Below are 50,821 nucleotides of genomic sequence, written 5' to 3'. Positions count from 1 at the left end.
GTGTTTTTTTGGGGGGGGGTTTTTTTTGGGTGGGGGGGGGGGGGGGGAGGGGGGGGGGGGGGGCCCCCCCCCCCCCCCCCCCCCCCCCCCGGCCCGGGCGTCACCGGATGACGTGCTCCACGAACCGCTCGACCGTCTCCGCGAGGACCTCCCGGCCGTCCCGCGCCCACAGTCCGTCGTTGAACAGTTCGACCTCGATGGGACCCGTGTAGCCGGCGGCCTCGACGTAGCCCTTCCACTCGCGCATGTCGACCGCGCCGTCGCCGATCTGCCCGCGGCCGTTGAGGACGCCCTCCGGCAGCGGGGTGGTCCAGTCGGCGAGCTGGAAGGTGTGGATCCGGCCGCCGGCGCCCGCGCGGGCGATCTGCTCGGGGGCCGTGTCGTCCCACCAGATGTGGTACGTGTCCACCGTCACGCCCACCTGCTCGGCAGGGAAGCGCTCGGCCAGGTCCAGGGCCTGGGCCAGGGTCGAGACCACGCACCGGTCCGAGGCGAACATCGGGTGCAGCGGCTCGATGGCCAGACGGACGCCCCGCTCGGCCGCGTACGGGCCGAGGACGGCGAGGGCGTCCGCGATGCGCTCGCGCGCACCCCTCAGGTCCTTGCTGCCGTCGGGGAGCCCGCCCGACACCAGGACCAGGGTGTCCGTGCCCAGCGTCGCGGCCTCGTCGATCGCCGCGTGGTTGTCGCCCAGGGCCTCGGCGCGCTGCACCGGGTCGATCGCCGTGAGGAAGCCGCCCCGGCACAGGGTGGTGACGGTGAGGCCCGCGTCCCGTACGAGCTTGGCGGCGGCCTCCACCCCGTACCGCTGCACCGGTTCGCGCCACAGGCCCACGCCCCGGACGCCCAACTCCACGCAGGCGTCGACGAGTTCCGGCAGCGACAGTTGCTTCACCGTCATCTGGTTGATGGAGAACCGCTCCGGTGCCGTGCTCACTGGGCCACTCCGTACAGGGTCAGCAGCGTCTTCATGCGTGCCTCGGCCAGCTCCGGGTCCGGGAACAGGCCGAGTCCGTCGGCGAGTTCGTAGGCCTTGGCGAAGTGCGGCAGCGAGCGCGCCGACTGCAGGCCGCCGACCATCGTGAAGTGCTCCTGGTGGCCCGCGAGCCAGGCCAGGAACACCACGCCCGTCTTGTAGAAGCGGGTGGGCGCCTGGAACAGGTGGCGGGACAGCTCCACGGTGGGGTCGAGCAGCTCCCGGAAGCCCTTCGCGTCACCGGTGTCCAGGACCCGTACCGCCTCGGCGGCCAGCGGGCCGAGCGGGTCGAAGATGCCGAGCAGGGCGTGGCTGAAGCCCTTCTCGTCACCGGCGATCAGCTCCGGGTAGTTGAAGTCGTCGCCCGTGTAGCAGCGCACGCCCTGCGGGAGGCGGCGGCGCAGGTCGATCTCGCGCTGGGCGTCGAGCAGGGAGATCTTGACGCCGTCCACCTTGTCCGGATGGGCGGCGATGACCTCCAGGAACACGTCCGTGGCCGCGTCCAGGTCGCCGGAGCCCCAGTAGCCCTCGAGGGCCGGGTCGAACATCGGGCCGAGCCAGTGCAGGACGACGGGTTCGGCGGCCTGGCGCAGCAGGTGGCCGTAGATCTCCAGGTAGTCCTCGGGACCCCGCGCCGTGGCGGCCAGCGCGCGGGAGGCCATGAGGATCGCCTGGGCGCCCGCCTCCTCCACCACGGCGAGCTGCTCCTCGTACGCCTTGCGGATCTCCTCCAGGGATCCGGCGGCGAGCTGGTCGGTGCCCACCCCGCAGGCGATCCTGCCGCCGACCGCCTTCGCCTCGGCGGCGGAGCGGCGGATCAGCTCGGCCGCGCCCGCCCAGTCCAGGCCCATGCCGCGCTGCGCGGTGTCCATGGCCTCCGCCACGCCGAGCCCGTGCGACCACAGGTGGCGGCGGAAGGCGAGGGTGGCGTCCCAGTCGACGGCGGCGGGCGAGTCGGGGGACACGTCGGCGTACGGGTCGGCGACGACGTGCGCCGCCGAGAAGACCGTACGGGAGGTGAAGGGCGTGCCGGAGGAGAGGGCGAGGGGTTCGCGGCGCGGCTCATAGGCCGTCAGCCGTCCGCTCGCGTCGGGCAGATGGATGGTCACAGCGCGATCTCCGGCACCTCGATGCGGCGGCCCTCGGCCGAGGACTTCAGGCCGAGTTCGGCGAGCTGCACGCCCCGGGCGCCGGCCAGCAGGTCCCAGTGGTAGGGGGCCTCGGCGTAGACGTGCTTGAGGAACAGCTCCCACTGGGCCTTGAAGCCGTTGTCGAACTCGCCGTTGTCCGGCACCTCCTGCCACTGGTCGCGGAAGACCTCGGTGGCGGGGATGTCCGGGTTCCACACCGGCTTCGGGGTCGCGGACCGGTGCTGCACGCGGCACTTGCGCAGCCCGGCGACCGCCGAGCCCTCGGTGCCGTCGACCTGGAACTCCACCAGCTCGTCGCGGTTGACGCGCACCGCCCAGGAGGAGTTGATCTGGGCGATCGCGCCGCCCTCGAGTTCGAAGACGCCGTACGCGGCGTCGTCCGCCGTCGCGTCGTAGGGCTTGCCGTCCTCGTCCCAGCGCTGCGGGATGTGGGTGGTCGCCAGGGCCTGTACGGACTTCACCCGGCCGAACAGCTCGTGCAGCACGTACTCCCAGTGCGGGAACATGTCGACGACGATGCCACCGCCGTCCTCGGCACGGTAGTTCCAGGAGGGGCGCTGGGCGGGCTGCCAGTCGCCCTCGAACACCCAGTAGCCGAACTCGCCGCGCACCGAGAGGATCCGGCCGAAGAAGCCGCCGTCGATGAGCCGCTTCAGCTTCAGCAGGCCGGGCAGGAAGATCTTGTCCTGGACGACACCGTGCTTGACGCCCTTCTCGTGGGCGAGGCGGGCCAGCTCCAGGGCGCCCTCCAGGCCCGTCGCGGTCGGCTTCTCGGTGTAGATGTGCTTGCCGGCCGCGATCGCCTTCTTGATCGACTCCTCGCGGGCGGAGGTCACCTGCGCGTCGAAGTAGATGTCGACGGTCGGGTCGGCGAGGACCGCGTCCACGTCCGTCGACCAGTGCTCCAGGCCGTGCTGCTCGGCGAGCGCCTTCAGGGCGTGCTCGCGGCGGCCGACGAGGACCGGCTCGGGCCACAGCACGGCGCCGTCGCCCAGGTCGAGGCCGCCCTGCTCGCGGAGGGCCAGGATGGAGCGGACGAGGTGCTGGCGGTAGCCCATGCGTCCCGTCACGCCGTTCATGGCGATGCGCACCGTCTTGCGTGTCACGTCGATCCCTTCGTACGCGTCCGGCGCCGCGTACGCTCTCCGGCGAGCGTGACAGCAAGCGCTTTCTATACAGAAAGACGCTAGCCTCTGTGCGGCGGCTCGGACAAGACCGCGGAGGCGACGAGATGTACGTCTCCGTATACAACGTCACACGACGTGACACGACGGACACGGGACCGTGAAGTCGGGCGGTTCGGGAGCGTGAAGTTGGTCGGTCCGTCGAACACGGTGAACCGCAAGCCTGTACACGGGTGTCTGTAGGGCTGTAGATGGATCTCGGCGGATGTCGGCGATGTCGCTGGACGGACGGCGCGGACGCCGCCGAGCACGGGTACGACGAGACACGCGACCGGAGGACGACGACGATGACGGTGACCCTGGCGGACGTGGCGGCGCGCGCGCAGGTGTCGCCCGCCACCGTGTCGCGCGTACTGAACGGGAACTATCCCGTGGCGGCGTCCACCCGGGAGCGGGTACTGCGCGCGGTGGACGAGCTGGACTACGTGCTCAACGGCCCGGCGAGCGCGCTGGCCGCGGCCACCTCCGACCTGGTCGGCATCCTGGTCAACGACATCGCCGACCCCTTCTTCGGGATCATGGCGAGCGCGATCCAGTCGGAGATCGGGGGCCCCGGCGGACGGGCCGGCGGCGAACGGCTCGCCGTGGTGTGCAACACGGGCGGCTCGCCGGAGCGGGAGCTGACGTATCTGACGCTGCTGCAGCGGCAGCGGGCGGCGGCCGTGGTGCTCACCGGTGGCGCGGTGGAGGTCAGCGCGCACGTGGAGGCCGTCGGCGCGAAGCTGCGCAAGCTCGCGGCCGCGGGGACCCGGGTGGTGCTGTGCGGCCGGCCCCCGGCACCCGAGGCGATCGCCCTCACCTTCGACAACCGCGGCGGTGGCCGGCAGCTCACCGAGCACCTGATCGGACTCGGGCACCGGCGGCTCGGCTACATCGCGGGCCCGGAGGAGCGCACGACGACGCGGCACCGCCTGGAGGGCCACCGGGCGGCACTGGCCGCCGCCGGGATCGAGGACGACCCGAAGCTGACGGTGCACGGCGGCTACGACCGCCGGGGCGGTTACGAGGCGACGCTGGAACTGCTGCGCAGGGACCCGTCGCTCACGGCGATCGTGGCCGCGAACGACACGGTGGCGCTGGGCGCGTGCGCGGCGCTGCGGGACTCGGGGCTGCGCATCCCGGACGACGTGTCGGTGGCGGGCTTCGACGACCTGCCGTTCGCGATCGACGCGGTACCGGCCCTGACGACGGTCCGCCTCCCGCTCTCGGAGGCGGGAGCCCGCGCGGGCCGCATCGCGATGGAGCGCGAGGAGCCGCCGCCGGGCGGGATCGCGACGGTGCGCGGGGAATTGATGGTGCGGGGGTCGACGGGGGCGCCGCGGGCGTAGGCGCGCACCGGGGGTCCACGGGCGTCGCAGGGCCGGGCGCGCGAACGGTGGGCGCGGGAGGCCGGGCGGGCGGACCGGGGTCCGCTGGGGGCCACAGGGCCAGACACGCTGACCTAGGTCCACGGGGGCGCCGCAGGGCCAGACACGCCGACCGGGATCCACGGGGACGCCGCAGGACCAGACACGCCCACCAGGATCCACGGGGACGCCGCAGGACCAGACGCGCCCACCGAGGTCCACGGGGGCGGCGCGGGGGCGTGGCGTTACCGGGTCCGCGGGCGCGATGCGCGGATGGGGCGCGCCGAGTGTCGCCGACGGGCACTCCCCACACCTGCCGAGTAGGGTCCATGAGCATGAAGCTCGCGTTCTCCACCCTCGGTGTCCCCGGCCTGCCCATACCCGATGTGGTCCACCTCGCGGCGACCCACGGCTACCACGGTGTCGAACTGCGCGCGCACCCGGACGAGCCCGTCCACCCGGGCATCGGCGCCACCGAACGGGCCGACACGGCCGCCGAGTTCAAGGCGTCCGGCGTCGAGATCCTGGGCCTGGCGGGGTACGCGCGCGTGGCCGCGCCCGGTGACGACGCGCCCGTCCTGGCCGAGATCCGCGCCCTGGTCGACCTGGCCCGCGACGTGGGCGCCCCCTTCGTCCGCGTCTTCCCCGGCGGCGGCACCGAGCAGAGCCCGGAGGAGGCCGACGCGACGGCCGCCCGGCGCCTGGGCACCGCCGCCGAGTACGCCGCCGACGCCGGGGTGCGGATCCTGCTGGAGACGCACGACTCGCACCGCACCGGCGCGGACGCCCTGCGCGTCCTCGGCGCGGTCGGCCACCGGCACGCGGGCGCCCTGTGGGACGTGATGCACACCTGGCTGGGCGGCGAGCAGCCGCAGGAGACGTACGCGGCACTGTCCCCCTACCTCGGCTACGTCCAGGTCAAGGACATCGCGTCCGCCGACGACACGACCCCGCTGCCGCTGGGTGCCGGCGTCCTCCCGCTCGCCGAGTGCGTGGAGGTCCTCTCCCGCCACCACTGGGACGGCTGGCTGTGCTGGGAGTACGAGAAGCGCTGGTACGAGTCGGCGACCCCGCTGCCGGAACTGCTGGGTGCGGGGCGGGAGCACCTGGGGCGGCTGCTGAACGAGTCGGCGTAAGGCGCCCGGCTCGAGGGCGGCGGGGAGAACCGCCATCGGCCCACTCGCCGTGCGGCGCGCCGACTGCGCGCGGATGCGGCCGGTCAGAGGCGGCGCGCCACGAAGTCGGCCACCTGCGTGCCGAGTTGTCGGCCCGCGCTGTTGTCGAGGGAGGTGTGCTGGCCCGACCAGATCCGGCTGAGCCACGCTTCGGTGGCGGCGTCCTGGAAGCCGGGGAAGGTGCGGGTGACGCCCTTCGACGTCACCGCGAGAGGGTGGTGCGCACCGTAGAGTCCGGCGAGCGTCGTCGCCGCTGCCTGGCTGAGCGCACCGTGAGCACCGGGGTAGGACGGATCCGGGGCGGTCGGCAGCAGGGGGGTCCAGGCGGGATCGCCGGTGATGCGCGGGTTGTAGTGCGTGCCGCCGAGCCGGATGGCGGTCACGGGCCGCCAGACACGGTAGGCGTACTTCGCGTCGTACATGGCGATCGCGGTGTCGGCGAGGGCCAGGTCGAGCCGGGCGAAGACCTTCACCGCCTTGTCCAGGCTCGCGTTCTGGGAGGTGACGAGGTTCTGCGCGATCTGGTTCCAGACGTTCCAGACCGGCGCCGCCGCCCAGAACTTCGCGGCCGCGGTCTGGTCCGGGGTGCGGGTGCGACTCGTCTTGCTCCCCACAGCCTTGACCTCGTTCAAGGCGGTGGCGTACGCGGCGCTGCTCACGGCCGGGGGTGCCGGCGGGCGGAACTGGCTTCCGGTGGCCAGCACGAACGGCTTGACCGAGCCCCAGTTGGTGAACACCGGTGCGGGGAAGTCGGGAGGTGTCGGCCGGTAGTCACCGGCTTTGCCGCCGAGCCTGAACGGTGGGGGTTTGACCGATGACCCGTCATGGGACCGCAGGCTGATCAACCGGCGGGCGACCTCGGCTCCCACGCGCGTGCCCGCCTGCTTGCCGGCGCCGTCGGGGATCGCGGACAGCCGGTTTTTCAGCCGCTGGTCCAGGCGTGCGCGCTTGGCCGGATAGAGGGCGACCAGCACATCGTGGGCCGCCTGGTCCGCTGCGGCATCCGCACGGGCGCCTCGCGGAGCCGACACCGAGGACACGTAGGCGCGGCCGGTCCGGGTGATCGAGACCACCGCGTCGTACTCGGCGGCCTGGAGCATCGCGAAGCTGCGCGTGGGGTGGACGGTGGACGGTTGAGCCTTCGGATCGCTCAGGATGGTGATCAGTTCGCGGTTCCACTCGACGACCGGCGTCCCGGAGGCTGATGCGGCGGTGCGCAGGGGCGGCGCGTGAGTGGCGGTGGATCCGAAGGCAGGGCTGGTGAGTCCGGCTGCCAGCGCAGTCCCGGTCAGCACGGCGAGCGTCTTCCGTATTCCACCCATGTGGTGTGGCTCCTTGTCGCTGGTGGCGGGCTGCGGCGGCGCTCGCAACCGGGGGTCATACGCGTCGGCCACGTGGTCCACCGCGGACCACAGGGGCAGCGGACACGACGGATCGGTCGGGCAGGCCGCAGCGCATGCTGCGAAGAAGGACGGACGGGGTCACTGGAGGACCACGACCGGACAACCGGCGTATCGGCCCATGACGGGCAGGGGCGTCACCCGGACGAACTTCTCCGGCGGGCGGACCGGGCGCGCCTGGTCCAACCTGATCTCCTCTTCGGGTCAGCAGGTCGCTGGCCAGCTCCAGCCTGCTGTCACCCGATCGGCGCCGCAATCCGTACGCGGCCACTCGGGTGGCCGATACACCCTTGGCGAGCCGTCCCCGGGAACCGGTCCCTGCCGGCTCCGGAGACACCGTGCTCCCCGTCCGGCCGGTTCTCGTGGCCCCGTCCGCCTGGCCCGGTGCGGAGCCCTCTTGTCCGTGGCCGGTTCTGCCTGCTCACGGTGGTGTGGGTGGCGCGGGCACCCCGGGGCTGCGCGACCGGACTACGCCGGACTACGCCGGACGCGCCGTGAACCGTACGGACCCGTCCAGGCACCACTCCAGTACGGCGGGCCAGGAGCCGTAGCCGGCGTCCAGGTCGAGGTGGGCGGCGCCGGGGACGATCTCGGCCGGAATGCCGAGGGGATCCCCGAAGACCGTCTTCGCGCCCTCCGGGCAGTACGGGTCGTCGTCGCCCGCGACGAGAAGGGTGGGCGCGGGCGGCGTCAGACCGTCGAGCTGCGGCGGTACGAAGGCGGCGACCTCCGGGTACCGGGCGAGGACGGAGGCGGACGGCGGGGCCACGAGCAGCACGCGGTCCACCTCCAGGCCCTTCACCCCGCGCGCGACCGCGTGCAGCCACAGCACACTGGACAGGCTGTGGGCGACGACGACGCGTTCGGCCCCGTCGGGCAGGTCGCCGAGGTGGCGGGCCAGCTCCGCGAGCCACACCTCCAGATCCGGGTCGTCGGGGTCGGGCAACTGCGGATAGGCGACGTGGTGGCCGAGTTCGGTGAGCCGGTCGGCCAGCCAGTGCTGCCAGTGGTCCTTCGGGCGGTGGTTCTGCCAGCCGTGGAGGATGAGGTAGGCGCTCATGGGCCGATGGTATGAACACGCTGCGGTCAGACGACGACGCGGGCCCACACCGTCTTCCCCACGCACCGTTCCCTGACCTCCCACGTCTCCGCCAGCGCGGCCACCAGCAGCAGGCCCCGGCCCGAGGTCGCCTCCGGGTCCGGGACCGACAGGACCGGCCTGCGCGGGGAGGCGTCGGACACCTCCACGTCCACGGTCTTGGCACCGTCGTACGTCATCGCCACCTCGAAGTGACGCCCCGGGACGCGGCCGTGACGGATCGCGTTCGTCGCCAGCTCGGAGACGACGAGTTCGACCACGTCCCGCGCGTCGGCCGACACCGCCCAGGAGCGCAGCACGCAGCGGGCGCCGCGGCGGGCCTCGACGACGTTGCGCGGGGTCGGTGCGAACCTCAGCCTCCAGGTGCGGAGTTGCGGAGATACGTCATCACTTTCTGTGCTCATGGAGATACTCTCGGCCATGAAGCCGTCCGCCACCAGTGGCGGAGGGTCGACGGTCGGGCACGGCAACCGATGCGGTGCGCGCGTCGAGTTGTGCAGAGCCGGTTCAAAGCGGCTACAGCGATTCCGGCGGCGGTGATTGCGTGGAGGTCGCCTCCACCGCCTCCATACACATCCGCGACTCCAAGGCCCCGGACCGCCCTTACCTCACCGTCTCCCCCGCCGCCTGGGCCGACTTCCTCGCCACCCTGGCCTCCAGCAGCGACCGGCACTCGGGCCACTCCTCCGCCGTGATCGAGTAGATCGCGGAGTCCCGGAGCCGGTCCTCCTCGCCCGGTGCCCAGGAGCGGGACCAGTTGCGCAGGACGCCCTCGAAGCGGGCGCCGACGCTCTGGATCGCCGCGCGGGAGCGGTCGTTGCGGGCGTCGGTCTTCAGGTCGACGCGGGCCACGCACCACACCTCGAACGCGTGGCGGAACAGCAGGAGTTTGGACTCCGCGTTGACGCCCGTGCCCTGGGCGGAGCGGGCGAGCCAGGTGAAGCCGACCTCGATGGCGTCGAGGCGGTCGTCCGTGCGCCAGGAGCGCGGGTCCCAGAACGCCGTGGTACCGACCGCCCGCCCCGTCGCGCGGGAGATCTGTGCGTACGGGGCGAGCCGTCCCGCCGCCGCACGGCCGAGCTGGGCGTCGATGTACGCCCCGACCTGGTCCGCCCTGGGCACCCAGGTGAATGCGTACGTGTCCCGGTCCTCCTCCGCCGCCACCGCCAGCTCGGCCGCATGCCGGTGCTCCAGCGGCTCCAGGCGCACCAGCGCGCCTTCCAGGAGCGGCCCCTCCAACGTGAACGCCAACGCTCTCCAGCCCCCTCGGTCCGGCAACTCCGCACGCGGTTCCGTGAACGCCCCGACAAAGCCTGAAGAGTCTGCCGTACGGACCCGAGGTCGTCGAACGAGATTCGGGACACCGACGCCCCGGTCCGCTCCGTGAGACCGTCGGAGCGCCCGGTGACCTCGGCGATCGGTTCGGCCTGTTGCCGATGCGACAGCATGCCGGGGCCGTTGAAGCGGCGTGAGTGGCCGTCGAACGTATTTCGAAAGCGTCAATCGGGGACGGCCCCCGGCCCCGGCCCCTGTCAGCTCCCCGACCGCAACAGATCCGCCGAATCTGTTGCACCCAGAACCCCCACCCACCCCGCCCACCGACCGGAGCCGGTCCACAACCGGCCGCTCCCGCCAGGCGCCTACAACCCCGCCCGCAGCTCCGCGAACGCCTCGTGGAAGTCCGCGAAGGTCTTCCGTACGCAGCCGGGGTCGTCGAACGAGATTCCCGGCACCCGAAGTCCCGTCACCGCCAAGGACATGGCGATCCGGTGGTCGCCGTACGTCTTGACGTCCGCGCCCGACGACGTCCCCGTGCCCGCCGTCGTCCCCGGCGCGATCTCGATCCAGTCCGGGCCACGTACGGCGCCGACACCAGGTCCGTCACCGTGATGCGCAGACCCTGGCGCGTGAGCGGGCCGAGGAGCAGCAGGGCCGTGAGGTACTGCTGGCCCGCGTTCAGCACCACCTCGCCGCCCTCCACGCCGACCGCCTCCACCGTCAGCGGATGGTGCCCTTCCGCCCCCTCGTGCCGCACCCGTACCCCCAGGTCCCGCAGCGCCCGGGTCAGCGGGCCCAGCGGGCGGCGCCGCATCTGCGGCGAGGCGTCGAAGCGGTACGTGCCGTGTCCGGTGGCGGCCAGGGTGGGCAGGAAGCGGGCCGTGGTCGCCCCGTCGCGGCAGTACACGTCCGCCTCCGTGACCGCCGGGCCCTGCGGGCGGCCGTCGACGTGCCAGGCCTCCGGGGTCCGGCCGACGCGGTACCCGAGGGTGTGCAGCCCCTGCGCGAAGCCCTCCGTATCGTCCGACCGCAGCGGCCGTACGAGCGTGGTGACGCCGTCGGCCGCGGCGGCCAGGAAGAGCGCGCGGGCGGTGATGGACTTGGAACCGGGGATCTCGACTTCGGGCATGGCCTCATGCTGGCTCGCTGATCGGTGCGCTCGCCGGCACGTCCGCCGACTGGACCCTCTTCGGCCGGGCGCTCCCCGCCGGCGCCAGGGACGTCAGCGCCACCCCGCCCACCAGCAGTGCCGCCGCGCCCCAGCGCAGGGGGCCGACCGGTTCGCCCAGGAACAGGGCCGCGGACGACATGCCGAAGACCGGGACCAGCAGGGAGAACGGGGCGACCGTGGACGCGGGGTGACGGCGCAGCAGCCAGCCCCAGGCGCCGAAGCCGAACACCGTGGTGACCCAGGCGACGTAGAGGACGATGCCGGCGCCCTGCCAGTCGAGGGCGCGCAGTGCGGCGAGGTCGCGGGACGGGCCCTCGGTGAGGAGGGACAGGCCGAGCAGGGGCAGGACCGGCACCGTGCTCACCCACACCATGAAGTTGAGGGGGTCCGGCGGGGACGCCTTGCGGGTGAGGACGTTGGACAGGCCCCAGCAGGCCGCCGCCACGATGACCAGGGCGAACGCGCCGAGCGGGCCGGCCGTTCCCTCGTCGACGGCCGCGAGGGCCACACCGCCCAGGGCCACCGCCATGCCCAGCGCCCTCAGGCGCGTGGGGCGTTCGCCGAGGAGCGCGAAGGCCATGAGCGCCGTGAACACCGCCTGGATCTGGAGGACCAGCGAGGACAGCCCGGCGGGCATCCCCGCGGCCATGCCGAGGAACAGCAGCCCGAACTTGGCCACACCCAGCACCAGGCCCACCGCCGCGATCCACTTCCACGCCACCTTGGGGCGGCCCACGAGGAGGACGGCGGGGACGGCCGCGGCCAGGAAGCGCAGGGCCGAGAACAGCAGGGGCGGGAAGTGGGCGAGACCGAGCTCTATGACGGTGAAGTTGACGCCCCAGACCGCGGCGACGAGGACGGCGAGAGACAGGTGTGCGGGTCGCATGCGTCGAGCATCACGGGCGGCGACCGTGAAGCACCAGCGATGATTACTGCATGGTTGGATGAAGTACGTCTAATTCCCCAGGGGGCATCTTGCTCGATCTCCAGCGCCTGCGCGCCCTGCACGCCGTCTCCGTCCACGGCACGGTCGGCGCCGCGGCCGTCGCGCTCGGATACACCCCGTCCGCCGTGTCCCAGCAGATCGCCAAGCTGGAGCGGGAGACCAGGACCGTGCTGCTCGAACGGGAGGGGCGCGGCGTACGCCTCACCGACGAGGCCCTGCAACTCGTCGCCGCCGCCCAGGAGTTGCTGGCGATCGTGGAGCGGGCCGAGACCGAGCTGGAGGAGCGGCGAGGGCTGCCCGCCGGGCGGCTGACGGTGGCGGCGTTCGCGTCGGCCGCGCGGGGGCTGATGCCGGGGGTGCTGGCGGACCTCGCGCGCCGGCACCCCGCTCTGGACACCCGGCTGACCGAGGTGGACCCGCATCTGTCCGTCGATCTGGTCGCCAAGGGCGTGGTGGACGTCGCCGTGGCGCACGACTGGGACATCGCGCCGCTGCCCGCACCCGAGGGGGTGGAACAGGCGGTCATCGGGGACGACCTGTGCGATCTGCTGGTGCCCGCCGGTCACCGCTTCGCCGGGCGGACGGCCGTACGCCGCGACGAGCTGGGCGGTGAGCGGTGGATCTGCCAGCCGCCGGGCCGGGTCTGCCACGAGTGGCTGGTGCGGACGCTGCGCGCGGCCGGGCACGAGCCCGAGGTGGTCCACCAGGCCGACGAGAACCCGACCCTGGTCGCGCTGGTCGCCGCCGGACTCGGCATCGCGCTGATCCCGCGGCTGGGCCGGGGTCCGCTGCCCGACGGGGTCGTCGAGGTGCCCCTGGACCCCATACCCGTACGGCACCTGTACGCGCTGTGGCGCAGGGGCGCGGCCCGGCGGCCGGCGATCGCCGAGACCGTGCGCACCCTCCAGCACCACTGGCCCACGGTGTCGGCACACACGCCCCGTTGACCACGCTCGTACCGACTTCCGGCCACCGGCCGTTTCCGGGGAACCCGACCCGGGGCGCCTTCGTCCCATGGGCAGGTTGCCGGATGAGTCTCCGCGGTGCGGTGTCGGCCTCGCTGCTGGCTGCGAACGCTGACCACCCTCTCCGCCGCACGCGGCCGGCAGCACGCCGCCGTCGGCGCGCCCCCCTCCACAGCGCCGATGGCGGCCCCTCCTGTGCGGCGCCTTGACCGGCGGAAACTTCCCGGATATTGCTGACTCCTCGGAAGTTTCCTTCAGTGTTCTCCTCCGGAAGGAGCGCACGTGCACGACTCCGGCACGGGAAGCGACGCACAGCCCTCCAGACGCGCGGTCCTCGCCGCCGGGGCGGGCCTGACGGCGGCCCTCGCGCTCACGCCGGGCGCCGCCGACGCCGCCGGGTACGACGACAGGCGGCTCATGGACCTGATCTCGCGCATGACGCTCGAGGAGAAGGTCGGGCAGCTCTTCATGGTGCGGGTCCACGGCCATTCGGCGACCGACCCGGACCAGGCCGACATCGACGCCAACCTGAAGGAGACCGGCGTCCGCACCGCCGCCGAGCTGATCGCCGGATACCGGGTCGGCGGGATCGTCTACTTCACCTCGGCGCACAACACCCGCGACCCCCGTCAGATCGCCGAACTGTCCAACGGCATCCAGAAGGCGTCGCTCGACCGGCCCCGCGGCCTGCCCGTGCTCATCGCCACCGACCAGGAGCACGGGGTCGTCGCCCGCGTGGGCAGGCCCGCGACCCTGTTCCCGGGAGCGATGGCGATCGGCGCCGGGCGTTCCCGGGCCGACGCGCAGACCCTGGGCCGGATCGCCGGGGCCGAGCTGCGCGCCCTCGGCATCCGCCAGAACTACTCCCCCGACGCGGACGTGAACGTCAACCCGGCCAACCCGGTCATCAACGTGCGGTCCTTCGGCGCCGACCCGGAAGCGGTGGCGGGCCTGGTCGCCGCGGAGGTGAGGGGCTATCAGTCCTCGGGCGTCGCGGCGACCGCCAAGCACTTCCCGGGCCACGGCGACACCGCCGTCGACAGCCACTACGGATTCCCCGTCATCACGCACAGCCGTGAGCTGTGGGAGAGGCTGGACGCGGTGCCGTTCCGGGCGGCGGTCCGGGCCGGGGTCGACGCCCTCATGACCGCGCACATCATGGTGCCCGCGCTGGACGGCTCGGGCGACCCCGCGACCCTCTCTCGCCCCGTCGTCACCGGCATCCTGCGCGAGGAACTGGGCTACGACGGGGTCGTGGTGACCGACTCGCTCCGCATGCAGGGCGTACGGCAGAAGTACGGCGACGACCGGGTGCCCGTGCTCGCCCTGAAGGCCGGAGTCGACCAGTTGCTCGACCCGCCCGACCTGGACCTCGCCTGGAACGCGGTGCGCGGCGCGGTGCGGGGCGGCGAGCTGACCGAGGCCCGGCTCGACGAGTCGTTGCTGCGCATCCTGCGGCTGAAGGCGAAGCTGGGGCTGCCGGACCGGCCGTACGTGACCGGGGCCGGCGTCGACCGGACCGTCGGCGCCCCGGAGCATCTGCGCGCGGCGGACCGCATCGCGGAGCGTACGACCACGCTGCTGGTCAACCGGGAGCGTCTGCTGCCGCTTTCCCGCCGCACCCACCCCCGGCTGCTGGTGGCCGGTGCGGACCCGGCGTCCCCGACGGGCACCGACGGGCCGCCCACCACCGTGCTGGCGAACGCCCTGACCGAGCTGGGCTTCACGGTGACCGCGCTGCCGACCGGCACGTCGCCCTCGTCACAGACGATCGCGGAGGCGGTGACGGCGGCGACGGCCGTGGACGCGGTGGTCGTGGGGACGTACGACGTGAGCGCGACCGGCTCCCAGCGGACACTGGTGAGCCGGCTGGCCGCCACCGGGAGGCCGGTGATCGCGCTCGCTCTCCGCAATCCGTACGACGTGGCCCGACTGCCGGAGGTGGGCGCCTTCCTGGCGTCGTACTCCTGGACGGACGTCGGACTGCGGGCCGCGGCGCGGGTGATCGCGGGCCGGGTGAGGCCGCGCGGGAGGCTGCCGGTACCGGTGCCGCGGGCGGACGACCCGGCGCAGGTGCTGTACCCGATCGGGTACGGGCTGTCGTACTAGCCGTACGCCGGGTACGGGGTATCCCGCCCCCGAATGTCGCAAAGCACCCGAGACGTCTGGCGTGGGCCGTTGCCGAGGGTCACGCTGGACCGGGGTGGACGGGGGGTGGGCGATGCGAGGGACGCGTGCGTTGCTGGGTGCGCTGCTGGCCGCTGCGCTGGCGGGCGGCGGGCTCTCCGGTTGCGGGACGGTGTCGGAGGCGGCGAAGGACCGGCCGAGCGGGCGCGCCACGTCGCCGGCGCCGTCCGGGTTCGGCGCCGAGTTCCTCGGCGTGGACGAGTGCAGTTCGTTCGGGACCACGAGCTTCACCGAAGTGCCGTGCACCAGCGAACGGGCCGCGGCCCGGGTGGTCGCGCGGTACGACGGCGACCCGGCGCAGGGCCCGGAGTGCCCGGCGACCACGGACTTCGTGCTGCACATCAGCCCGTCGGGGGTGGTGCGGCGCGGGTACGCGTGCATGCGGAATCTGGAACCGCCGCACCCGGGCGACCCCGGCGGCGGGGGCGGCCCGCGCACCATCGTCGGGGACTGCGTCTACGGCGCGGGCAAGGGGGAGGTCCGGGAGACCGCCTGCGACGGCAAGGGCGGGCACGCGCCCGAGTACCGGGTGACGTCGGCGGTCGTGCGCCGGGCGCAGTGTCCGCCGTCGACGGCGCTCTACGTCCAGCTCGGCGGCAGCACACCGGTGGGGTGCGCCCGGCGGCTGTGAACCCCGCTGCGCGTCAGCAGAGGATCCACCCGGAGCTGACCGATCCCGATCCGACGGCACCGCGGATCCACACGCAGCGGTGGCCTGCGTGCACGGTGACGGGCCCGGCGTGGTGCGTGTACTGCCCGATGTCGACCGCGGGACGGCTGCCGCGCGCCTGGACGCTCACCGACATGGTTCTCCTGCCGGACACCTTCTTCGCGAGGGTCACCGCGCAGACGTAGCCGTCGCGCTTGTAGACCTGCACGGAGCCGGTGGAGAACGACAGCGTACGAACCCTGCTTCCCGAGCAGTAGTCGGCCGCCTCCGCGTGCCCCGGGCTCGCCAGCGCGAGCAGCCCGGAAGCCGTCAGCACGGTCATGCCGAGCGCCAGGCGCCGGCGTATCGCACTCGTGTCCACCTCTGCGGTCCCTCCCCGCGACGATGAGCGTACTGGTGTACGGACGCATGGCGTACGGCGGATGGTTGCATCGCGGGGGTGCACGCAGGCGCACTTTTTCGAACGTTTGGGGAAACGTCCGCAGGATTTACCGAACTCGACGGGACGTCAGGCCGAGGAGCCGACCGGCTCCTCCTGCTCCGGCTCCCCCACGAACGTCCGCCACAGCTCGGCGTACCGGCCGCCGCGGCGCAGCAGCTCCTCGTGGGTGCCGTCCTCGACGATGCGGCCGTGGTCCATGACCACCACCCGGTCGGCGCGGGCCGCCGTCGTCAGGCGGTGCGCCACCACCAGAGTCGTACGGCGGCCGGCGAGACGGTCCGTGGCCTGGTTGACCTGGGCCTCGGTGGCCAGGTCGAGCGCGGCCGTCGCCTCGTCGAGCAGCAGGATGTCGGGGTCCACCAGCTCCGCGCGGGCCAGCGCGATCAACTGCCGCTGTCCTGCGGACAGGTTGCGGCCGCGCTCGGCCACCTCGTGCAGGTAGCCGCCCTCGAGGCGGGCGATCATGTCGTGCGCGCCCACCGCCCGCGCGGCGGCCTCCACCTCGGCGTCGGTCGCCTCCGGACGGCCGTAGGCGATGGCGTCCCGGACGGTCCCCTGGAACAGGTACGCCTCCTGCGGGACCACGCCGAGCCGGTGCCGGTAGGACGTCAGGTCCAGCGAGCGCAGATCCGTGCCGTCGGCCAGCACCCTGCCGCGCGTGGGGTCGTAGAACCGGGCGACGAGCTTGACCAGGGTCGACTTGCCCGCGCCGGTCTCGCCGACGAACGCGACGGTCTGCCCCGCCGGGATCGTCAGGTCCACGCCGGACAGCGCCTCTTCGTCGCCGCCGTAGGCGAAGTGGACGCCCTCGAAGGTGATCTCGCCGCGCAGCGACCGCACCTGAAGCGGCTCGTCGGCGGCCTTGGTGCCGGTGGGCTCCTGGAGGAGTTCCCGGATGCGGCCCAACGAGACCGTGGCCTGCTGGTAGCCGTCGAACACCTGGGAGAGCTGCTGCACCGGCGCGAAGAACAGGTCGATGTACAACAGGTACGCGACCAGAGCGCCCGTCGTCAGCGTCCCCGCCCCGATCCGGTGCGCGCCCACGATCAGCACGGACGCCGCGGCCACCGACGACAGCAACTGCACGAACGGGAAGTAGACGGAGATCAGCCACTGGCCGCGGATGCGCGCCCGGCGGTAGGAGTCACTGCCCTCGGCGAACCGCCGCCCGCCGTCCCGTTCGCGCCGGAACGCCTGCAGGATGCGCAGCCCGGACACCGACTCCTGCAGGTCCGCGTTGACCGCCGACACCCGCTCGCGGGCCAGTTCGTACGCCTTCACGCTGGCCCGGCGGAAGAAGAAGGTCGCCACGATCAGCGGCGGCAGGGTGACGAACACGACGAGCGCGAGCTGCACGTCGATCACCAGCAGCGCGACCATGATGCCGAAGAAGGTGACGAGGGAGACGAAGGCCGTCACCAGCCCGGTCTGGAGGAACGTCGACAGGGCGTCGACGTCCGTCGTCATCCGCGTCATGATCCGGCCGGTCAGCTCCCGCTCGTAGTAGTCGAGGCCGAGCCGCTGGAGCTGGGCGAAGATCTTCAGCCGCAGCGAGTACAGGACGCGTTCGCCGGTCCGCCCGGTCATCCGGGTCTCGCCGACCTGCGCCGTCCACTGGATCAGCACGGTGACCAGCGCCAGCAGGGACGCGGACCAGACGGCGCCCAGGGCCATCCGGGAGACGCCCTGGTCGATGCCGTGCCGGATCAGGATCGGCAGCAGCAGCCCCATGCCCGCGTCCACGGCGACGAGGACGAGGCTGACGAGCAGGGGCAGCCCGAAGCCGCGCAGCAGCCGGGTGAGGCCGTAGGACTCCTCGGGCTGGACGGCGCGCGCCTCGTCGACCCCGGGGGTGTCGGTGGCCGGGGGCAGCTTGTCGACCTGGGCGAGCAGTTCGGGGGTCGCCGGAGTCCCGGCGAGGGCGTGGTCCTTGGGTTCGCGGTCGCCGGACCACAGACGCGGGGTGACGCCGCGCTCGGCGTCGAACTCGGCGTCCAGCTCGTCCCGGACGCTCGTGTCCTCCTGCGGTGCGGCCGGCAGGGCGTGGCCCGGCGAGACACCGCCCAGCTCGTCGGGGTCGGTGAGGAGACGTCGGTAGAGGGCGGAACGCTCCTGCAGCTCCTCGTGGGTGCCGATGTCGGCGAGACGGCCGCCGTCGAGGACGGCGATGCGGTCGGCGAGGTTGAGGGTGGAGCGGCGGTGGGCGATCAGCAGGGTCGTGCGGCCCTCCATGACCTGCTTCAGGGCTTCGTGGATCTCGTGCTCGACGCGGGCGTCCACCGCCGAGGTCGCGTCGTCGAGGACCAGCAGCCGCGGGTCGGCGAGGATGGCGCGGGCGAGCGCGATGCGCTGGCGCTGGCCGCCGGAGAGGGTCAGGCCGTGCTCGCCGACCTTGGTGCCGTAGCCGTCGGGCAGCTCGACGATGAAGCGGTCCGCCTGGGCGGCGCGCGCGGCCCGCTCGATCTCCTCGTCGGTGGCGTCGGGGCGGCCGTAGGCGATGTTGTTGCGGACCGTGTCCGAGAAGAGGAACGAGTCCTCGGGGACCAGCCCGATCGCGGCCCGCAGGGATGCCAGGGTCAGCTCGCGCACGTCGTGGCCGCCGACGAGGACGGCGCCGTGCGTGACGTCGTAGAAGCGCGGCAGCAGCAGCGAGACGGTGGACTTGCCGGAGCCGGAGGAGCCGACGACGGCGAGGGTCTCGCCGGGTCGGATCTCGAAGGAGAGGCCGTCCAGGACCTGGCGCCCGTCCTCGTAGGCGAAGGAGACGTCGTCGAACTCGACGGTCGCCGGGGCGTCGGCGGGCAGCTCCCTGGTGCCGTCCTGCAGCGACGGTTCGGTGTCGATCAGCTCCAGGACCCGCTCGGCGCCCGCGCGGGCCTGCTGGCCGACGGTGAGGACCACGGCGAGCATGCGGACCGGTCCGACGAGCTGCGCCAGGTAGGAGGAGAACGCGACGAACGTGCCGAGCGTGATGTGGCCGCGCACCGCGAGCCAGCCGCCGAGCGCCAGCATGGCGACCTGACCGAGCGCGGGCACGGCCTGGAGGGCGGGGGTGTACCTGGCATTGAGCCGGATGGTGCGCAGCCGTCCCGCGAACAGCCGGCGCCCGACCTCCCGGAGCTTGCCGGTCTCCTGTTCCTCCTGCCCGAAGCCCTTCACCACGCGTACGCCGCTGACGGCGCCGTCGACCACGGTCGCCACGGCGGCGGCCTGCGCCTGGGCGTACCAGGTGGCCGGGTGCAGCCGGGCCCGGCTGCGCTTGGCGATGAACCCCAGGGCGGGTGCCACGGCGAGGGCGACCAGGGTCAGAGGCAGCGACAGCCACGCCATGACCACCAGGGAGACCAGGAAGAGCAGGACGTTGCCGATCGTCATCGGGAGCATGAAGAGCAGGCCCTGGATGAGCTGGAGGTCGCTGGTGGCGCGGCCGACCACCTGGCCGGTGGACAGCTCGTCCTGGCGCCGCCCGTCCAGCCGGGTGATCGTCCCGTACATCGCCGTCCGCAGGTCGTGCTGGACGTCGAGGGCGAGGCGGCCGCCGTAGTAGCGGCGGACGTAGGTGAGGACGTAGACCAGGACGGCCGTGCCGATCAGGGCGCCGGCCCAGGGGGCCATGGGCCGGCTGTGGTTCCCGATGACGTCGTCGATGATCACCTTGGTGATCAGGGGCACCAGGGCCGTGAGCGCCATGCCGGCGAGGGAGGAGCCGAGCGCGAGGACGACGTCCTTCGGGTACCGCCAGGCGTACCCCGCCAGTCGCCGCGCCCAGCCGCGATGCTCCTCCTCGTGCTCTGCCACGCCGGTGCCCTCCTTCAGACCTGGTCTACCGGAAGGCACCAACGCCGTCAGCAGCGGATTTCATCCCTCCGCAACATTCGGAGGGTTCGGCGGGGCTCGGAGAGGTTCAGACGCGTACCCGCAGGCGGTAGAAGCGGGTCGTCTGGGCCGGGTTCTGGTTGTCGTCGCTGACCAGGAGGACGTCCAGGCGGCCCTCGGTGCGGCCGGTGATCGTCATGCCCTCGATGTTGTCGAGGAGCGGGTTGGGCTGCGGCTGCTTGGCGGTCGCTCCCAGTGACGGGCAGTTCACGATGTCCGCGAGCAGCGTCTTCTTGATCAGGCGCACGCCCGGCTGCCCCGTCAGGTTCTCGACGCCGCTGGTGTCCGTGGCGTGGCGCGGGTCGGCGAGGTAGAGGCGGACGGTGTTGCCGACGCCCGCGGTGAAGCCGCGCTCCAGGACGAGGAGCCGCCCGTCGGGGGTCGCCTGGACCTCGGGCACGCCGAGGCCGGTGTCGGTCCGGTAGCCGTACTGGGCTGCGAGCCGGAAGTGGCCCTTGTCGCGCTGCCAGGTCTGGAAGCGGACGATGCCGGGGCCGTCCCCGGAGAGCGAGCCCTCCATCGACGCCAGCAGGGTGTCCCCGCCGGGCAGCAGGGTCAGCCCCTCGAAGGTCAGGTTGGCGGTGGCGCGGCCCGCGGGGGCGACCAGGAGCGAACTCGGCACGGGCAGGCGGTCGAGGATCTTTCCGTCGCGTGAGTAGCGGCGCACGGACGGCTCGGTCTCCGAGGTGATGAGCCGGGTGCCGTCCCGGTCGACGACCAGGCCCTCGGAGTCGAGGGGGGCGCCCTTCTCGTCGGCGAGGTTCACCACGCTCGTCGGCTTCAGGGTCCGGGGGTCGAGGGTGAAGAGGGAGGAGCGGTCGGAGAGCGCCACGAGCTGTCCGACGGGGGTTCCCCCGCTCGAGTGAAGCCGGGAGTGGGGGAGGTCGACGGCGAGCGCGGAGAGGTTGCCGACGAACGTGCCGTCGTACGTCGTCTTGTCGAGGGCGTCGGAGAAACGCTCGATGTCGACGCTCGAGGAGCAGGCGTGGCCGCTCTGTTGCGTGGCGGCGGCGGGTCCGGCGGCGGCCAGGGAGGTGGCCGCCGCCAGGGTGGCGGTGACGGTGGCGAGAAGGGTTCTCAGACGCATGTCGTCACCGTAGAGCGAGACGGGTGGACCGGAGGCGGACTCACCGCGAATCGCGAGGGGTCGGCCCGTGTCAGCTCGCCGGCACCGCCGGGTACGCCTCCTGCGGCGTGCCCGTGAACGTGTAGGTGCCCGTGGTGGAGGTCGTCGGCACCAGGTCCTTGTGGATGGCCCTCGCCACGTTCTGGATCGTGGTGACTCCGTAGTTCATCGTGCTGTTGTCCCAGGTCAGCACGGTGATCATGTAGTCGTGGCCGCTGCCGTTGAACGTGCCGACGCTGTGCACCCGCCAGCCGTGCGTGGAGCGCTGCAGCCAGCCGTTCTTGACGTGCACCGCGACGCCGGAGGGCGCGCCGGCCGGAGTGCCCCAGCGCTGGGAGGAGATGACGTTCCCCATCAGCTTCAGGATGTAGGCGCGGGAGTTGTCGCTCAGCACGGAGTTCTTCGCGGTGATGAGCTTGAGCAGCTTCTGCTCGTCCTGCACGGTGATCTGGGTCAGACCCCAGTAGCCGTTCGCGCCCGGCTTGGTCTGGGTCATGCCGGCGGCGGCGAGGAAGCCGTTGATCTTCGTCAGGCCGAGCTGCTTCCACAGCGCGCTGGTGGCGTCGTTGTCCGACTTGGTGATCATCGCCGTGGCGAGGTTCGCCTCACGGCTGGTCAGGTAGCGGTTGTGCTTCTTGGCGTCCCACAGCAGCGTGGCGAGCACGGTGACCTTGACCACACTGGCCGAGTCGTAGGCGGACGTACTGCGCAGCGAGCAGGTGGTGTTGGTCGAACGGTCGTACAGACCGACCGCGACCGTGCCGTTGCGCCCGGCGAGGGCCGCGGTGATGTCCTTCTGGAGCTTCGCCGCCAGGCCCGCCTTTCCGGACGTGCAGCCGACCGTGGGTGTCGCGGCGGCAGCGGGTGCGGCGGCGGCCGCGAACGGTACGAGCATGCCGACACCGAGCCCGGCCGCGAGGAGCCGAACTCTCTTGAATGTCCGGAAATTGCCGGATATCCGGTGAGTCATGGAGGTTAACCATCCTCTTACATGGGCGAAAGCGCGCCCCCGGCACGCTCGTGCCCCATTGACTCACGGGAATGTCCGAAAGTTGTACGCGAGTTCGCTCACAGATCCGTTCGCAGCCCCGTTCGCACCCGCGATCGCGGCGCACTTGGTGAGGAACGTCACTTGCCGTTCGTTAACCCGGCTCTCACCCATCCACAGCTCACGCCCAGGCTGACCACAGTCCGTACCCATGGCGTGTCTGCAGGGTGCACTGGTGACGTCTGCCACCCCTCCTCGCTCCGAAGTCCCCGGCCGCGACCCGGTCTGCGGTTCACCGACCGCCGGGCCGCCCCACGGGCCGTCCCCCGACGCCGGCGCCGCACCGCGCTGGTCGCCGCCCGCACTGCTCGCCATCCTGGCCCTGGCCGCCGTGCTGTACTCCTGGAACCTGTCCGGAACCGGCCTCAACAGCTTCTACAGCGCGGCCGTGCTGAGCGGCACGCAGAGCTGGAAGGCCTGGTTCTTCGGCTCGTTGGACGCGGGCAACTTCCTCACCGTCGACAAACCGCCGCTCGCGCTGATGGTCATGGGCCTGTCGTGCCGCGTCTTCGGCTTCGGCACCTGGCAGATGATGGCACCGATGATCGTCGCGGCGCTGGCGACCATCTGGATCCTGCACTCCTCCGTCAAGCGGGTGTGGGGCCACGGGGCGGCGGCCGTCGCCGCGCTGGTGCTGGCCCTGACCCCGATCACGGTCGCCATCAACCGAGACAACAACCCGGACACGCTGCTGGTCCTGCTGATGGTCGGCGCGGCGGCGCTCGCCCTGCGCGCGGTGACGAACGGCCGGCTGCTGCCGCTGCTGGGCTCCGCCGTGTGCTTCGGACTGGCGTTCAACACGAAGATGCTCCAGGGCTACATCGCCCTGCCCGCCGTGTGCGCGGTCTACCTGTACGCGGCCCGTGTCGGCCTGGTGAAGAGGATCGTGAACCTGCTCCTGGCGGGCGTGGTCCTCGCCGTCTCCAGCTTCTGGTGGGCGGTGGCCGTGTCGCTGGTGCCGGTGTCCGAGCGGCCGTACATCGGCGGCTCGACGGACGGCACCGCCTGGAACCTGATCATGGGGTACAACGGCCTCGGCCGGATCTTCGGCGGCGAGGGCAACGGCGGGGGCGGCGGAGGCGGCGGCTTCTCCGGTTCCGCAGGTCTTGGCCGGATGTTCAACGACATCCTGGGCGGCCAGATCTCCTGGCTGATCCCCTTCGCGGCCATCGCCTGCGCCGGCGGCCTGGTGCTGTGCGGCCGGGCCCCGCGCACGGACCTGACGAGGGCCGCGCTCCTGCTGTGGGGCGGCTGGACGGCGCTGCACTACCTGACCTTCGCCATGGCCGAGGGCACGATGCACCCGTACTACACGACCGCGCTGGCGCCCGGCATCGCGGCGCTGTGCGGGGGCGGGGGCGTGATGCTGCTGCGCGCGTTCCGCGAGGACAGGCGGTGGGCGTGGGTGCTGCCGGCGGGTCTGGCGGTGACGGCCGTCTGGGCGATCGTGCTGTTGCGCCGGGCCTCCGGCTGGAACACGTGGCTGTGGCCGGCCGTCGGTGTGGTGATGGCGGCGGCGATCGTCGGCCTGTTCGTCTTCCGCTCGGGCCACCGCGTCCGGCTCCTGGCGGCCTCCCTGGCCGCGGCGGTCGTGGCGGCGCTCGCGGGCCCGGCGGCGTACGCCTGGTCGGTGCCGTCCCGTTCGGGCGGCGGCATGGGCGGTACGAACCCGACCGCCGGCCCCTCGACGGGCGGCGGCTTCGGCGGCGGGCCGGGCGGCAACCGGGGCGGCTTCCCCGCCGGCGGCCCCGGGGGCGGGGAGCTGCCGGGCGGTACCCAGCAGGGCGGCCAGGCCGGCGGCGCGCCCGGCAGCGGCTTCCCGGGCGGCCAACAGGGCGGCGGCAACGCCGAGACGGGCGGCACGCCCCCCAACGGCACAGGCGGCAACGCCGAGACGGGCGGCACGCCCCCGAACGGCAGCGGCGGCGAGGCCGGCATGCCGGGCGGCACGACCGGCGAGGACCGTATGCGAGGCGGCTTCGGCGGCGGCCCCGGCGGCATGGGCGGGGCGAGCAGCGAGCTCATCGCCTATCTGAAGCAGCACCGCGACGGCGCCGAGTGGCTGCTCGCCGTCTCCAACTCGCAGGGCGCGGCTCAGATCGAGTTGAGCAGCGGCGTGCCGGTCATCTCCATGTGGGGCTTCACCGGCACCGATCGGGCGATGACCGTCGCGAAGCTGGAGGAGCTGGTGAAGAAGGGCGAACTCCACTACATCCAGCTCGGCGGAGGCATGGGGGGCGGTCCCGGCGGCGGTCCCGGCGGCGGCGACAACGGCCTCAGCTCCGAGGTGACGTCCTGGGTGCAGAAGCACGGCACGGCGGTGCAGGAGAGCGCCTACGGCAAGACCGCGGCGTCGGCCTCTTCGTCGGAGAAGAACTCCTCGTCGCAGAGCAACCGGTCGACGCTCTACCGCCTGGACCCGTCCGACGTCAGCTGAGGTGCGTCGGCGCGAACATCCGCAGGACCGCCGGCAGGACGACCACCGAAGGCCCTGGTTCCACCAGGGCCTTCGCCAGGTCGGCCTCCAGGGTGTCGGGGGTCGTCCGCACGCCCGGGACACCGAAGGACTCCGCCAGGGCCACGTAGTCGGGGCGGGTCAGTTCCGTCGCCGTGGCCTGGCCGAAGGCGTCCGTCATGTACTCGCGCAGGATGCCGTAGCCGCCGTCGTCGACGATCAGCCAGGTGACGTTGAGGTCGTACTGCCGTGCCGTCGCGAGTTCCGCGATGGAGTACAGGGCGCCGCCGTCGCCCGAGACCGCGAGCACCGGGCGCGTGGGGTCCGCCACCGCCGCGCCGAGCGCCGCCGGGAAGCCGTAGCCGAGGCCGCCGGCTCCCTGCGCCGAGTGCATGGTGTTGGGAGCCTTGGCGTCGAAGGCCGACCAGGCCCAGTACGCCAGGATCGTCATGTCCCAGAAGGACGGGGAGTCGGCGGGCAGGGCGCGCCGCACCGACGCCAGCACCTCCTGTTCCAGGGTCAGGTCCTGGGAGGCGATCCGCTCGGCCACCTTCGCGAGCACCGCTCGTACGCGCTGCGGAGCCCCCTCGTCCTCCCGTGCCTCCACCGTCTCCAGCAGCGCCTGCAACGCCGGGCGGGCGTCCGCGTGGATGCCGAGCGCCGGGTGGTTGGACTCCAGCTTGCCGAGGTCCGCCTCGATCTGGATCACCCGGCCGCGGGGCGTGAACGTGTGGTAGTTCGAGGAGAGTTCGCCGAGGCCCGAGCCGACCACCAGCAGGACGTCCGCGTCCTCGAGGAAGTCCGTGGTGTGACGGTCCTCCAGCCAGGACTGGAGCGACAGCGGGTGTTCCCAGGGGAAGGCGCCCTTGCCGCCGAAGGTGGTGACGACGGGGGCGTTCAGCTTCTCGGCCAGAGCCAGGAGCTTTCCGGACGCGTCGGCCCGCACCACTCCCCCGCCCGCGATGATCGCCGGACGGTCGGCGCGCGACAGCAGGTGCGCGGCCACCGCGGTCAGTTCGGGACGCGGCGGCAGCTCGTCCGGGGTCGCGTCCACCGCCGTCACCACCGGCAGCCCCGTCTCGGCGAGCAGCACGTCCTGCGGGATCTCCACCCACACAGGACCGTGCGGCACCGTCAGCGCCGACTTCCAGGCCTGAGCGATCGCCGACGGGATCTGCGACTGCGTACGGACCGTGTGGACCGACTTGACCACGCCCCGGAACGAGGCCGCCTGATCGGGGAGTTCGTGCAGATAGCCGTGGCGGCCGCCGCCCAGGCCCGCGGTCGGGACCTGACTGCTGATCGCCAGCACGGGGGCCGAGGCCGCCGCGGCCTCCTGGAGCGCGGCCAGGGAGGTCAGCGCGCCCGGGCCGGTGGAGAGCAGCAGCGGCGCCGCCTCACCCGTGACCCGCCCGTACGCGTCGGCCGCGAACCCCGCGTTGTTCTCCACCCGCAGGCCGACGTACCGAAGGTCGGAGCGGCGCAGCGCGTCGAACATGCCGAGGGCGTGCTGGCCGGGCAGGCCGAAGACCGTGGTCGCGCCCAGCCCGGCCAGGGTCTCCACGACCAGGTCTCCGCCGGTGCGGCCCGGGGGAGGATTCAGCGCAGCGGAGGTCTGCGCGGGCGTGGGGCGGAGTACCGGGTCGTGGTCGTGCGTCACTTGCTCTCGGTCTCCTCACCGGTGCGGGCCGCCGCGATCTGGCGGGTCATGATCGTCGTCAGTTCGTACGCCGTGTGGGACGCTGCCACCGACGTGATCTCCGCGTGGTCGTAGGCGGGGGCCACCTCGACGACGTCCGCCGATACCAGGTTGCAGGACGCCAGGCCGCGGAGGATCTCGAGGAGTTCGCGGGAGGTCATGCCGCCCGCCTCCGGGGTGCCGGTGCCGGGGGCGTGCGCCGGGTCGAGGCAGTCGATGTCGATGGAGATGTACAGCGGGCGGTCGCCGATGCGCTGACGGAGCTGGTCGGCGACCTCGTCCGCGCCGCGCCGGTAGATGTCCGCGGAGGTGACGATGCCGAAGCCCATCTTCTCGTCGTCGGTCAGGTCCTGCTTGCCGTAGAGCGGGCCCCGGGTGCCGACGTGGGAGAGCGCGGAGGTGTCGAGGATGCCCTCCTCGACGGCGCGGCGGAACGGCGTGCCGTGCGTGTACTCGGCGCCGAAGTACGTGTCCCAGGTGTCGAGGTGGGCGTCGAAGTGGAGCAGCGCGACCGGGCCGTGCTTCTTCGCCACCGAGCGCAGCAGCGGCAGCGCGATGGTGTGGTCGCCGCCGAGGGTCATCAGGCGGGCGCCGGTGCCGAGGAGTTCGTCGGCGGCGGCCTCGACGGTCTCCACCGCCTCGTGGATGTTGAACGGGTTCACCGCGATGTCACCGCCGTCCGCGACCTGGGCGAGCGCGAAGGGGGAGGCGTCCTGGGCCGGGTTGTAGGGGCGCAGCAGGCGGGAGGCCTCACGGATCGCGTTGCCGCCGAAGCGGGCGCCCGGGCGGTAGGAGACGCCCGAGTCGAACGGCACGCCGACCACGGCGACGTCCGCGGTGCCGACCTCGTCGAGGCGGGGCAGCCGGGCGAACGTCGCCGGGCCCGCGTAGCGCGGGATGCGGGACGAGTCGACGGGGCCGCGGGGCCGGCTGCCGCCTGCTGCGGGGTTCTCGGTGCTGCTCATCGTCGGACTCCTCCAAGAAATGCGTGTTTCTTCCAGTGTCGCGGAGCCCGGTGACAGGCCCCGCCCGGCCCGGCCGCCCCCTGGCGGCCGGGCCGGAGCATCAGGGTCGGGCGCCCACCGCCGCGGACTCCTCCGTGCTCGCCGTGCCGCGCCCCGCCAGCCGCTCGTGCCAGGTGGCCAGGACGGCCTGCTCGGTCGGCCTGGTCACCAGGGAGACGACGACGTACGCCGCGAGCGAGGCCGTCAGCCCGTAGTAGACGGGCTCGTTGGCGAGGATGCCGTACGACGCCATCAGGCCGATGACGGCGAGGCCGCCGACCGCCACCGACGCCAGCGCGCCCTGCACCGTGCCGCGCTTCCACAGCAGGCCGCCCAGGATCGGGACCAGCAGACCGCCGACGAGCAGGTTGTACGCCACGGTCAGCGCCTCGACCACGTTGTTCAGCGCGATGGCCGTACCGATCACGGCGACCCCCATGACCAGGATGAAGACGCGGTTGCCCCTGACCTCGTCGTGCGCCCCCTCGTCGCGGCGCACGACACCGCGCAGCCGCGACCAGATGTCGTTGTTGGCGACGGTCGCACACGCGATGAGCGCTCCGGAAGAGGTCGACATCACCGCGGCGAGAGCGGCCGCGAGCACCAACCCCCGTACGCCGACGGGCAGTTCCTGCTTGACGATGGTCGCGAACGCGTCGTCCGGGCTGCCCAGCTTCGGGAACAGGACCTTGGCGGCGGTGCCGATGACGGCGCCGGCGAGCGCGTAGGCCAGGCAGTAGGTGCCGGCGACCGTGCCGCCCCACTTGGCGGTCGTGTCGCTGCGCGCGGTGAACACGCGCTGCCAGATGTCCTGACCGATCAGCATGCCGAACGTGTAGATCAGGACGTAGGTGAAGATCGTCTCGCCGCCGATGCCCAGCGGGTCGAAGTAGGAGGTCGGCAGCTTGGCCTTCATCTCGCTGAAGCCGCCCGCCTTGACGACCGCGATGGGCAGCAGGAGCAGCAGCACGCCGATCGTCTTGACGACGAACTGCACCATGTCCGTCAGCGTGATGGACCACATGCCGCCGAGTGTGGAATACGCGACGACGATGGAGCCGCCGAGGATGATCGCGAGCGTCCGGTTCATGTCGAACAGGACGTCGAAGATGGTGGCGTAGGCGATGGTCGAGGTGACGGCGAGCATCAGGGTGTACGCCCACATGACCACGCCCGAGATCACTCCGGCCCGGCCGCCGTACCGGAGGTCGAGCATCTCGGAGACGGTGTAGACCTTCAGCCGGGCGATACGGGCGGAGAAGAAGACCGACAGGGCGAGCAGGCCGAGGCCGATGGTGAACACCATCCAGGCGCCCGACAGCCCGTACCGGTAGCCGAGCCCCACACCGCCGATGGTGGACGCGCCGCCGAGGACGATCGCGGCCATGGTGCCGGAGTACATGGCGGGCCCGAGGCGGCGCCCGGCCACCAGGAACTCGCTCTTGGAGCGGGCGCGGCGCATGCCCCACCAGCCCATGGCCAGCATGCCGGCCAGATAGACGACGATCACTGTGTAGTCGACGGCCATGTGGGCCCTCCTTCGCGCACTTCCCGGTGGCGTGTCGTGCAGATGGATCTCGGGGACGCGGTCGGCCGCTCGGCCGGACCGGTGGGGGCGACAGCGCTCGCGGGGACATCCGCCCGTACCCGCGGCTGCCGGTCCGGACTGACACTAGGTGGCCGGAAAGCGACTGCGAAGTGTACGTTTCATCCATTCGAACCCAGCGGGATGGAGGAACCGTCCACCATGCCGGACACAGCCTCGGCACCCGCGGTACCGCCGACCCCGCCCGTACCGCTCTCCGCCCTGCTGGCCCGCGAGGATCTGGGACTGCGGCAGATCGCCGGGCCGAGGGACCCCGATACGGCGGTCCACTGGGCGCACACCTCGGAGATGGCGGACCCCTACCCCTATCTGCTGGGCGGCGAGCTGCTGCTGACGGCGGGCGTGCACATCCCGGAGGCGGCGGGCTCGGGGACGTATTTCGACGACTACGTGTCCCGGATCGTGGCGGCGGGCGGAGCGGCGCTCGGTTTCGGCCTCGCGCCGGTGCACGACACGGTGCCGCGGGCGCTGGTGGCGGCCTGCGACCGCTACGGGCTGCCGCTGCTCGAGGTCCCGCCGCAGACGACGTTCTCGGGCGTGGCCCGCGCGGTCTGGCAGCTCATGGCCCAGGCGCGCATGGCGGAACTGCGCCGTGTCACGGAGGCCCAGCAGAGCCTGGCCGCGGCGGCGGCGCGCCCGGACCCGGTGCCGTCGGTGCTGCGGCAACTGGCCCAGCGGGTGGGGGGCCGGACGGTGCTGTACGGACCGGACGGCGCGGATCTGGCGGGGGCCGGGCGTGCGCCCGAGGAGGCGGTACGGGCGCTGGGCGAGCTGGCGGGAGTGGTCCGCCCGGCCGGCCCCGCCGGTCCCAGCCCCGCCTCCGCCACCGACACCGTCGCCGGCACCCACCTCTCCGCCTACGCCCTCGGCACCGGGCAGGGCTTCGTCCTCGGGGTCGCGGCGCCGCGGCGGGACCCCGGGGACCACACCATCGCCTCCGTCGCGGCGGTGCTCCTCTCCCTCCTCACCGGGGAGCACCAGAGCGCCGCCGGTGCGGCACGCTCCTCCGCGCTCGTACGGCTGCTGCTCGGCGCCCCGGCGGAGGCGGTCGCACCGCTGCTCGGCGGGGACCGGTGGACGGTGGTGCACGCCCGGCCCACCCGGGACGGTCCGGCACCGGACGCCGTAGCCGCGTCCGCGCTCGGGGCCGCGCTCGGGTCCACACTGGTCGACCTCGGGGACGGGGTCGTGCGGGTCCTTCTCCCGGCCGACCGCGCCCCGGCCGAGCAGCCCGGCTGGACCCTGGGCGTCAGCGCCGCCGTCGCCTCGCGCGACTGGGCCGCCGCGGACACCCAGGCTTCCCGCGCCCTGGCCCGCGCCCGGGCGACCCGCACCGCGCTGGTCCGGCACGGCGAGCGCACGGGCCTGGCGGACCTGGTCCCGCCCGACGAGGCCGAAGCGCACGCCCGCGCCCTGCTGGCACCGCTCGCCCGGAGCGCCGCTCTCACCGAGACCCTGCGCACCTGGCTGTCCCTGCACGGTAGCTGGGACCGCACGGCGGTCGCGCTGTCGGTCCACCGCAACACGGTCCGCCAGCGGATCGCCCGGTGCGCGGCGCTCCTGGGGATGCACCTGGACGATCCAGACGTGCGGATGGAGCTGTGGTTCGCCCTGAAGCAGGGACCGGCGGACTGACGGGCGGCGAAGCCCGCTGCGACGAGGCGGGGCGCGCGGGGCCGTGGCGGCGCGACGATCGCCCGGCCCGCGCCGCGCGGTGGCCGTCCTCGGGCGGCCCGCCCCCGGGGCACTGCTCACCCGACCGGGACGGGCGGGCGGGTGAGTGGGTGGGCCGACGCCACAAGTGCCACCCGACCAGGGAGTGACGCACGTCCCACGGAACGGAACACCCGCGGCCCGCGCCGAGCGCCCCGGCAGAATGGGAGCCATGCCGATACCCGGGATCCCCAGCCGCGCCGAGCTCCTCGTCCACCTCGTCCGGACCCGCATCGCGGGCGAGGTCGCCACGCCCCGCGAGAACAACCTCTCCCACTACCGCAAGCTCGCGAACGGCGACCGGAACTTCTGGCTCGGCCTGGAGCTCGGGGACCGCTGGAGCGACGAACAGGACGTCCTCGCGGTCATGGCCGAACGCTGCGGCGTGAACGACGACCCGGAGTACCGCTACGGCCAGGACACCATCGACCCTGAGCTGACGGTCGACGCCCTGGAACGCCTCGCGGCCCGTCTGCGCAAGGCCGCCGACGGCGGGCAGCGCGTGCTGTTCGCCACCGGCCACCCCGGCGGCCTCCTCGACGTGCACCGCGCCACCGCCGCCGCCCTGCGCGCCGCCGGCTGCGAGATCGTCGTCATCCCGGACGGGCTGCAGACGGACGAGGGGTACGTCATGCAGTTCGCCGACGTGGCCGTCCTGGAGCACGGCGCCACCCTGTGGCACACGCACTCCGGCGAGCCGATGCGGGCGATCCTCAAGGGCCTGGAGGCGGAGGGCCGCCCGCTGCCCGACCTGGTCGTCGCCGACCACGGCTGGGCGGGCTGCGCGGGTCAGCTCGGGATCGACTCGGTCGGGTACGCGGACTGCAACGACCCGGCCCTCTTCATCGCCGAGGCAGAGGGGACCGTCCAGGTGACGGTCCCCCTCGACGACCACGTCACCAGCCCCCGGCACTACGACCCGCTGACGGCGTACCTGCTGCACGCGGCGGGCCTGACGGAGGACTGAGCGGGTCAGCGGGGGACGCGGACCACGCCCTCCTGGATCACCGAGATCGCCAGCCGTCCGTCCTGCGTGTAGATGCGGGCCTGGCCCAGCCCGCGCCCGCCGGACGCGGACGGCGACTCCTGGTCGTACAGCAGCCACTCGTCGGCCCGGAACGGCCGGTGGAACCACATGGCGTGGTCCAGCGAGGCCCCGACCACGTCACCCACGGCCCAGCCGCCGCGCCCGTGCGCGAGCAGCACGGAGTCGAGGAGCGTCATGTCGGAGACGTAGGTGGCGAGGACGACGTGCAGCAGGGGGTCGTCGTCCAGCTTGCCGTTGGTGCGGAACCACACCTGGGAGTGGGGCTCGCGCGGCTCGCCGAACCTGCCGTACGGCGGCTCGTCGACATACCGCAGGTCGACCGCCTCGCGGGCCTCCAGGAACCGTTCCACGACCTCCGGGGCGAGGTGGTCGTAGCCGCGCAGCCGCTCGTGGGAGGTGGGCAGCGTGGCCGGGTCCGGTGCGGCCGGCATCGGCGCCTGGTGCTCCAGGCCCTCCTCGTACGTCTGGAACGACGCGGAGAGGTGGAAGATCGGCTGCCCGTGCTGGACCGCGACCACCCGGCGGGTGGTGAAGGAGCGGCCGTCGCGGATGCGGTCGACGGTGTAGACGATGGGCGCGCCGGGGTCGCCGGGGCGCAGGAAGTAGGCGTGCAGCGAGTGCGCGTGCCGTTCCTCGGGGACCGTGCGCCCCGCGGCGACCAGTGCCTGGGCCGCCACCTGCCCGCCGAAGACGCGGGGGACGACGGCGGACCGGGACTGGCCGCGGAAGATGTCCCGCTCGATCCGCTCCAGGTCGAGCAGATCGAGCAGGGACTGAAGTGCCTGACTCATGGCGTCAGTTGTATCCGGCACTTTTTTCGTGGACCTTACAGACCCATGTCCTTGGCGATGATCGTCTTCATGATCTCGCTGGTGCCGCCGTAGATGCGGTTGACGCGGTTGTCGGCGTACAGACGGGCGATCGGGTACTCGTTCATGTAGCCGTAGCCGCCGTGGAGCTGGAGGCAGCGGTCGATCACGCGGTGGGCGACCTCGGTGCAGAACAGCTTGGCGCTGGCGGCCTCGGCGGGGGTCAGCTCGCCGGCGTCCAGGGCCTCGAGCGCGCGGTCGGCGACGGCCTCCGCGGCGTCCACCTCGGCCTGGCAGGCGGCCAGCTCGAACTTGGTGTTCTGGAAGTGGGCGACCGGCTTGCCGAAGACGGTGCGCTCCTGCACGTACTGCTTGGCGAACCGGACGGCGGCCTTGGCCTGCGCGTAGGCGCCGAAGGCGATGCCCCAGCGCTCGGAGGCCAGGTTGTGCCCGAGGTAGTAGAAGCCCTTGTTCTCCTCGCCGAGCAGGTCCTCGGCGGGCACCTTGACGTCGACGAAGGCCAGCTCGGCGGTGTCGGAGGTCTTCAGGCCGAGCTTGTCGAGCTTGCGGCCGACGGAGTAGCCCTCGGACTTGGTGTCCACGGCGAACAGGGATATGCCGAAGCGGCGGTCGTCCTCGCGCGGGGCGGCGGTGCGGGCGCAGACGATGACGCGGTCGGCGTGGACGCCGCCGGTGATGAACGTCTTGGCGCCGTTGAGGACGTAGTGCGTGCCGTCCTCGGAGAGCTTGGCGGTGGTCTTCATGCCCGCGAGGTCGGAGCCGGTGCCCGGCTCGGTCATCGCGATGGCCCACATCTCCTCGCCGGTGACGAACTTCGGCAGGTACCGCTTCTTCTGCTCGTCGGTGGCGAGCATCTTGATGTACGGCAGGGCGAGCAGCACGTGCACGCCGGAGCCGCCGAACTGCACGCCCGCGCGGGCGGTCTCCTCGTAGAGGACGGCCTCGAACTTGTGGGTGTCCAGGCCCGCGCCGCCGAACTCCTCGGGCACGCTGATGCCGAAGATGCCCAGGTCGCCGAGCTTGTAGTAGAAGTCGCGCGGCGCCTGACCGGCGGCGAACCACTCGTCGTACACCGGTACGACCTCGGCCTCGATGAAGGCGCGCAGGGTCTCCCGGAACGCCTCGTGGTCCTCGTTGAACACAGTACGGCGCACCGCCGCCACCTCCAGCTGGCTACTTCCGGCCATGTCTAAGCGCTTGCTCAGATATCACCGTACCCGCGAGTACGGACGGCAGTCCAGAGGAACCCGGCCGTAACGCTCGTCACGCTTGCGGAGCAGAAGTTCGGCTCATTCCGTGCCCGCCGCCGCGAACGCCCCCCGCGCCATCCGGTGCAGCAGCTCCGCCGTGGCCCCCCGGCCCGGGAGCGAACCCGGCCGCCCCAGGTGCGGGGTCGAGTTGAGCAGCCCGAAGACCGAGTGCACCGCCGAGCGCGCGGTCGGCTCGGCCAGCCCCGGGTACACCTCGCGGACGACCTCCACCCACAGCTCGACGTACTGCCGCTGCAACTGCCGTACGAGCTTGCGGTCGCTGTCCCGGAGGCGGTCCAGCTCGCGGTCGTGCAGGGTGATCAGGGGACGGTCGTCGAGCGCGAAGTCGATGTGCCCCTCGATCAGCGAGTCGAGGACCGCCTCCGGGTTCCGCCCGTCGGGACCCCCGTCGGCCTCGGCGACCCGCCGCCTGGCCCCGGTCAGGAGCTGCCCGCTGATCCCCACGAGCAGCTCGGCGAGCATCGCGTCCTTGCCCGCGAAGTGCCGGTACAGACCGGGTCCGCTGATGCCGACCGCGGCCCCTATCTCGTCGACCCCGACGCCGTGGAAGCCGCGTTCGGCGAACAGCCGCGCGGCCTCCTTGAGGATCTGCTCGCGACGGGTGGGGGCGTCGGTTCTGGTGGCCATGAGAACAATTCTAGACAGGGAGGTTAGCGGTCGTTAACCTGAAGGAAATGCGTTAACGCTCATTAACAAGGTGAGGGGACCGCAGGATGCACGAGGCACCGGAGCTGACGAGCGCGGCAGACCCCGCGTCGGAGGCCTGGCGGGCCAACGAGGCGGCGCACCGCGCCCTGGTGGAGGAGTTGCACGCGAAGCTGGCCGCGGCCCGCCTGGGCGGCGGGGAGAAGGCCCGCGCGCGCCACACCGCCCGCGGCAAGCTGCTGCCGCGCGACCGCGTGGACACCCTGCTGGACGCGGGCTCGCCCTTCCTGGAGCTGGCACCGCTGGCCGCCGAGGGGATGTACGACGGGCAGGCCCCGGCCGCCGGTGTGATCGCCGGGATCGGGCGGGTCAGCGGCCGCGAGTGCGTGATCGTCGCCAACGACGCCACCGTCAAGGGCGGCACGTACTACCCGATGACGGTCAAGAAGCACCTGAGGGCGCAGGAGGTGGCCCTCGACAACCGCCTGCCCTGCGTCTACCTGGTCGACTCCGGAGGCGCCTTCCTGCCCATGCAGGACGAGGTGTTCCCCGACCGGGAGCACTTCGGGCGGATCTTCTACAACCAGGCCCGGATGTCCGGCGCCGGCATCCCCCAGATCGCGGCCGTCCTCGGCTCCTGCACCGCCGGCGGGGCCTACGTCCCGGCCATGAGCGACGAGGCCGTGATCGTGCGCGACCAGGGCACGATCTTCCTGGGCGGGCCGCCCCTGGTGAAGGCCGCCACGGGTGAGGTCGTCACCGCCGAGGAACTGGGCGGCGGCGAGGTCCACGCGCGCGTGTCCGGCGTGACGGACCATCTCGCCCAGGACGACGCGCACGCGCTGCGGATCGTGCGGAACATCGTCGCCACCCTCCCCGCGCGCGGTGCGCTGCCCTGGGAGGTGGTCCCCTCCGTCGAGCCGAAGGTGGACCCGTACGGGCTGTACGGGGCGGTGCCGGTCGACTCCCGCACCCCCTACGACGTCCGCGAGGTCATCGCGCGCGTGGTGGACGGCTCCCGCTTCGCCGAGTTCAAGGCGGAGTTCGGGCAGACCCTGGTCACCGGCTTCGCCCGGATCCACGGCCACCCGGTGGGGATCGTCGCCAACAACGGCATCCTGTTCTCCGAGTCCGCCCAGAAGGGCGCCCACTTCATCGAGCTGTGCGACCAGCGCGGCATCCCGCTGGTCTTCCTGCAGAACATCTCCGGCTTCATGGTGGGCCGCGACTACGAGGCGGGCGGCATCGCCAAGCACGGCGCCAAGATGGTGACGGCGGTGGCGTGCACGCGCGTACCGAAGCTCACGGTCGTGATCGGAGGCTCCTTCGGGGCGGGCAACTACTCGATGTGCGGCCGGGCCTATTCACCGCGCTTCTTGTGGATGTGGCCGAACGCCAAGATCTCGGTGATGGGCGGCGAGCAGGCCGCCTCGGTCCTCGCCACCGTCAAGCGCGACCAGTTGGAGGCGCGCGGCGAGACCTGGCCCGCGGAGGAAGAGGAGGCGTTCAAGGCCCCGATCCGCGACCAGTACGAGCGCCAGGGCAACGCCTACTACGCGACGGCCCGGCTGTGGGACGACGGCGTGATCGACCCGCTGGAGACCCGGCAGGTCCTGGGCCTGGCCCTGACCGCGTGTGCCAACGCGCCCCTGGGTGAACCCCAGTTCGGCGTCTTCCGGATGTGAGGGGGGCTTGACGACCATGTTCGAGACAGTGCTTGTGGCCAACCGGGGCGAGATCGCCGTCCGCGTCATCCGCACGCTGCGGTCGATGGGCGTGCGCTCGGTGGCCGTCTTCTCCGACGCCGACGCGGACGCCCGGCACGTCCGGGAGGCCGACACGGCGGTACGGATCGGACCGGCACCGGCCGCCGAGAGCTATCTGTCGGTGGAGCGCCTGCTTCAGGCCGCCGCCCGGACCGGCGCCCAGGCGGTGCACCCGGGGTACGGCTTCCTCGCGGAGAACGCGGCGTTCGCGCGCGCGTGCGCCGAGGCGGGGCTGGTGTTCATCGGGCCGCCCGCGGACGCGATCGCGCTCATGGGCGACAAGATCCGGGCCAAGGAGACGGTGCGGGCGGCCGGGGTGCCGGTCGTCCCCGGGTCGAGCGGCAGCGGCCTCACGGACGCGGAGCTGGCGGAGGCCGCCCGCGGGATCGGCATGCCGGTGCTGCTCAAGCCCAGCGCGGGCGGCGGCGGCAAGGGCATGCGGCTGGTGCGGGACGCCTCCGCACTGGGCGACGAGATCGCCGCCGCCCGCCGCGAGGCCCGCGCCGCCTTCGGCGACGACACCCTCCTCGTCGAACGGTGGATCGACCGCCCCCGCCACATCGAGATCCAGGTCCTGGCGGACGGCCACGGGAACGTGGTGCACCTGGGCGAGCGCGAGTGCTCCCTCCAGCGCCGCCACCAGAAGATCATCGAGGAGGCGCCGAGCGTGCTCCTCGACGAGGCCACGCGCGCGGCGATGGGCGAGGCGGCGGTCCAGGCGGCCCGCTCCTGCGGCTACCAGGGCGCGGGCACGGTCGAGTTCATCGTGCCGGGCGGCGACCCCGCCTCGTACTACTTCATGGAGATGAACACCCGCCTGCAGGTGGAGCACCCGGTCACCGAGCTCGTCACGGGCCTGGACCTGGTGGAGTGGCAACTGCGGGTGGCGGCGGGCGAGCACCTGTCCTTCAAGCAGGACGACATCACCCTCACGGGGCACGCGATCGAGGCCCGTGTCTGCGCCGAGGACCCTGCACGGGGCTTCCTCCCGTCGGGCGGCACGGTGCTGAGGCTGCACGAGCCGCAGGGCGACGGGGTCCGGACCGACTCGGGGCTGTCCGAGGGCACCGAGGTCGGCAGCCTGTACGACCCGATGCTGTCGAAGGTCATCGCCTACGGCCCGGACCGCGCGACCGCGCTGCGCAGGCTCCGCGGGGCGCTCGCGCAGACGGTCACCCTGGGCGTGCAGACCAACGCCGGCTTCCTGCGCCGGCTGCTGGCCCATCCGGCGGTCGTGGCGGGCGAGTTGGACACGGGCCTGGTGGAGCGCGAGGTCGACGCGCTGGTCCCCACGGAGGTGCCGGACGAGGTCTACGAGGCCGCCGCGGCGGTACGCCTCGACGCGCTGACGCCCCGCGGCGACGGCTGGATCGACCCGTTCTCCGTGCCGAGCGGCTGGCGGCTCGGGGGCGAACCAAAGCCGGCCGCCTTCCCCCTGCGGGTGCACGACCCGGTGCGGTACGCGCCCCGGGGCACCCACACGGTCACCGAGGACCGCGTGTCCGTCGTCCTGGACGGTGTACGCCACACCTTCCACCGGGCCGGTGACTGGCTGGGCCGCGAAGGCGACGCCTGGCACGTGCGCGACCACGACCCGGTCGCCGCGTCGCTCACCGGCGCCGCCCGCTCCGGCACCGACTCGCTGACCGCGCCCATGCCCGGCACGGTGACCGTGGTCAAGGTGGCCGTCGGCGACGAGGTGACGGCCGGGCAGAGCCTGCTGGTGGTGGAGGCCATGAAGATGGAGCACGTCGTCTCCGCCCCGCACGCCGGGACCGTCACCGAGTTGGACGTCGCCCCCGGCACCACGGTCGCCATGGACCAGGTGCTCGCGGTGATCGCCGCGCACGACGACAGCCCCGAGGACGACACGGAGGCGGAGCGATGACCGCTCGGGAACTGCCCATGGTCGTACCGGCGCAGGACCTGCCCGCCCGGGTGAGGATCCACGAGGTCGGCCCGCGCGACGGCCTGCAGAACGAGAAGCGCACGGTGCCGACGGAAGTGAAGGCGGACTTCGTCCGCAGGCTCGCCGACGCGGGCCTGACCACGATCGAGGCGACGAGCTTCGTCCACCCCAGGTGGGTCCCCCAGCTCGCCGACGCCGAGGAACTGTTCCCGCTCGTCAGCGAGCTGCCGGTGGAGCTCCCGGTCCTGGTGCCGAACGAACGCGGCCTGGACCGCGCCCTCGCGCTCGGCGCCCGCCGCATCGCCGTCTTCGCCAGCGCCACCGAGTCCTTCGCGAAGGCCAACCTCAACCGCACGGTGGACGAGGCGCTGGCGATGTTCGAACCGGTGGTCGCGCGTGCGAAGGCACAGAAGGTTCACGTGCGCGGCTACCTCTCGATGTGCTTCGGCGACCCCTGGGAGGGGCAGGTCCCCGTCCACCAGGTGGTCCGCGTCTGCCGGGCCCTCATGGACATGGGGTGCGACGAGCTGAGCCTGGGCGACACGATCGGGGTGGCGACCCCGGGCCACGTCCAGGCCCTGCTGTCCCGGCTCAACGAGGAAGGCGTGCCGACCAGCGCGATCGGCGTGCACTTCCACGACACCTACGGCCAGGCGCTCGCCAACACCCTGGCCGCGCTCCAGCACGGCGTGACGACCGTCGACGCCTCCGCCGGCGGCCTCGGCGGCTGCCCCTACGCCAAGTCCGCCACCGGAAACCTCGCCACCGAGGACCTCGCGTGGATGCTCCACGGCCTCGGCATCGACACCGGGGTCGACCTCGAGCGGCTCACCGCCACAAGCGTGTGGATGGCCGCGCACCTGGACCGGCCCAGCCCGTCCCGCACCGTCCGAGCCCTCTCCCACAAGGAGTGACCCCCATGGACCACCACCTCTCCCCCGAGCTGGAGGAACTCCGGCGCACGGTCGAGGAGTTCGCGCACGACGTCGTGGCTCCCAAGATCGGCGACTTCTACGAGCGGCACGAGTTCCCGTACGAGATCGTCCGCGAGATGGGCCGCATGGGCCTGTTCGGGCTGCCGTTCCCCGAGGAGTACGGCGGCATGGGCGGCGACTACCTGGCGCTGGGCATCGCGCTGGAGGAGCTGGCCCGCGTGGACTCCTCGGTCGCCATCACCCTCGAAGCAGGGGTCTCCCTCGGCGCCATGCCCATCTACCGCTTCGGCACCGAGGCCCAGAAGCAGGAGTGGCTGCCGCGCCTGTGCTCGGGCGAGATCCTGGGCGCGTTCGGCCTGACCGAGCCGGACGCCGGCTCGGACGCGGGCAGGACCCGTACGACGGCGCGTCTGGACCCGGCGACGAACGAGTGGGTGATCAACGGCACCAAGTGCTTCATCACCAACTCGGGCACGGACATCACGGGCCTGGTGACGGTCACGGCGGTCACCGGCCGCACGGAGGACGGCCGCCCGGAGATCTCCTCGATCATCGTCCCGTCCGGCACGCCCGGCTTCACGGTGGCGGCCCCCTACTCGAAGGTGGGCTGGAACGCCTCGGACACGCGGGAGCTGTCCTTCGCGGACGTCCGCGTCCCCGCCGGGAACCTGCTCGGCGAGGAGGGCCGGGGCTACGCCCAGTTCCTGCGCATCCTCGACGAGGGCCGCATCGCGATCGCCGCCCTGGCGACGGGCCTGGCGCAGGGCTGTGTGGACGAGTCGGTGAAGTACGCGAAGGAACGACACGCCTTCGGCCGCCCCATCGGTGGGAACCAGGCGATCCAGTTCAAGATCGCCGACATGGAGATGAAGGCCCACACGTCCCGCCTGGCCTGGCGCGACGCGGCGTCCCGCCTGGTCTCCGGCGAACCCTTCAAGAAGGAGGCGGCCCTGGCGAAGCTCCACTCCTCCACCGTCGCGGTGGACAACGCGCGCGACGCCACCCAGATCCACGGCGGCTACGGCTTCATGAACGAGTACCCGGTGGCCCGCATGTGGCGCGACTCCAAGATCCTGGAGATCGGCGAGGGCACCAGCGAGGTGCAGCGGATGCTGATCGCCCGGGAGCTGGGGCTGGCGGGCTGACCGCCGCCGACCGGCTGACAGCCCTACGGCTCGACCGGGGCCGGAAACACGTACCGCACCTCGGTCAGCCGCTCCGACAACTCCCACAGGCGGCGGCCGGTCTCGGGATCGGCCGCCGCGGGCGACAGCCGCACCCGCGTCGGCCCGCCGCGCAGCTCCCCTGGGCCGGCCGGGCCGATGAACTGCCCGCCCTCCACGTTCGGGTCGGTCGCGGCGTACAGCTGCGGCAGAGCGCCCCGGTCGGGGGACTGGGCGAGCGGCGAGAGGACGCGCCCGAACAGCAGCTTCACCATGCCGACGGGCGCGCTCAGTTGGAGGTTGGTGGCGGCGTAGCCGGGGTGGGCGAGCACGCTCCGCACCGGACTGCCGGACCCGGTCAGCCTCCGGTGAAGTTCCCGTCCGAAGACGGCGTTGGCGAGCTTGGACTGGTCGTAGAAGGCCATGGGTGAGTAGCGGCGCTCACCGGTGATGTCGTCGAAGCGGATATGACCCTTGCGGTGGTTGAGCGAGCTCACGGTCACGACGCGGGGGTCACGGCCGGCGGTCAGCAGGTCGAGCAGCAGCCCGGTGAGCGCGAAGTGGCCGAGGTGGTTGCAGGCGAACTGCGTCTCGTGCCCCTGAGCGGTCAGCGTTCGCGGTGGCGCCATCACGCCGGCGTTGTTGAGGAGTACGTCCACCCGAGCGTGGTCGGCATGCATCCCTTCGGCGAAGGCGCGGACCGAGCGGAGGTCGGCCAGGTCGAGACGGCGGACCTCCAGGGCGGCGTCCGGCTGTCCGGCGGTGATCTCCGCCACGGCTCTGCGGCCCTTCTCCTCGTCCCGGACGGCGAGGACCACATGGGCACCCTTGCGCGCGAGCGCCCGGGTGGTCGCCAGGCCGAGGCCACTGTTGGCTCCGGTGACGACGAACACCCGCTCGGTCTGGTCGGAAATGTGCTCGGCGGTCCACCGCTGATGCTTCGTCATGAGCACACGTTGTCGCGCGTGGCACTTGGTGTCAAGACGCTACTCGGTGCCATGTGCGGCACGGCATGGCGCTACGATGACCCGGTGACGCATCGCCCCGACGCAAGCCTCGCCGAACGCAAACGTCAACTCGTCGCCGACGAGTTGACCGAGGCAGCACTGCAACTGCTGGCACTGAAGGGGTTCGACGGGGTGACCGTCGACGAGATCGTGGCCACCGCCGGCGTGTCCAAGCGGACGTTCTTCCGGTACTTCGCGTCCAAGGAGGACGTGGTCGTCCGATTCCTGGCCGATCTGGGCACCGGCATGTGCGCCGAACTGGCGGACCGCCCCGTCGGCGAGCGGCCTTCCGTGGCACTGCGACACACCGTCTGGGCCGCCATGGCCGCCTGCGCCGATCACTCCGACCACGCCGAACGGGCGCTCCGGGTCGTCCGGCTGATCCTGCGCACCCCCGCACTGCATGCCCGCTTCCTGGAGCGACAGGCCCAGTGGCGCGACGACCTGGCGGCGGAACTGGCGCGTCGTCAAGGGCTGGAGACCGCAGCCGATCTGTACCCCCAGATGGCCGCCGGGATGGCGCTCACCGCCTTCAACACCGTGCTGCAGCGGTGGAGCGACAGCGAGGGAGCCGAGGATCCCGCCGCGCTGCTCGACCGGGCCGTCGCCGTCCTGGCCCCGGCGTTGGACGCGGCCGCGCAGAAGGCGCCTTCCGGCTGACGACCGGCTCGGCGATGCGCCCACCCTCTCGATAAGTAGTGAGGTTAGGCTAACCTACCTTGGAACTTGTCCGGTGGGCGCTGCGCCCTGTTCGAAAGCAGTCATACCCATGCCCAACGTGCGTGTCCCCCATCCCACTCGCCGCGGCCTCCTGGCCGCCGGCGGCGCCCTCGGTCTCGGTGCCGCGCTCGCGGCCTGCGGGGACGCCAAGGCGAAAGGCGGCGCGTCGGGCAGCGGGGCCGCCGCGGGGAAATCGGGCCCCTGGTCGTTCAAGGACGACCGCGGGCAGACCGCCGAGGCCGACAAGGTGCCGTCGAACATCGTCGCGTTCGTGGGGGTCGCCGCCGCGCTGCACGACTACGGCGTCGACGTGAAGGGCGTCTTCGGGCCGACGAAGACCAAGGACGGCAAGGCCGACGTCCAGGCCGGCGACCTCGACGTCGACAAGGTCACCGTCCTCGGCAACGAGTGGGGCCAGTTCAACATCGAGAAGTACGCGGCCCTCTCCCCCGACCTCCTCGTCACCACCATGTTCGACGGCGCCGGGACGCTCTGGTACGTGCCCGAGGAGTCCAGGAAGAAGATCCTCGCCGTGGGCGCGCCGAGCGTCGGGATCTCGGTGTACGACCGCCAGATGCCCGGGCCCCTGCAGCGGATGCTGCAACTCGCCGAGTCGCTCGGCGCGGACACCTCCTCCGCGAAGACCGCCCGGGCGAAGAAGCGGTTCGAGGACGCCGCCGCCCGGCTGCGCGCCGCCGCCAAGGCCAGGCCCGGCATCAAGGTGCTGGCCGGTTCCGCGAGCCAGAACATCTTCTACGTCTCCGGAACGAACCTCTCCATCGACCTGGAGTACTTCAAGGCCCTCGGCGTGAACTTCGTCGAGCCGCCCGCCGCCGCACTGAAGGCGAGCGGCGGCTGGTTCGAGAACCTGAGCTGGGAGAACGTCGACAAGTACAAGGCCGACGTCATCATGATGGACAACCGCACCTCGGCCATCCAGCCGACCGACATCACCGAGGCGACCTGGAAGAAGCTCCCCGCGGTCAAGGCGGGCCAGGTCATCGCCCGCAACCCCGAGCCCATCCTCTCGTACGACAAGTGCGCCCCGCTGCTCGAGGACCTCGCCAAGGCGCTCGAGACGGCGAAGAAGGTCAGCTGAGGAGCCACCGTGACGACTGCCGTAGCCGCCCCGTTCCGCTTCTTCCCCCTCCAGGTCGCACGGACGAGGCGGCTCGGCCCGTCGCTCGTCCGGGTCACCTTCACCGGGGACGACCTGTACGCCTTCCGCTCCGACGGACGCGACCAGAGCCTCTCCCTGTTCCTGCCGCACCCCGGACAGCCCGCACCCGTCGTGCCGCTGGAGCTGGACGACGGGTGGTGGCAGGCCTGGCGTGAACTCCCGGACGACGTACGGGCGGTGATGCGTTCGTACACCCTGCGGGCGCTGCGCCGGGACCCCGACGAGATCGACATCGACTTCGCCCTGCACACCCCGGCCGGACCCGCCTCCCGCTGGGCCTCCCGGGCCGCACCGGGCGACCGCGTACTCGTGCTCGGCCCGGCGGTCGAGGACAACCGCGCGATCCGCTTCCGTCCACCCGAGGACACGGACCTGGTCGTGATGTGGGGCGACGAGACCGCCGTACCCGCCGCCTCCGCCATCCTCGAGACGCTGCCCGCAGGCACGCGCACCCGGGTCTGGCTGGAGGTGGGGCACGCCGGTGACGTCCAGGACCTGGTGACCGAGGCCGACGCCGAGATCACCTGGTTCGTACGGAACCAGAGCGGCACCGAGGGATCCCCCATGGCCCTCGGCGCCCTCCGCGACGCCGAACTGCCGCCCGCCGCCCGCCCGTACGTCTGGCTCGCGGGCGAATCCGGCTGTGTCAAGGCGCTCCGCCGGCACTTCGTCGGCGAGCGTGGCGTCGACCGGCGGCGCGTCACCTTCGTCGGCTACTGGCGGCAGGGGCTGAGCGAGGAGCAGATGCGCGAGCGGGAGTGACGGCGCTCACCGAGGGGCGGAGTTTCCGTAGATCAACTTAGGTTAGGCTAACCTAAGTCACTACAGAGGCGACTCCGCCCCTCTGCCGTCCCGCACGGACTCCCCCACCGGAGGACCCCACATGCGCTCGCACCTGCTCAATGACCTCACCGCGGAGCACTACCGCCGCTCGGTGACCGAAGGAGTGGAGCGGGTGGCCGCCAAACTCGCCACCACCGACCGTCCGTTCACCGGCGTCACCCCCGGTGCCCTCGCCCCCCGGATCGACGGGATCGACCTGGACCGCCCGCTGCGCGACACCACCGCGGCCCTGGACGAGCTGGAGGAGCTCTACCTCCGCGACGCGGTCTACTTCCACCACCCCCGCTACCTGGCCCACCTCAACTGCCCCGTCGTCATCCCGGCCGTCCTCGGCGAAGCCGTCCTGTCCGCCGTCAACTCCTCCCTCGACACCTGGGACCAGTCGGCGGGCGGAACGCTGATCGAGCGCAGGCTCATCGACTGGACCGCCGAACGGATCGGCCTCGGCCCCGCCGCGGACGGCGTGTTCACCTCCGGCGGCACCGAGTCCAACCTCCAGGCGCTGCTGCTGGCCCGGGAGGAGGCCAAGCCGGGGCGGGAAGCGTCGGACACGCTCGCCAGGCTGCGCGTCCTCACCTCCGAGGTCAGCCACTTCAGCGTCAGGAAGTCCGCGAAACTCCTCGGCCTGGGCCCCGAGTCCGTCGTCGCCGTCCCCGTCGGCCCCGACAAGCGCATGCGGACCGTCGCCCTCGCCCACGAACTGGAGCGCTGCACCCGGGACGGCCTGATCCCGATGGCGGTCGTCGCCACCGCAGGCACCACCGACTTCGGCTCCATCGACCCGCTGCCCGAGATCGCCGCGCTGTGCGCCCAGTACGGCACCTGGATGCACGTGGACGCGGCCTACGGCTGCGGGCTGCTCGTCTCGCCGAGCCGCCGCGGCCTCCTCGACGGCATCGAACGCGCCGACTCGGTCACCGTCGACTACCACAAGTCCTTCTTCCAGCCGGTGAGTTCGTCCGCCCTCCTGGTCCGCGACGCCTCCACCCTGCGGCACGCCACCTACCACGCGGAGTACCTCAACCCGCGCCGCGCGGCGCGCGAACGCATCCCCAACCAGGTCGACAAGTCCCTGCAGACCACCCGCCGGTTCGACGCCCTCAAGCTGTGGATGACGCTGCGCGTGATGGGCGCCGACGGCATCGGACAGCTCTTCGACGAGGTCTGCGACCTGGCGGCCGAGGGCTGGAAGCTGCTCGCCGCCGACCCCCGCTTCGACGTCGTCGTCGAGCCGCAGCTCTCCACCCTCGTCTTCCGGCACATCCCCGCCGCCGTCACCGACCCGGCCGACATCGACCGCGCCAACCTGCACGCCCGCAAGGCCCTGTTCGCCTCCGGTGACGCGGTGGTCGCGGGCACCAAGGTCGCCGGCCGCCACTACCTGAAGTTCACCCTGCTCAACCCCGAGACCACGGTGGACGACATCGCCACCGTGCTGGATCTGATCGCCGGCCACGCCGAGCAGTACCTGGGAGAGTCCCTTGAGCGCGCGTCCTGAAGCCACCGGGAAGACCTACGACTTCGTCGGGATCGGCCTCGGCCCCTTCAACCTGGGCCTCGCCTGCCTCACCGAGCCGATCGACGGCCTCGACGGCGTCTTCCTGGAGTCGAAGCCCACCTTCGAGTGGCACTCGGGGATGTTCCTGGACGGCGCCCACCTCCAGACCCCCTTCCTGTCGGACCTGGTCACCCTGGCCGACCCCACCTCCCCGTACTCCTTCCTCAACTACCTGAAGGAGCGGGGCAGGCTGTACTCGTTCTACATCCGCGAGAACTTCTACCCGCTGCGGGTGGAGTACGACGACTACTGCCGCTGGGCCGCCTCGAAGCTGAGCGGCATCCGCTTCGGCACCACGGTCACCGAGGTGTCGTACGCGGACGAGGACGAGGTCTACGTCGTACGGACCCACGACGGCGGCACCTACCGCGCCCGCCACCTGGTCCTCGGCACGGGCACCCCGCCCCACATCCCGGAGCCCTGCCGCGGTCTCGACGGCGACGTCATCCACAACTCCCGCTACCTGGACCACAAGCACCGGCTCCAGGCCAAGGAGTCGATCACGCTGGTCGGCAGCGGGCAGTCCGCCGCCGAGATCTACCGCGACCTGCTCGGCGAGATCGACGTCCACGGCTACCGGCTGACCTGGGTCACCCGCTCCCCCCGCTTCTTCCCGCTCGAGTACACCAAGCTCACGCTGGAGATGACGTCCCCGGACTACATCGACTACTTCCACTCGCTGCCCGAGCGGACCCGCTACCGCCTCGCCGACCAGCAGAAGGGCCTGTTCAAGGGCATCGACGGCGATCTGATCGACGAGATCTTCGACCTGCTGTACCAGAAGAACCTCGACGGCCCGGTCCCGACCCGTCTGCTCACCAACTCCGCGCTGACCGGGGCCACGTACGAGGACGGTGCCTACACCCTCACCTTCCGCCAGCAGGAGCAGGAGAAGGACTACGAGCTGCGCTCCCAGGCGCTCATCCTCGCCACCGGATACAAGTACGTCGAACCGGAGTTCCTGAGGCCCGTCCGCGACCGTCTGCGCTACGACGGGCACGGCAACTTCGACGTGGCCCGCAACTACGCGATCGACGTCACCGGCCGCGGCGTGTTCCTGCAGAACGCCGGCGTCCACACCCACTCGATCACCTCGCCCGACCTGGGCATGGGCGCCTACCGCAACGCGTACATCATCCGGGAGCTGCTCGGCACCGAGTACTACCCCGTCGAGAAGACGATCGCCTTCCAGGAGTTCGCCGCATGAGCACCGTCGACATCGGCACCTTCACCTTCCGCCCCCTCGACCCCGCCGGGGACGCCGAACTGCTGCACGCCTGGGTCACGCACCCCAAGGCGGCCTTCTGGATGATGCAGGACGCCACGGCCCGGGACGTCGAGCGCGCCTACACCGAGATCGCGGCCGACGAGCACCACCACGCGCTGCTCGGCCTGCACGAGGGCGCGCCCGCCTTCCTGATGGAGAAGTACGACCCGGCCCACCGGGAGCTGGTCGGCCTGTACCGGCCGGAGCCGGGCGACGTCGGCATGCACTTCCTGGTGGCGCCGGCCGACACACCCGTGCACGGGTTCACCCGGGCCGTCATCACCGCTGTGATGCGGCACCTGTTCGAGGATCCGGCCACGCGCAGGGTCGTCGTCGAGCCCGATGTGCGCAACACCGCCGTGCACGCCCTGAACGAGGCGGTCGGGTTCGTGCCCGAGCGCGAGATCCAGAAGCCGGAGAAGAAGGCGCTGTTGAGTTTCTGCACCCGCGAGCGGTTCGAGAAGGCGGTGGCGGCATGACCCTCGCCGACGCCGTGGCCCACCTGTCCCCCGAGCGCTGGGAGCAGGCCAACCGCCTGCTGATCCGCAAGGCCCTCGCCGAGTTCGCCCATGAGCGGCTGATCGCCCCCGAGCGCGAGGAGGACGGCCGGTACCTGGTCCGCAGCGACGACGGCCTGACCTGCTACCGCTTCACCGCCACCCTGCGCGCCCTCGACCACTGGCAGGTGGACGCCGGCTCGATCGCCCGTCACCGCGACGGCGCCGAACTGCCGCTCGCCGCCCTCGACTTCTTCATCGAGCTGCGGCGGTCGCTGGGCCTGAGCGACGAGATCCTCCCCGTCTATCTCGAGGAGATCTCCTCCACCCTCTCCGGCATCTGCTACAAGCTGGCCAAGCCGCAGGTCACCTCGGCGGAGCTGGCCCGTTCCGGCTTCCAGGAGATCGAGACCGGGATGACGGAGGGCCACCCCTGCTTCGTCGCCAACAGCGGGCGGCTCGGCTTCGGCGTCCACGAGTACCTGTCGTACGCCCCGGAGACCGCGAGCCCGGTGCGGCTGGTGTGGCTGGCGGCGCACCGCTCGCGGGCGGCGTTCACGGCGGGCGTGGGGATCGAGTACGAGTCGTTCCTGAGGGGGGAACTGGGGGATGCAACGCTGAACCGTTTCCGCGTCGCACTCGCGGACCAGGGCCTGGACCCGGCCGACTACCTCCTCCTACCCGTCCACCCGTGGCAGTGGTGGAACAAGCTCACCGTCACCTTCGCCGCCGAGATCGCCCGCCGGAACCTGGTGTGCCTGGGCGAGGGCGACGACGAGTACCTGGCGCAGCAGTCCATACGGACCTTCTTCAACACGTCCCACCCGGAGAAGCACTACGTCAAGACGGCCCTGTCCGTGCTCAACATGGGTTTCATGCGCGGGCTGTCGGCCGCCTATATGGAGGCCACTCCGGCGATCAACGACTGGCTGGCCCAGCTCGTCGAGAACGACCCGGTGCTGAAGTCGACGGGCCTGACGATCATCCGGGAGCGGGCGGCCGTCGGCTACCGCCACCTGGAGTACGAGGCGGCGACGGACCGCCACTCGCCGTACCGCAAGATGCTCGCGGCCCTGTGGCGCGAGAGCCCGGTGCCCTCGCTCCAGGACGGCGAGACGCCGGCGACCATGGCGTCCCTCGCCCATGTGGACCACGAGGGCGCGTCGTTCGCGGGCGCGCTGATCGAGCGGTCCGGGCTCGCGCCCACCCGGTGGCTGCGGCACTACCTGCGGGCCTACCTCACCCCGCTGCTGCACAGCTTCTACGCCTACGACCTGGTGTTCATGCCGCACGGCGAGAACGTGATCCTCGTCCTGAAGGACGGTGTCGTGCAGCGCGCGATCTTCAAGGACATCGCGGAGGAGATCGCGGTCATGGACCCGGACGCGGTGCTGCCGCCGGATGTCGCGCGGATCCGTGTGGAGGTGCCGGAGGACAAGAAGCTCCTGTCGGTCTTCACGGACGTCTTCGACTGCTTCCTCCGCTTCGTCGCGGCCGGCCTCGCCACCGACGGGATCCTCGAGGAGGAGGACTTCTGGCGGACGGTCGCGGAGGTCGTCCACGAGTACCAGGACGCGAACCCGCACCTGGCCGACAGGTTCCGCCGGTACGACCTGTTCGCGCCGGAGTTCCCCCTGTCCTGCCTGAACCGGCTGCAACTGCGGAACAACAGGCAGATGGTGGACCTGGCGGACCCGTCGGGGGCGCTGCAACTGGCGGGGACCCTCAAGAACCCGATCGCGGGCCTGTAGGGGCGCGCACGCAGACGGGCGGGCACCCCGGAGTACGGTCCTCCGGAGTGCCCGTCACGCATCGGCTACCGTGCGGGCCAGGGGACCTGCGGCGAGCGGTAGTAGCCGATGCCGAGTGCGTCCCAGCGCGGCGCCTGCGCCGCGAGCCGCACCCTGTACGTGTCCCAGTCGTGCGTGGCCGCCGGTGACCAGCCCAGTTCGGCGGCGCCCGGCAGCCGCGGGAACGTCATCCAGTCGATGTCGTGGTCCGTGACGATCGTCTCGGACCACAGCGGTGCCTCCACCCCGGCGATCGCGGAGGCGGGCGCGCCGGAAAGGTAGGCGCCCGGGTCCCAGTCGTAGGAGCGGCGCACCTCCACCAGCCCCGCCCAGTCCTGCCCGAGCGGGGTGTCCGCGGTGTACTTCATGTCGAGGTAGACCCGGTCGGCCGGGGACAGGATCAGCCGGGTGCCGTTGCGCGCGGCCTCGGCGACCTGGGCCTTCTCGGCGGCGCCGGTGCTGTCGAGCCCCCAGTACTGGGCGAGGGCGCCCTTGACCGGGTGCGCCCCGGTGAGCTGGTGCCAGCCGATCACCGTCTTGCCGTACCGCTCGACGATGGGCTGCACCCGGTCCATGAACTTCACGTAGTCGTCGTGGCCGGTGGAGTGCGCCTCGTCGCCGCCGATGTGGAGGTAGCGGCCCGGTGTGAGCGCGGCGAGTTCACGGATGACGTCGTCCGCGAAGTCGTACGTCACCTGCTTCGGCACGCACAGCGAGCTGAAGCCGACGTCGGTGCCGGTGTAGAGCGGGGGTGCCACGCCGTCGCAGTTCAGGTCGGCGTACGAGGCCAGGGCGGCGTTGGTGTGGCCGGGCATGTCGATCTCGGGGACGACCTCGACGTAGCGCGACGCCGCGTAGCGGACGATCTCCTGGTAGTCGGCCTTGGTGTAGTGGCCGCCCTTGCCGCCGCCGACCTCGGTCGAGCCGCCGTAGGCGGCCAGGCGGGGCCAGGAGTCGACGGCGATGCGCCAGCCCTGGTCGTCGCTCAGGTGCAGGTGCAGTTCGTCGATCTTGTAGAGGGCCAGGACGTCGATGAAGCGCTCGACCTGGGCGACGGTGAAGAAGTGGCGGGCGACGTCGAGCATCGCGCCGCGGTAGGCGTAGCGCGGCGAGTCCGTGATGGTGCCGCCCGCGACGGACCAGGGGCCGTGCTGCACGGTCCTGCGCTCCACGGCCGCGGGCAGGAGCTGGCGCAGCGTCTGCACGCCGTGGAAGAGGCCGACGGGCTCACGGGCGGTGAGGGTGACGCCTTGGGGGCCGCTGTCGAGGCGGTAGCCCTCGGCGCCGTACGGGCCGTTCTCCAGGTGGAGCCGGATGCCGCCGGTGCCGTGCGTGGTGACCGGCAGCCGGTAACCGGTCGAGGGCCGCAGGAGGTCGGCGAGGTAGCCGCCGATGCGGCGGACCGTGCCGGAGTCGTCCACGCGGATGCCGGTCCCGGAGGTGATCTCGTACGGGGATCCCCCCGGGTGGACCGCGGCGGGCGCCGGGACCACCCGGTCGAGGGGGGTGGCGGTGCGGGCGGCCGGGGCGGGTGCCGCGGCGACGGCGGACAGGCCGGCCGCCGCGACGAGCAGCAGGGTGCCGAGGAGACGGGGCGTTCTGTGGTGCCGTGTCACATGCGCTCCCTTCCACGAGGTGCCACGGGCCGGTCCGCTCCGGGCCCGATGGGTGTAGACCACTGTCCCGCGAACGGGATGGAAGAATCCCCGGCATGGCGGAAATCATCCAGAAGGACGGTACGTGGAGTTTCGACGGTGACGCCTTACGGCTGACTCCGGGGCGCGACAAGAGTGTCAGCTTGTTCCGCCGGACACTGGGCGAACTGACCGTTCCGCTGGAGGCGTTGGCGGGGATCTCGTTCGAGCAGGGGAAGAA

The 50,821-nt window shown here is 72.1% G+C and carries 41 protein-coding genes and 1 pseudogene (1 of these 42 running past the window's edge); 21 read left to right on the top strand and 21 right to left on the bottom strand.

What is annotated here, in order from left to right:
- Positions 1 to 100: 100 nt before the first annotated feature.
- Genes ACZ4SW_RS14585 through ACZ4SW_RS14575 form a run of 3 tightly spaced genes read right to left on the bottom strand, consistent with a single transcriptional unit; the run spans position 101 to position 3,233 of the window.
- Positions 101 to 901, bottom strand: a complete 801-nt coding sequence (locus ACZ4SW_RS14585; protein WP_468242671.1) for a sugar phosphate isomerase/epimerase family protein — start codon at positions 899 to 901, stop codon at positions 101 to 103.
- A 32-nt stretch (positions 902 to 933) separates the two neighbouring features.
- Positions 934 to 2,085, bottom strand: a complete 1,152-nt coding sequence (locus tag ACZ4SW_RS14580) for a dihydrodipicolinate synthase family protein (RefSeq protein ID WP_468242349.1) — start codon at positions 2,083 to 2,085, stop codon at positions 934 to 936.
- Positions 2,082 to 3,233, bottom strand: coding sequence for a Gfo/Idh/MocA family protein (locus tag ACZ4SW_RS14575; RefSeq protein ID WP_468242347.1), 1,152 nt, complete (start codon positions 3,231 to 3,233; stop codon positions 2,082 to 2,084). The genes ACZ4SW_RS14580 and ACZ4SW_RS14575 overlap by 4 nt, the downstream gene beginning before the upstream one ends.
- 365 nt (positions 3,234 to 3,598) lie before the next feature.
- Between ACZ4SW_RS14575 and ACZ4SW_RS14570 the strand changes: the two genes are divergently transcribed.
- Complete coding sequence (locus ACZ4SW_RS14570; protein ID WP_468242344.1) at positions 3,599 to 4,639, top strand: LacI family DNA-binding transcriptional regulator; 1,041 nt, start codon at positions 3,599 to 3,601, stop codon at positions 4,637 to 4,639.
- A 353-nt stretch (positions 4,640 to 4,992) separates the two neighbouring features.
- On the top strand, positions 4,993 to 5,793 hold the full coding sequence (locus ACZ4SW_RS14565) for a sugar phosphate isomerase/epimerase family protein (RefSeq protein WP_468242669.1): 801 nt from the start codon (positions 4,993 to 4,995) through the stop codon (positions 5,791 to 5,793).
- A gap of 83 nt (positions 5,794 to 5,876) precedes the next feature.
- Here the strand turns inward: ACZ4SW_RS14565 and ACZ4SW_RS14560 are convergent, their stop codons facing one another.
- The 3 genes from ACZ4SW_RS14560 to ACZ4SW_RS14550 form a co-directional block, all read right to left on the bottom strand.
- Complete coding sequence (locus ACZ4SW_RS14560) at positions 5,877 to 7,154, bottom strand: vanadium-dependent haloperoxidase (RefSeq protein WP_468242342.1); 1,278 nt, start codon at positions 7,152 to 7,154, stop codon at positions 5,877 to 5,879.
- Positions 7,155 to 7,710: 556 nt separating this feature from the next.
- Positions 7,711 to 8,292 (bottom strand): RBBP9/YdeN family alpha/beta hydrolase, encoded by a 582-nt coding sequence (locus ACZ4SW_RS14555; RefSeq protein ID WP_468242340.1) that lies wholly within the window; start codon positions 8,290 to 8,292, stop codon positions 7,711 to 7,713.
- A gap of 26 nt (positions 8,293 to 8,318) precedes the next feature.
- A complete protein-coding gene (locus ACZ4SW_RS14550) occupies positions 8,319 to 8,735 on the bottom strand; it encodes an ATP-binding protein (protein ID WP_468242337.1) in 417 nt (138 codons plus the stop codon).
- Positions 8,736 to 8,770: 35 nt separating this feature from the next.
- On the opposite strand from ACZ4SW_RS14550, the gene ACZ4SW_RS14545 reads away from it, so the two are divergent.
- Positions 8,771 to 9,034, top strand: coding sequence for a DUF397 domain-containing protein (locus ACZ4SW_RS14545; RefSeq protein WP_468242335.1), 264 nt, complete (start codon positions 8,771 to 8,773; stop codon positions 9,032 to 9,034).
- Here the strand turns inward: ACZ4SW_RS14545 and ACZ4SW_RS14540 are convergent.
- From ACZ4SW_RS14540 to ACZ4SW_RS14530, 3 genes and pseudogenes are all read right to left on the bottom strand, one after another.
- Positions 8,935 to 9,582: a GNAT family N-acetyltransferase gene (locus ACZ4SW_RS14540; protein WP_468242332.1), complete on the bottom strand. Its 648-nt coding sequence runs from the start codon at positions 9,580 to 9,582 to the stop codon at positions 8,935 to 8,937. The two genes, ACZ4SW_RS14545 and ACZ4SW_RS14540, sit on opposite strands and share 100 nt — an antisense overlap.
- A gap of 389 nt (positions 9,583 to 9,971) precedes the next feature.
- Positions 9,972 to 10,738, bottom strand: a pseudogene (locus ACZ4SW_RS14535) (3-phosphoshikimate 1-carboxyvinyltransferase).
- A gap of 4 nt (positions 10,739 to 10,742) precedes the next feature.
- Positions 10,743 to 11,666 carry an EamA family transporter gene (locus ACZ4SW_RS14530; RefSeq protein ID WP_468242330.1) on the bottom strand — a complete coding sequence of 308 codons (924 nt, stop codon included), beginning with the start codon at positions 11,664 to 11,666 and terminating at the stop codon, positions 10,743 to 10,745.
- Positions 11,667 to 11,755: 89 nt separating this feature from the next.
- On the opposite strand from ACZ4SW_RS14530, the gene ACZ4SW_RS14525 reads away from it, so the two are divergent.
- The 3 genes from ACZ4SW_RS14525 (at position 11,756) to ACZ4SW_RS14515 (ending at position 15,509) form a co-directional block, all read left to right on the top strand.
- On the top strand, positions 11,756 to 12,673 hold the full coding sequence (locus ACZ4SW_RS14525; RefSeq protein WP_468242328.1) for a LysR family transcriptional regulator: 918 nt from the start codon (positions 11,756 to 11,758) through the stop codon (positions 12,671 to 12,673).
- Between the two features lie 300 nt (positions 12,674 to 12,973).
- Positions 12,974 to 14,800, top strand: a complete 1,827-nt coding sequence (locus ACZ4SW_RS14520; RefSeq protein WP_468242325.1) for a glycoside hydrolase family 3 protein — start codon at positions 12,974 to 12,976, stop codon at positions 14,798 to 14,800.
- A 112-nt stretch (positions 14,801 to 14,912) separates the two neighbouring features.
- Positions 14,913 to 15,509, top strand: coding sequence for a hypothetical protein (locus ACZ4SW_RS14515; RefSeq protein WP_468242323.1), 597 nt, complete (start codon positions 14,913 to 14,915; stop codon positions 15,507 to 15,509).
- Between the two features lie 13 nt (positions 15,510 to 15,522).
- Here the strand turns inward: ACZ4SW_RS14515 and ACZ4SW_RS14510 are convergent, their stop codons facing one another.
- From ACZ4SW_RS14510 to ACZ4SW_RS14495, 4 genes are all read right to left on the bottom strand, one after another.
- Positions 15,523 to 15,909 (bottom strand): hypothetical protein, encoded by a 387-nt coding sequence (locus ACZ4SW_RS14510; protein WP_468242322.1) that lies wholly within the window; start codon positions 15,907 to 15,909, stop codon positions 15,523 to 15,525.
- Positions 15,910 to 16,056: 147 nt separating this feature from the next.
- Positions 16,057 to 19,788, bottom strand: coding sequence for an ABC transporter ATP-binding protein (locus ACZ4SW_RS14505; RefSeq protein WP_468242320.1), 3,732 nt, complete (start codon positions 19,786 to 19,788; stop codon positions 16,057 to 16,059).
- Between the two features lie 106 nt (positions 19,789 to 19,894).
- On the bottom strand, positions 19,895 to 20,953 hold the full coding sequence (locus ACZ4SW_RS14500; RefSeq protein ID WP_468242318.1) for an esterase-like activity of phytase family protein: 1,059 nt from the start codon (positions 20,951 to 20,953) through the stop codon (positions 19,895 to 19,897).
- A 70-nt stretch (positions 20,954 to 21,023) separates the two neighbouring features.
- Complete coding sequence (locus ACZ4SW_RS14495) at positions 21,024 to 21,887, bottom strand: serine hydrolase (RefSeq protein ID WP_468242667.1); 864 nt, start codon at positions 21,885 to 21,887, stop codon at positions 21,024 to 21,026.
- Positions 21,888 to 22,215: 328 nt separating this feature from the next.
- Between ACZ4SW_RS14495 and ACZ4SW_RS14490 the strand changes: the two genes are divergently transcribed.
- The gene (locus ACZ4SW_RS14490) at positions 22,216 to 24,477 is read left to right on the top strand and encodes a mannosyltransferase YkcB-related protein (RefSeq protein ID WP_468242316.1); all 2,262 of its coding nucleotides are present in this window, start codon (positions 22,216 to 22,218) and stop codon (positions 24,475 to 24,477) included.
- Here the strand turns inward: ACZ4SW_RS14490 and ACZ4SW_RS14485 are convergent.
- The 3 genes from ACZ4SW_RS14485 to ACZ4SW_RS14475 all read right to left on the bottom strand — a co-directional run bounded on the left by ACZ4SW_RS14485 (position 24,470) and on the right by ACZ4SW_RS14475 (position 28,726).
- Positions 24,470 to 26,155, bottom strand: coding sequence for a thiamine pyrophosphate-binding protein (locus tag ACZ4SW_RS14485; protein WP_468242313.1), 1,686 nt, complete (start codon positions 26,153 to 26,155; stop codon positions 24,470 to 24,472). The genes ACZ4SW_RS14490 and ACZ4SW_RS14485 overlap by 8 nt on opposite strands.
- Entirely contained in the window at positions 26,152 to 27,159 is a 1,008-nt protein-coding gene (speB, locus tag ACZ4SW_RS14480; protein WP_200417533.1) for an agmatinase, read from the bottom strand. The genes ACZ4SW_RS14485 and speB overlap by 4 nt, the downstream gene beginning before the upstream one ends.
- A 100-nt stretch (positions 27,160 to 27,259) precedes the next feature.
- Positions 27,260 to 28,726 carry a sodium:solute symporter family protein gene (locus tag ACZ4SW_RS14475; RefSeq protein ID WP_468242311.1) on the bottom strand — a complete coding sequence of 489 codons (1,467 nt, stop codon included), beginning with the start codon at positions 28,724 to 28,726 and terminating at the stop codon, positions 27,260 to 27,262.
- 219 nt (positions 28,727 to 28,945) lie between these two features.
- On the opposite strand from ACZ4SW_RS14475, the gene ACZ4SW_RS14470 reads away from it, so the two are divergent.
- Positions 28,946 to 30,439, top strand: a complete 1,494-nt coding sequence (locus tag ACZ4SW_RS14470) for a PucR family transcriptional regulator ligand-binding domain-containing protein (RefSeq protein WP_468242309.1) — start codon at positions 28,946 to 28,948, stop codon at positions 30,437 to 30,439.
- A 250-nt stretch (positions 30,440 to 30,689) separates the two neighbouring features.
- A complete protein-coding gene (locus tag ACZ4SW_RS14465) occupies positions 30,690 to 31,484 on the top strand; it encodes a phosphatase (RefSeq protein ID WP_468242307.1) in 795 nt (264 codons plus the stop codon).
- Positions 31,485 to 31,489: 5 nt separating this feature from the next.
- Here ACZ4SW_RS14465 and tesB read toward each other — a convergent pair whose 3' ends face one another.
- The 3 genes from tesB to ACZ4SW_RS14450 form a co-directional block, all read right to left on the bottom strand.
- Entirely contained in the window at positions 31,490 to 32,356 is an 867-nt protein-coding gene (tesB, locus tag ACZ4SW_RS14460; protein WP_468242305.1) for an acyl-CoA thioesterase II, read from the bottom strand.
- A 35-nt stretch (positions 32,357 to 32,391) separates the two neighbouring features.
- On the bottom strand, positions 32,392 to 33,549 hold the full coding sequence (locus ACZ4SW_RS14455; protein WP_468242664.1) for an acyl-CoA dehydrogenase family protein: 1,158 nt from the start codon (positions 33,547 to 33,549) through the stop codon (positions 32,392 to 32,394).
- A gap of 135 nt (positions 33,550 to 33,684) precedes the next feature.
- On the bottom strand, positions 33,685 to 34,293 hold the full coding sequence (locus ACZ4SW_RS14450) for an SACE_7040 family transcriptional regulator (RefSeq protein ID WP_468242302.1): 609 nt from the start codon (positions 34,291 to 34,293) through the stop codon (positions 33,685 to 33,687).
- 86 nt (positions 34,294 to 34,379) lie between these two features.
- Here ACZ4SW_RS14450 and ACZ4SW_RS14445 point away from each other — a divergent pair, with 86 nt between their 5' ends.
- The 4 genes from ACZ4SW_RS14445 to ACZ4SW_RS14430 are packed head-to-tail and all read left to right on the top strand — an operon-like array spanning position 34,380 to position 40,066.
- A complete protein-coding gene (locus ACZ4SW_RS14445) occupies positions 34,380 to 35,996 on the top strand; it encodes a carboxyl transferase domain-containing protein (RefSeq protein ID WP_468242300.1) in 1,617 nt (538 codons plus the stop codon).
- 16 nt (positions 35,997 to 36,012) lie between these two features.
- On the top strand, positions 36,013 to 37,965 hold the full coding sequence (locus ACZ4SW_RS14440; RefSeq protein WP_468242298.1) for an acetyl/propionyl/methylcrotonyl-CoA carboxylase subunit alpha: 1,953 nt from the start codon (positions 36,013 to 36,015) through the stop codon (positions 37,963 to 37,965).
- The gene (locus tag ACZ4SW_RS14435; RefSeq protein WP_468242296.1) at positions 37,962 to 38,900 is read left to right on the top strand and encodes a hydroxymethylglutaryl-CoA lyase; all 939 of its coding nucleotides are present in this window, start codon (positions 37,962 to 37,964) and stop codon (positions 38,898 to 38,900) included. The genes ACZ4SW_RS14440 and ACZ4SW_RS14435 overlap by 4 nt, the downstream gene beginning before the upstream one ends.
- 5 nt (positions 38,901 to 38,905) lie before the next feature.
- Positions 38,906 to 40,066 (top strand): acyl-CoA dehydrogenase family protein, encoded by a 1,161-nt coding sequence (locus tag ACZ4SW_RS14430; RefSeq protein ID WP_468242294.1) that lies wholly within the window; start codon positions 38,906 to 38,908, stop codon positions 40,064 to 40,066.
- A gap of 23 nt (positions 40,067 to 40,089) precedes the next feature.
- Here ACZ4SW_RS14430 and ACZ4SW_RS14425 read toward each other — a convergent pair whose 3' ends face one another.
- Positions 40,090 to 41,031, bottom strand: coding sequence for an oxidoreductase (locus ACZ4SW_RS14425; RefSeq protein WP_468242292.1), 942 nt, complete (start codon positions 41,029 to 41,031; stop codon positions 40,090 to 40,092).
- Between the two features lie 84 nt (positions 41,032 to 41,115).
- Between ACZ4SW_RS14425 and ACZ4SW_RS14420 the strand changes: the two genes are divergently transcribed.
- The 7 genes from ACZ4SW_RS14420 (at position 41,116) to ACZ4SW_RS14390 (ending at position 48,907) form a co-directional block, all read left to right on the top strand.
- Entirely contained in the window at positions 41,116 to 41,751 is a 636-nt protein-coding gene (locus tag ACZ4SW_RS14420) for a TetR family transcriptional regulator (RefSeq protein WP_468242289.1), read from the top strand.
- A gap of 109 nt (positions 41,752 to 41,860) precedes the next feature.
- Positions 41,861 to 42,910: an ABC transporter substrate-binding protein gene (locus ACZ4SW_RS14415; protein ID WP_468242287.1), complete on the top strand. Its 1,050-nt coding sequence runs from the start codon at positions 41,861 to 41,863 to the stop codon at positions 42,908 to 42,910.
- A 9-nt stretch (positions 42,911 to 42,919) separates the two neighbouring features.
- Positions 42,920 to 43,753, top strand: coding sequence for a siderophore-interacting protein (locus ACZ4SW_RS14410; protein WP_468242285.1), 834 nt, complete (start codon positions 42,920 to 42,922; stop codon positions 43,751 to 43,753).
- 121 nt (positions 43,754 to 43,874) lie between these two features.
- Positions 43,875 to 45,332, top strand: coding sequence for a lysine decarboxylase DesA (gene desA, locus ACZ4SW_RS14405; RefSeq protein WP_468242282.1), 1,458 nt, complete (start codon positions 43,875 to 43,877; stop codon positions 45,330 to 45,332).
- Positions 45,316 to 46,599, top strand: coding sequence for a lysine N(6)-hydroxylase/L-ornithine N(5)-oxygenase family protein (locus ACZ4SW_RS14400; protein WP_468242280.1), 1,284 nt, complete (start codon positions 45,316 to 45,318; stop codon positions 46,597 to 46,599). Before desA ends, ACZ4SW_RS14400 begins: the two co-directional genes overlap by 17 nt.
- Entirely contained in the window at positions 46,596 to 47,138 is a 543-nt protein-coding gene (locus tag ACZ4SW_RS14395; protein ID WP_468242278.1) for a GNAT family N-acetyltransferase, read from the top strand. Before ACZ4SW_RS14400 ends, ACZ4SW_RS14395 begins: the two co-directional genes overlap by 4 nt.
- Entirely contained in the window at positions 47,135 to 48,907 is a 1,773-nt protein-coding gene (locus ACZ4SW_RS14390; protein ID WP_468242276.1) for an IucA/IucC family protein, read from the top strand. Before ACZ4SW_RS14395 ends, ACZ4SW_RS14390 begins: the two co-directional genes overlap by 4 nt.
- Before the next feature lie 65 nt (positions 48,908 to 48,972).
- Here the strand turns inward: ACZ4SW_RS14390 and ACZ4SW_RS14385 are convergent, their stop codons facing one another.
- Entirely contained in the window at positions 48,973 to 50,562 is a 1,590-nt protein-coding gene (locus tag ACZ4SW_RS14385) for a beta-N-acetylhexosaminidase (protein ID WP_468242274.1), read from the bottom strand.
- Positions 50,563 to 50,657: 95 nt separating this feature from the next.
- On the opposite strand from ACZ4SW_RS14385, the gene ACZ4SW_RS14380 reads away from it, so the two are divergent.
- On the top strand, positions 50,658 to 50,821 hold the 5' portion of the coding sequence (locus tag ACZ4SW_RS14380; RefSeq protein ID WP_468242271.1) for a DUF4429 domain-containing protein. Its footprint extends 715 nt past the window's final position; the window shows 164 of its 879 coding nt (coding positions 1-164); the start codon lies at positions 50,658 to 50,660; its stop codon lies off the right edge, out of view.

Source organism: Streptomyces sp. NPDC028331, assembly GCF_055565775.1.
The sequence above is the reverse complement of the archived record's forward strand: the minus strand, read 5'-3'. Positions and strand labels throughout refer to the sequence as shown.

Excerpts from the sequence above, each read along its gene's own strand:
- ACZ4SW_RS14585 (WP_468242671.1), bottom strand. The coding sequence starts at position 901 with ATGACGGTGAAGCAACTGTCGCTGCCGGAACTCGTCGACGCCTGCGTG.
- ACZ4SW_RS14570 (WP_468242344.1), top strand. The coding sequence starts at position 3,599 with ATGACGGTGACCCTGGCGGACGTGGCGGCGCGCGCGCAGGTGTCGCCC.
- ACZ4SW_RS14565 (WP_468242669.1), top strand. The coding sequence starts at position 4,993 with ATGAAGCTCGCGTTCTCCACCCTCGGTGTCCCCGGCCTGCCCATACCC.
- ACZ4SW_RS14560 (WP_468242342.1), bottom strand. The coding sequence starts at position 7,154 with ATGGGTGGAATACGGAAGACGCTCGCCGTGCTGACCGGGACTGCGCTG.
- ACZ4SW_RS14555 (WP_468242340.1), bottom strand. The coding sequence starts at position 8,292 with ATGAGCGCCTACCTCATCCTCCACGGCTGGCAGAACCACCGCCCGAAG.
- ACZ4SW_RS14550 (WP_468242337.1), bottom strand. The coding sequence starts at position 8,735 with ATGAGCACAGAAAGTGATGACGTATCTCCGCAACTCCGCACCTGGAGG.
- ACZ4SW_RS14530 (WP_468242330.1), bottom strand. The coding sequence starts at position 11,666 with ATGCGACCCGCACACCTGTCTCTCGCCGTCCTCGTCGCCGCGGTCTGG.
- ACZ4SW_RS14515 (WP_468242323.1), top strand. The coding sequence starts at position 14,913 with ATGCGAGGGACGCGTGCGTTGCTGGGTGCGCTGCTGGCCGCTGCGCTG.
- ACZ4SW_RS14500 (WP_468242318.1), bottom strand. The coding sequence starts at position 20,953 with ATGCGTCTGAGAACCCTTCTCGCCACCGTCACCGCCACCCTGGCGGCG.
- ACZ4SW_RS14495 (WP_468242667.1), bottom strand. The coding sequence starts at position 21,887 with ATGCTCGTACCGTTCGCGGCCGCCGCCGCACCCGCTGCCGCCGCGACA.
- speB (WP_200417533.1), bottom strand. The coding sequence starts at position 27,159 with ATGAGCAGCACCGAGAACCCCGCAGCAGGCGGCAGCCGGCCCCGCGGC.
- ACZ4SW_RS14475 (WP_468242311.1), bottom strand. The coding sequence starts at position 28,726 with ATGGCCGTCGACTACACAGTGATCGTCGTCTATCTGGCCGGCATGCTG.
- ACZ4SW_RS14470 (WP_468242309.1), top strand. The coding sequence starts at position 28,946 with ATGCCGGACACAGCCTCGGCACCCGCGGTACCGCCGACCCCGCCCGTA.
- ACZ4SW_RS14465 (WP_468242307.1), top strand. The coding sequence starts at position 30,690 with ATGCCGATACCCGGGATCCCCAGCCGCGCCGAGCTCCTCGTCCACCTC.
- tesB (WP_468242305.1), bottom strand. The coding sequence starts at position 32,356 with ATGAGTCAGGCACTTCAGTCCCTGCTCGATCTGCTCGACCTGGAGCGG.
- ACZ4SW_RS14450 (WP_468242302.1), bottom strand. The coding sequence starts at position 34,293 with ATGGCCACCAGAACCGACGCCCCCACCCGTCGCGAGCAGATCCTCAAG.
- ACZ4SW_RS14445 (WP_468242300.1), top strand. The coding sequence starts at position 34,380 with ATGCACGAGGCACCGGAGCTGACGAGCGCGGCAGACCCCGCGTCGGAG.
- ACZ4SW_RS14440 (WP_468242298.1), top strand. The coding sequence starts at position 36,013 with ATGTTCGAGACAGTGCTTGTGGCCAACCGGGGCGAGATCGCCGTCCGC.
- ACZ4SW_RS14435 (WP_468242296.1), top strand. The coding sequence starts at position 37,962 with ATGACCGCTCGGGAACTGCCCATGGTCGTACCGGCGCAGGACCTGCCC.
- ACZ4SW_RS14430 (WP_468242294.1), top strand. The coding sequence starts at position 38,906 with ATGGACCACCACCTCTCCCCCGAGCTGGAGGAACTCCGGCGCACGGTC.
- ACZ4SW_RS14425 (WP_468242292.1), bottom strand. The coding sequence starts at position 41,031 with ATGACGAAGCATCAGCGGTGGACCGCCGAGCACATTTCCGACCAGACC.
- ACZ4SW_RS14415 (WP_468242287.1), top strand. The coding sequence starts at position 41,861 with ATGCCCAACGTGCGTGTCCCCCATCCCACTCGCCGCGGCCTCCTGGCC.
- desA (WP_468242282.1), top strand. The coding sequence starts at position 43,875 with ATGCGCTCGCACCTGCTCAATGACCTCACCGCGGAGCACTACCGCCGC.
- ACZ4SW_RS14395 (WP_468242278.1), top strand. The coding sequence starts at position 46,596 with ATGAGCACCGTCGACATCGGCACCTTCACCTTCCGCCCCCTCGACCCC.
- ACZ4SW_RS14390 (WP_468242276.1), top strand. The coding sequence starts at position 47,135 with ATGACCCTCGCCGACGCCGTGGCCCACCTGTCCCCCGAGCGCTGGGAG.